General features: G+C 72.0%; 54 protein-coding genes (2 of these 54 running past the window's edge). 19 read left to right on the top strand and 35 right to left on the bottom strand.

Annotated features, from left to right (window positions below; all coding sequences use genetic code 11):
* From ACZBH1_RS10540 to ACZBH1_RS10525, 4 genes are all read right to left on the bottom strand, one after another.
* A protein-coding gene (locus tag ACZBH1_RS10540) for an FAD-dependent oxidoreductase (protein WP_336394800.1) crosses the window boundary here: on the bottom strand, positions 1-1057 show its 5' portion. 317 nt of this gene lie to the left of the window's left edge; only the first 1057 of its 1374 coding nucleotides appear in the window; it begins with the start codon at positions 1055-1057; its stop codon lies off the left edge, out of view.
* A 102-nt stretch (positions 1058-1159) separates the two neighbouring features.
* Positions 1160-2215 carry a polyprenyl synthetase family protein gene (locus ACZBH1_RS10535; protein WP_463646347.1) on the bottom strand — a complete coding sequence of 352 codons (1056 nt, stop codon included), beginning with the start codon at positions 2213-2215 and terminating at the stop codon, positions 1160-1162.
* Between the two features lie 55 nt (positions 2216-2270).
* Complete coding sequence (locus tag ACZBH1_RS10530) at positions 2271-2936, bottom strand: class I SAM-dependent methyltransferase (RefSeq protein WP_452324777.1); 666 nt, start codon at positions 2934-2936, stop codon at positions 2271-2273.
* 154 nt (positions 2937-3090) lie between these two features.
* Entirely contained in the window at positions 3091-3720 is a 630-nt protein-coding gene (locus ACZBH1_RS10525; RefSeq protein ID WP_463646346.1) for a DUF402 domain-containing protein, read from the bottom strand.
* 22 nt (positions 3721-3742) lie between these two features.
* Here ACZBH1_RS10525 and ACZBH1_RS10520 point away from each other — a divergent pair, with 22 nt between their 5' ends.
* Positions 3743-5032, top strand: a complete 1290-nt coding sequence (locus ACZBH1_RS10520) for an isochorismate synthase (RefSeq protein ID WP_463646345.1) — start codon at positions 3743-3745, stop codon at positions 5030-5032.
* A 43-nt stretch (positions 5033-5075) separates the two neighbouring features.
* Here the strand turns inward: ACZBH1_RS10520 and ACZBH1_RS10515 are convergent, their stop codons facing one another.
* The 4 genes from ACZBH1_RS10515 to ACZBH1_RS10500 all read right to left on the bottom strand — a co-directional run bounded on the left by ACZBH1_RS10515 (position 5076) and on the right by ACZBH1_RS10500 (position 10057).
* Entirely contained in the window at positions 5076-6734 is a 1659-nt protein-coding gene (locus ACZBH1_RS10515) for a DUF885 domain-containing protein (protein ID WP_463646344.1), read from the bottom strand.
* 79 nt (positions 6735-6813) lie between these two features.
* Entirely contained in the window at positions 6814-7677 is an 864-nt protein-coding gene (locus ACZBH1_RS10510) for a PPK2 family polyphosphate kinase (RefSeq protein ID WP_378883524.1), read from the bottom strand.
* Between the two features lie 63 nt (positions 7678-7740).
* Complete coding sequence (gene menD, locus ACZBH1_RS10505) at positions 7741-9567, bottom strand: 2-succinyl-5-enolpyruvyl-6-hydroxy-3-cyclohexene-1-carboxylic-acid synthase (protein WP_463646343.1); 1827 nt, start codon at positions 9565-9567, stop codon at positions 7741-7743.
* A gap of 1 nt (position 9568) precedes the next feature.
* The gene (locus ACZBH1_RS10500) at positions 9569-10057 is read right to left on the bottom strand and encodes a PLDc N-terminal domain-containing protein (protein ID WP_336394792.1); all 489 of its coding nucleotides are present in this window, start codon (positions 10055-10057) and stop codon (positions 9569-9571) included.
* Positions 10058-10160: 103 nt separating this feature from the next.
* Here ACZBH1_RS10500 and ACZBH1_RS10495 point away from each other — a divergent pair, with 103 nt between their 5' ends.
* Positions 10161-10490, top strand: coding sequence for a DUF4229 domain-containing protein (locus tag ACZBH1_RS10495; protein WP_463646342.1), 330 nt, complete (start codon positions 10161-10163; stop codon positions 10488-10490).
* Positions 10491-10517: 27 nt separating this feature from the next.
* Here ACZBH1_RS10495 and ACZBH1_RS10490 read toward each other — a convergent pair whose 3' ends face one another.
* A complete protein-coding gene (locus tag ACZBH1_RS10490) occupies positions 10518-11501 on the bottom strand; it encodes a 1,4-dihydroxy-2-naphthoate polyprenyltransferase (protein ID WP_463646341.1) in 984 nt (327 codons plus the stop codon).
* A gap of 84 nt (positions 11502-11585) precedes the next feature.
* On the opposite strand from ACZBH1_RS10490, the gene ACZBH1_RS10485 reads away from it, so the two are divergent.
* Positions 11586-11993, top strand: a complete 408-nt coding sequence (locus ACZBH1_RS10485) for a VOC family protein (RefSeq protein ID WP_463646340.1) — start codon at positions 11586-11588, stop codon at positions 11991-11993.
* Between the two features lie 18 nt (positions 11994-12011).
* On the opposite strand, the gene ACZBH1_RS10480 is transcribed toward ACZBH1_RS10485, so the two are convergent.
* Positions 12012-13166 (bottom strand): AMP-binding protein, encoded by a 1155-nt coding sequence (locus tag ACZBH1_RS10480; protein WP_463646339.1) that lies wholly within the window; start codon positions 13164-13166, stop codon positions 12012-12014.
* Between the two features lie 100 nt (positions 13167-13266).
* Entirely contained in the window at positions 13267-14172 is a 906-nt protein-coding gene (locus tag ACZBH1_RS10475; protein WP_463646338.1) for a 1,4-dihydroxy-2-naphthoyl-CoA synthase, read from the bottom strand.
* A 75-nt stretch (positions 14173-14247) separates the two neighbouring features.
* Between ACZBH1_RS10475 and ACZBH1_RS10470 the strand changes: the two genes are divergently transcribed.
* On the top strand, positions 14248-14796 hold the full coding sequence (locus ACZBH1_RS10470) for a hypothetical protein (RefSeq protein WP_463646337.1): 549 nt from the start codon (positions 14248-14250) through the stop codon (positions 14794-14796).
* A 1-nt stretch (position 14797) separates the two neighbouring features.
* Positions 14798-18241, top strand: coding sequence for an ATP-binding cassette domain-containing protein (locus tag ACZBH1_RS10465; RefSeq protein WP_463646336.1), 3444 nt, complete (start codon positions 14798-14800; stop codon positions 18239-18241).
* Between the two features lie 110 nt (positions 18242-18351).
* Here ACZBH1_RS10465 and metH read toward each other — a convergent pair whose 3' ends face one another.
* From metH to ACZBH1_RS10445, 4 genes are all read right to left on the bottom strand, one after another.
* Complete coding sequence (gene metH, locus ACZBH1_RS10460; protein ID WP_463646335.1) at positions 18352-21984, bottom strand: methionine synthase; 3633 nt, start codon at positions 21982-21984, stop codon at positions 18352-18354.
* Positions 21985-22169: 185 nt separating this feature from the next.
* Positions 22170-22967 (bottom strand): LLM class F420-dependent oxidoreductase, encoded by a 798-nt coding sequence (locus ACZBH1_RS10455; protein ID WP_463646334.1) that lies wholly within the window; start codon positions 22965-22967, stop codon positions 22170-22172.
* A gap of 52 nt (positions 22968-23019) precedes the next feature.
* The gene (locus ACZBH1_RS10450; RefSeq protein ID WP_336394782.1) at positions 23020-23991 is read right to left on the bottom strand and encodes a permease prefix domain 1-containing protein; all 972 of its coding nucleotides are present in this window, start codon (positions 23989-23991) and stop codon (positions 23020-23022) included.
* A 1-nt stretch (position 23992) separates the two neighbouring features.
* A complete protein-coding gene (locus ACZBH1_RS10445) occupies positions 23993-24328 on the bottom strand; it encodes a PadR family transcriptional regulator (protein WP_336394781.1) in 336 nt (111 codons plus the stop codon).
* A gap of 99 nt (positions 24329-24427) precedes the next feature.
* On the opposite strand from ACZBH1_RS10445, the gene ACZBH1_RS10440 reads away from it, so the two are divergent.
* The gene (locus ACZBH1_RS10440; RefSeq protein WP_463646333.1) at positions 24428-25429 is read left to right on the top strand and encodes an o-succinylbenzoate synthase; all 1002 of its coding nucleotides are present in this window, start codon (positions 24428-24430) and stop codon (positions 25427-25429) included.
* A 6-nt stretch (positions 25430-25435) separates the two neighbouring features.
* Here the strand turns inward: ACZBH1_RS10440 and ACZBH1_RS10435 are convergent, their stop codons facing one another.
* The gene (locus ACZBH1_RS10435) at positions 25436-26074 is read right to left on the bottom strand and encodes a TetR/AcrR family transcriptional regulator (protein ID WP_463646332.1); all 639 of its coding nucleotides are present in this window, start codon (positions 26072-26074) and stop codon (positions 25436-25438) included.
* Between the two features lie 137 nt (positions 26075-26211).
* Between ACZBH1_RS10435 and ACZBH1_RS10430 the strand changes: the two genes are divergently transcribed.
* Positions 26212-29115 carry an MMPL family transporter gene (locus ACZBH1_RS10430; RefSeq protein WP_378883559.1) on the top strand — a complete coding sequence of 968 codons (2904 nt, stop codon included), beginning with the start codon at positions 26212-26214 and terminating at the stop codon, positions 29113-29115.
* Positions 29112-31154, top strand: coding sequence for a YhgE/Pip family protein (locus ACZBH1_RS10425; RefSeq protein WP_463646331.1), 2043 nt, complete (start codon positions 29112-29114; stop codon positions 31152-31154). Before ACZBH1_RS10430 ends, ACZBH1_RS10425 begins: the two co-directional genes overlap by 4 nt.
* 181 nt (positions 31155-31335) lie before the next feature.
* Here the strand turns inward: ACZBH1_RS10425 and ccsB are convergent, their stop codons facing one another.
* From ccsB to ACZBH1_RS10380, 9 genes are all read right to left on the bottom strand, one after another.
* Positions 31336-32418 (bottom strand): c-type cytochrome biogenesis protein CcsB, encoded by a 1083-nt coding sequence (gene ccsB / locus ACZBH1_RS10420; protein ID WP_463646330.1) that lies wholly within the window; start codon positions 32416-32418, stop codon positions 31336-31338.
* Positions 32419-32422: 4 nt separating this feature from the next.
* A complete protein-coding gene (resB, locus tag ACZBH1_RS10415) occupies positions 32423-34198 on the bottom strand; it encodes a cytochrome c biogenesis protein ResB (RefSeq protein WP_463646329.1) in 1776 nt (591 codons plus the stop codon).
* Positions 34179-35015 (bottom strand): cytochrome c biogenesis CcdA family protein, encoded by an 837-nt coding sequence (locus ACZBH1_RS10410; RefSeq protein ID WP_336394774.1) that lies wholly within the window; start codon positions 35013-35015, stop codon positions 34179-34181. The genes resB and ACZBH1_RS10410 overlap by 20 nt, the downstream gene beginning before the upstream one ends.
* Complete coding sequence (locus ACZBH1_RS10405) at positions 35012-35647, bottom strand: TlpA family protein disulfide reductase (RefSeq protein WP_336394773.1); 636 nt, start codon at positions 35645-35647, stop codon at positions 35012-35014. The genes ACZBH1_RS10410 and ACZBH1_RS10405 overlap by 4 nt, the downstream gene beginning before the upstream one ends.
* Complete coding sequence (locus tag ACZBH1_RS10400; RefSeq protein WP_463646328.1) at positions 35644-36273, bottom strand: histidine phosphatase family protein; 630 nt, start codon at positions 36271-36273, stop codon at positions 35644-35646. Before ACZBH1_RS10400 ends, ACZBH1_RS10405 begins: the two co-directional genes overlap by 4 nt.
* Before the next feature lie 42 nt (positions 36274-36315).
* Complete coding sequence (locus ACZBH1_RS10395) at positions 36316-36999, bottom strand: DedA family protein (protein ID WP_463646327.1); 684 nt, start codon at positions 36997-36999, stop codon at positions 36316-36318.
* 141 nt (positions 37000-37140) lie between these two features.
* Positions 37141-37623 (bottom strand): DUF6264 family protein, encoded by a 483-nt coding sequence (locus ACZBH1_RS10390; protein WP_378883574.1) that lies wholly within the window; start codon positions 37621-37623, stop codon positions 37141-37143.
* Between the two features lie 20 nt (positions 37624-37643).
* Complete coding sequence (locus tag ACZBH1_RS10385) at positions 37644-38726, bottom strand: Gfo/Idh/MocA family protein (RefSeq protein ID WP_463646326.1); 1083 nt, start codon at positions 38724-38726, stop codon at positions 37644-37646.
* Positions 38723-39496 (bottom strand): ThuA domain-containing protein, encoded by a 774-nt coding sequence (locus ACZBH1_RS10380; RefSeq protein WP_463646325.1) that lies wholly within the window; start codon positions 39494-39496, stop codon positions 38723-38725. The genes ACZBH1_RS10385 and ACZBH1_RS10380 overlap by 4 nt, the downstream gene beginning before the upstream one ends.
* A gap of 154 nt (positions 39497-39650) precedes the next feature.
* Between ACZBH1_RS10380 and aspS the strand changes: the two genes are divergently transcribed.
* Positions 39651-40991, top strand: coding sequence for an aspartate--tRNA(Asn) ligase (aspS, locus tag ACZBH1_RS10375; protein ID WP_463646324.1), 1341 nt, complete (start codon positions 39651-39653; stop codon positions 40989-40991).
* A gap of 15 nt (positions 40992-41006) precedes the next feature.
* On the opposite strand, the gene ACZBH1_RS10370 is transcribed toward aspS, so the two are convergent.
* The 5 genes from ACZBH1_RS10370 to ACZBH1_RS10350 all read right to left on the bottom strand — a co-directional run bounded on the left by ACZBH1_RS10370 (position 41007) and on the right by ACZBH1_RS10350 (position 43072).
* The gene (locus ACZBH1_RS10370) at positions 41007-41252 is read right to left on the bottom strand and encodes a glutaredoxin family protein (RefSeq protein ID WP_463646323.1); all 246 of its coding nucleotides are present in this window, start codon (positions 41250-41252) and stop codon (positions 41007-41009) included.
* A gap of 9 nt (positions 41253-41261) precedes the next feature.
* A complete protein-coding gene (locus ACZBH1_RS10365; RefSeq protein ID WP_336394765.1) occupies positions 41262-41555 on the bottom strand; it encodes a rhodanese-like domain-containing protein in 294 nt (97 codons plus the stop codon).
* A 106-nt stretch (positions 41556-41661) separates the two neighbouring features.
* Positions 41662-41760, bottom strand: coding sequence for a 30S ribosomal protein bS22 (locus ACZBH1_RS10360; protein WP_003792170.1), 99 nt, complete (start codon positions 41758-41760; stop codon positions 41662-41664).
* A gap of 82 nt (positions 41761-41842) precedes the next feature.
* Positions 41843-42034, bottom strand: coding sequence for a helix-turn-helix domain-containing protein (locus ACZBH1_RS10355; RefSeq protein ID WP_336394762.1), 192 nt, complete (start codon positions 42032-42034; stop codon positions 41843-41845).
* 108 nt (positions 42035-42142) lie between these two features.
* On the bottom strand, positions 42143-43072 hold the full coding sequence (locus ACZBH1_RS10350; RefSeq protein WP_463646322.1) for a TetR/AcrR family transcriptional regulator: 930 nt from the start codon (positions 43070-43072) through the stop codon (positions 42143-42145).
* A 96-nt stretch (positions 43073-43168) separates the two neighbouring features.
* Here ACZBH1_RS10350 and ACZBH1_RS10345 point away from each other — a divergent pair, with 96 nt between their 5' ends.
* A complete protein-coding gene (locus tag ACZBH1_RS10345) occupies positions 43169-44098 on the top strand; it encodes an ATP-binding cassette domain-containing protein (protein ID WP_463646321.1) in 930 nt (309 codons plus the stop codon).
* A complete protein-coding gene (locus ACZBH1_RS10340) occupies positions 44095-44892 on the top strand; it encodes an ABC transporter permease (RefSeq protein ID WP_463646320.1) in 798 nt (265 codons plus the stop codon). The genes ACZBH1_RS10345 and ACZBH1_RS10340 overlap by 4 nt, the downstream gene beginning before the upstream one ends.
* Before the next feature lie 51 nt (positions 44893-44943).
* Here ACZBH1_RS10340 and ACZBH1_RS10335 read toward each other — a convergent pair whose 3' ends face one another.
* A complete protein-coding gene (locus tag ACZBH1_RS10335; protein WP_336394758.1) occupies positions 44944-45357 on the bottom strand; it encodes an ArsR/SmtB family transcription factor in 414 nt (137 codons plus the stop codon).
* Positions 45358-45444: 87 nt separating this feature from the next.
* Here ACZBH1_RS10335 and ACZBH1_RS10330 point away from each other — a divergent pair, with 87 nt between their 5' ends.
* Both ACZBH1_RS10330 and ACZBH1_RS10325 read left to right on the top strand, forming a co-directional pair.
* On the top strand, positions 45445-46893 hold the full coding sequence (locus tag ACZBH1_RS10330) for a TrkH family potassium uptake protein (protein WP_378883594.1): 1449 nt from the start codon (positions 45445-45447) through the stop codon (positions 46891-46893).
* Positions 46886-47557: a potassium channel family protein gene (locus ACZBH1_RS10325; protein ID WP_336394756.1), complete on the top strand. Its 672-nt coding sequence runs from the start codon at positions 46886-46888 to the stop codon at positions 47555-47557. Before ACZBH1_RS10330 ends, ACZBH1_RS10325 begins: the two co-directional genes overlap by 8 nt.
* Before the next feature lie 46 nt (positions 47558-47603).
* Here the strand turns inward: ACZBH1_RS10325 and proC are convergent, their stop codons facing one another.
* Positions 47604-48449 (bottom strand): pyrroline-5-carboxylate reductase, encoded by an 846-nt coding sequence (gene proC, locus ACZBH1_RS10320; protein WP_336394755.1) that lies wholly within the window; start codon positions 48447-48449, stop codon positions 47604-47606.
* Positions 48450-48533: 84 nt separating this feature from the next.
* Between proC and ACZBH1_RS10315 the strand changes: the two genes are divergently transcribed.
* The 5 genes from ACZBH1_RS10315 to ACZBH1_RS10295 all read left to right on the top strand — a co-directional run bounded on the left by ACZBH1_RS10315 (position 48534) and on the right by ACZBH1_RS10295 (position 52982).
* Positions 48534-48953 carry an ArsR/SmtB family transcription factor gene (locus ACZBH1_RS10315; protein WP_463646319.1) on the top strand — a complete coding sequence of 140 codons (420 nt, stop codon included), beginning with the start codon at positions 48534-48536 and terminating at the stop codon, positions 48951-48953.
* A 1-nt stretch (position 48954) separates the two neighbouring features.
* Positions 48955-49632 (top strand): SRPBCC domain-containing protein, encoded by a 678-nt coding sequence (locus tag ACZBH1_RS10310; RefSeq protein WP_463646318.1) that lies wholly within the window; start codon positions 48955-48957, stop codon positions 49630-49632.
* 138 nt (positions 49633-49770) lie between these two features.
* Positions 49771-50883 carry an alpha/beta hydrolase gene (locus tag ACZBH1_RS10305; protein ID WP_463646317.1) on the top strand — a complete coding sequence of 371 codons (1113 nt, stop codon included), beginning with the start codon at positions 49771-49773 and terminating at the stop codon, positions 50881-50883.
* Positions 50884-50986: 103 nt separating this feature from the next.
* On the top strand, positions 50987-51958 hold the full coding sequence (locus tag ACZBH1_RS10300) for a cation diffusion facilitator family transporter (protein WP_336394751.1): 972 nt from the start codon (positions 50987-50989) through the stop codon (positions 51956-51958).
* 97 nt (positions 51959-52055) lie between these two features.
* The gene (locus ACZBH1_RS10295) at positions 52056-52982 is read left to right on the top strand and encodes an LLM class F420-dependent oxidoreductase (protein ID WP_463646678.1); all 927 of its coding nucleotides are present in this window, start codon (positions 52056-52058) and stop codon (positions 52980-52982) included.
* Between the two features lie 2 nt (positions 52983-52984).
* Here the strand turns inward: ACZBH1_RS10295 and tadA are convergent, their stop codons facing one another.
* The gene (tadA, locus tag ACZBH1_RS10290) at positions 52985-53416 is read right to left on the bottom strand and encodes a tRNA adenosine(34) deaminase TadA (protein ID WP_336395056.1); all 432 of its coding nucleotides are present in this window, start codon (positions 53414-53416) and stop codon (positions 52985-52987) included.
* 99 nt (positions 53417-53515) lie between these two features.
* Here tadA and upp point away from each other — a divergent pair, with 99 nt between their 5' ends.
* Positions 53516-54148 (top strand): uracil phosphoribosyltransferase, encoded by a 633-nt coding sequence (upp, locus tag ACZBH1_RS10285; protein WP_336394750.1) that lies wholly within the window; start codon positions 53516-53518, stop codon positions 54146-54148.
* On the opposite strand, the gene ACZBH1_RS10280 is transcribed toward upp, so the two are convergent.
* Both ACZBH1_RS10280 and ACZBH1_RS10275 read right to left on the bottom strand, forming a co-directional pair.
* Positions 54133-55428 carry a type III PLP-dependent enzyme gene (locus ACZBH1_RS10280; RefSeq protein ID WP_463646316.1) on the bottom strand — a complete coding sequence of 432 codons (1296 nt, stop codon included), beginning with the start codon at positions 55426-55428 and terminating at the stop codon, positions 54133-54135. The two genes, upp and ACZBH1_RS10280, sit on opposite strands and share 16 nt — an antisense overlap.
* A protein-coding gene (locus tag ACZBH1_RS10275; protein WP_336394748.1) for a hypothetical protein crosses the window boundary here: on the bottom strand, positions 55425-55895 show its 3' portion. The gene runs 66 nt beyond the window's last position; the window shows 471 of its 537 coding nt (coding positions 67-537); its start codon lies off the right edge, out of view; its stop codon occupies positions 55425-55427. Before ACZBH1_RS10275 ends, ACZBH1_RS10280 begins: the two co-directional genes overlap by 4 nt.

The following is a 55895-nucleotide window of genomic DNA, read 5'->3' as shown; positions in this document are numbered from 1 at the left end:
AGTCCTTGCTGAGCACCTGGCCCTCGCGGTTGGGGATCACGCCGTGCTTCTTGTCGAACGGCACGCCCGGCAGGGGCGAGCCGAAGTACCCGACAGCGCGATAGATGGCCTGGATCGGCACCTCGCGCAGCTCGCCCGTGCCGACGACGCCGCCCTCGCCGTCGGGCCGCGTGCGCTCGTAGACGAGGGCGGCGACGCGGCCCTCGGCATCCGTCTTCACCTCGATCGGCTTGGCGTAGAAGTGCAGATGCAGGCGACGGGATGCCGTGCCGCCGGCGTTGTTCACCGAATCGCGCTTGCGCCACGACTGCAGCACGCGGTCGATGACCATGACCTGCTTGTTGCTGGCGATGGCTGCGCGCGACGCCTCGTCGTAGTCGAAGTCCTCGTCGTAGACCACCATGTCGACGTCGCGCAGTTCGCCGAGCTCTCGCAGCTCCAGCGGGGTGAACTTCACGTTCGCCGGGCCGCGCCGGCCGAAGACGTGGACGTCGGTGACCGGCGAGGCCTTGAGGCCTTCGTACACGTTGTCGGGGATCTCGGTCGGCAGGAGGTCGTCCGCGTGCTTGGCGAGCATGCGCGAGATGTCGAGCGCCACGTTCCCGTTGCCGATGACGGCGACGGATGCCGCATCCAGCGGCCACTCCCGCGGCACGTCGGGGTGCCCGTCGAACCAGCTCACGAAGTCCGCGGCGCCGTACGAGCCGAGGGCGTCCATGCCGGGGATGTCGAGGTCGGTGTCGCGGATCGCGCCGGTGGCGAAGATGACCGCGTTGTAATGGCGCTTGAGGTCTTCGAGGGTGATGTCCTCGCCGAAGCGGACGTTGCCGAAGATGCGGATGTCGCCGCTGTCGAGCACCTCGCGCAGGGCCGTGATGATGCCCTTGATGCGCGGGTGGTCGGGCGCGACACCGTAGCGGACCAGGCCGTAGGGCGCCGGGAGCTGCTCGAACAGGTCGATCGACACGTCGAACTTGCGCTCGGCCTTCAGCAGGATGTCAGCGGCGTAGATGCCCGCCGGGCCTGCGCCGACGATCGCCAGCCGGAGCTTGGTCATGGTGGTCCTTTCGGGGAGGAGCGGCTTCGCGTGCGGTCTTCGCCTGAGCGTGTCGAAGGGCTCGGGGGCCCGACCCCTCGACGTGCTCAGGGACCGGGGATGCTAACTGGAGCGATCCGCGACGGCCTGGGCGAATCGGGTCAGGGCCTCGCGCACCGCGCCGTCGGGCAGCGGCGCGAGGGCGTCGATGGCCTGCTGCGACCACGCGTGCGCGAGGTCCAGTGTCGCGTCGGTCGCCTCGTGCTCGCGCAGCTGCGCGAGCGGCTCGTCCAGGAGCGACGGGTCGGCGCCGTCGGCGATGCGGGCGACGCCCTCGTCGATGCGCTCGCGCAGTGTGACCGAGCCGGCATCCGTCCGCTGTCCGAGCACCAGATAGGGCATGGTCGGCACGCCGGCACGCAGGTCGGTGCCGGGGACCTTGCCGGTCTCATCGGGGTCGGCGGAGAGGTCGATGACGTCGTCCAGCAGCTGGAAGGCGACGCCGGCCTTCTCGCCGAACGTCATCATCGGCTGCTCGAACTCCTCGGGGCCGTTGGAGAAGATGATGCCCGACTGGGCTGCGGCGGCGATGAGCGAGCCGGTCTTGTCGGACAGCACCTGAAGATAGAACTCGACGCGATCGTCGGTCTCGGCCGGCCCGACGGTCTCGTGCATCTGCCCGAGGACGAGCCGCTCGAACGTGTCGGCCTGCAGCCGGATGGCGCGGTCGCCGTGACGAGCCATGATCTGGCTCGCGCGGGAGAAGAGCAGGTCGCCGGTGAGGATGGCCACGCTGTTGCCCCACACCGCGTGCGCGCTCGGCACGCCACGGCGCTTGTCCGCGGCATCCATCACGTCGTCGTGGTACAGCGAGCCCAGGTGGGTCATCTCCAGCGCGGTGGCCGACTCGATCACTTCGTCGGTGGCCCCGTCGCCGAGCTGGGCGGTCAGCAGGGCGAGCATCGGGCGCACCCGCTTGCCGCCGGCGTCGTAGAGGTAGCGGCTCGTCGCATCGGCGAGCGCGTCGGTGACGCGGAGCTCCCGCTCGAGGGCGCTGTCGACGCGCTTCAGGCCCGCCTCCACCGTCTTGAGCAGGGTGCGCGAGCGCGCGCCCGCGAAGACGCGGTCGGTCAAGCCCAGCTTGCCCGCGATGCGCGAGCCCGGCGCGGTCGGTGTCACACGCCCAGCCTACCGGGGGTGCGTTCGGGCTCGGCTCGCGCGGGCCTCGGCCCGCTCACCGGCTCCGCGGCTTGGTGGCGCGATGCAGCGCCACGATGCCCATCGACAGGTTGCGGTACGCGACGCCGGTCCAGCCGGCCTCGCGGATCCACGCCGAGAGGGTCCTCTGATCGGGCCAGTCGCGGATCGACTCGTTGAGGTAGTCGTACGCGTCGGCGTTCGAGCTGACGGTCTTGGCGACCACCGGCAGCACCCTGTCGTTGTAGAAGCGGTAGAGGCCGTTGAACGCCTTCGACGGCGGGTGCGAGAACTCGCAGATCACGAGGCGCCCCCCGGGCCTGGTCACCCGCAGCAGCTCGCGCAGCGCCTTCTTCGGCTCGTTCACGTTGCGCAGCCCGAACGACATCGTCACGGCGTCGAACTCGTCGTCGCCGAAGGGCAGGTCGGTCGCGTCCGCCTGGACGAACGAGAGGTTCCGGATGCCACCGTGCCGACGCCGGCCCTCGGCGATCATGCCCGGGGAGAAGTCCGCCGCGACGACGTCGGCGCCGCGGCCGGCCAGCGCGACGCTGGATGCCCCGGTGCCGGCGGCCAGATCGAGGATCCGCTCCCCCTGCCGCGGTGCGACCGCCCGCGTGGTCGCGGCGCGCCACAGGCGGTCGTTGCCCATGCTGAGCACGGTGTTGGTGCGGTCGTACCCCGCGGCGACCTGGTCGAACATGCCGCTCACGCGCGACGGGTCCTTGTGGAGGTCGGCGCGGTTCGGCTCGTGATCGGACGGGTCGGATGCCACGGGTCCGAGTCTATGCCGCGTGTTCGGGTGGCAGCGGGACGGCGCCTCGACGGCCGGCGCGGGCGCCGACGCGCCGTCGCCGTCAGGACGCGCGGCCGAAGGCGGCGAGGCGTCCGAGCCAGTGCGCCGCGGTCGCATCGTCGAACGGCGCCTCGTCCGCGCGGACGCGCCGCTCGAGGTCGAGTGCCACCGCCTCCAGCCGCTCGACGACGTCAGCGGGGTAGCCGTACGTGATGCGGTGCTCGTCCCATTCGTCACGGTCCTCGATGTAGACGTCGCCGGGCTGCCGCAGCACCCCCTCGCGATCGATGTACGGCGCGTCGGGCATGCGACGCACGACGTCGAGGTCCATGTCGATGCCCGTCGGCTCACCGGCGCTCCACCGCACGTCCCACGCGAGGTCGATGTACACGCGCGTGCGGTGCGGTGCCGCGTTGTGCGTGAAGGCGTACTCGCCGCTGGGCGGGACGAGCGTCACGTTGTCGTTCTCGGCGACCATGTCGCGCCCCGGACGCGAGCTGCGGTCGCCCGCGTGCTGCCCGAACCACTCCCCCCAGCGGTCGCTGCCGAGGTACACGCACTCGTGCAGCCAGTGGGGCGAGCCGTCCCACTTGCGCCAGCGGAACCACAACCGCGTCCCGGGATCCGGGCGCTCTGCGGAGCCTGCGGCGGGGGGCCGTGCGGCGGGGGGCGGTGCGGCGTCCTCGGTCACCTCGCGAGTCTAGGCTGGAGGGGTGACATCTTCGCACCGCCCGCTGGCGCTGGTGGTCGAGACGCGCGAGATCGACCCGGTCGACGACCTCCTCGCCTACACGTCGCCCTCTGCGCCCCTCGCCTGGCTTCGTCGGGGCGACGGCATCGTCGGGATCGGCGACCTGGGCGGCTACGAGAGCGGGCCGGCGGACGCGCGGGACGCGTCGCGATCCGAGAGCCCCGCCGACACCTGGCGGGCCATCGCGGCCGCCGCGCACGTGGACGACCCGCTGCGCCTGCCCGGCACGGGGCTCGTCGCCTTCGGAACCTTCGTCTTCGACGAGCGCTCGAGCGGAACCAGCCGGCTGATCGTCCCGGAGGCGATCGTCGGCCGTCATCGCGGCCGGTCCTGGATCACCCGGATCCGCCGCGACGACGCGTCGCCGCACGACCTCCTGCCCGTGGAGCCCACCGCCTACGGCCCGTACTGGTCGGCGACCCTCGGACCCGGCACGCTCGATCCCGAGGGCTACCAGGCCACCGTGCGCCGGGCGGTCGAGGCGATCCGCACGGGCGGCCTCGAGAAGGTGGTGCTCGCCCGCGACCTCGTCGGCACCATTCCCGGCGGCACCGATCTGCGGCGCCTCGTCCGCGCCCTCGCCGACGACTATCCCGACACGTGGACGTTCGCCGTCGACGGCCTGATCGGCGCGAGCCCCGAGACGCTCGTGACCGCGTCACGCGGAGTGGTCACGGCCCGGGTGCTCGCCGGGACGATTCCGCGCGGCACGGACGCGCACCGCGACACCGAGGCATCCGCTTCGCTCTCGCACAGCGCGAAGGACCTCGAAGAGCATCGCTACGCGGTGCAGAGCGTGCTGGACACGCTCGGCCCCCACGTCCGCGACCTGCGCGCGGATCCCGAGCCGTTCACGCTGAAGCTGCCCAACCTGTGGCACCTGGCCACGGACGTCGCGGGCGACCTCGCCGACCACGCCTCGTCGCTCGACCTCGTGGCGGCGCTCCACCCCACCGCCGCGGTGGCGGGGACGCCGACGGATGCCGCGGTGGAGCTCATCCGCCGGCTCGAGCCGTTCGACCGCAGGCGCTATGCCGGCCCCGTCGGGTGGATCGACGGGGAGGGCAACGGCGAGTGGGCGATCGCGCTGCGCTGCGCGCAGATCGGCCCGCGCTCGGACGCCCCCGCGCTGGGCGGCACGATCCCCGTCGTCGCCCACGCCGGCGCCGGGATCGTCGCCCAGAGCGACCCGGACGCCGAGCTGCTCGAGACGCGGGTCAAGTTCCGTCCGATCGTCGACGCGCTGGCATGACAGGGCCGCCCCTCCCGAAGTTGCCGGAGCGAGAAGCCGCGCTTCACCGCGCGATGAGCCGTCGCAGCGGATCGAGCCCCATCGGACCCAGCGCCAGCGCGTCGCGATGGAAGTCCCGGAGCGAGAAGGCGGCGCCGAGCTGCTCCTGTCGAGCCGCGCGAGCCTCAGCCCACAGTCGCGCCCCCACCTTGAACGCGAGGGCCTGACCCGGCCAGCCGAGGTAGCGGTCCACCTCGAATCCGGCCAGCGCCGGTTCCACGAGCGCGAGGTCGATCAGCATGCGTCGCGCCAGCGCGGGCGTCCACTCCCGATCGGCCACCAGCGCATTCGGAGGAACCAGGCGCCCGGTATGGAGCCCGATGTCGGCGACGATCCGGACCGCTCTCCAGATCTGCCCGAGGAGAAGGCCCAGTCGCTCGGCGTCATCCCGGATGAGCCCCAGCTCGTCGGCCAGCTGCTCGGCGTAGTGGGCCCAGCCCTCGGCGTAGCCGTGCACGTGGCAGAGATGGCGCTGCCACGGATGCAGGTCCGGATACGACGCCGTCAGCACGAACTGCAGATGGTGCCCCGGGACGCCCTCGTGGTGGACGCTCGTGACCTCCTGCCAGCTCGACACGACGGGCACGCCGCTCGGGATCGTCCACACCACGCGCCCGGGAGTCGAGCCGTCCGGGGCGCCCGGGGTGTAGTACACGACGCCGGAGGCGGCCTCCGAGACCAGGCACTCCACCTCCCGCACCGCCGCCGGCAGATCGAACGCCGGTGCGATCGCATCGATGGTCTCGTCGACGCGGGCGGCGAGCCAGGCCCGGATCGCCGCTGTGCCCTCCAGCCGGCGGCGAGGGTCGCCGTCGAGCAGGGCGGCCGCCGCCCGCACCGGATCGTCGCCGGTGCCCCCGAGCCGGAGGGCCAGCGAACGGGCCTCGGCGACGAGGCGCTCCAGCTCCGACCAGCCGTAGGCATAGGTCTCGGCGACGTCGATGCGCGCCCCGAGCATCCCGGCGGCGAGATCGGGATAGAGCCGCTCGCCGACGCCGTCATCCACCGGCGCCGCGGGGCGCAGCTCGTCCCGGAGCAGGGTCACGAGCTCGCCGAGCGCGGCCCCGGTCTCATCGGCAGCGCTGCGCACGCGCGCGGCGGCTGCGGCATCCGTGCCCTCGGCAATCGGAACGGCGCCGAACCAGTCTCGGTCGATCCATATCTGCACCTGGTCCGCGAGGGTGTCGAGCTGGCGGACAGGCGCGACCCCCGGGCCGGCGAAGCGCGCTGCCTCGTCGCGTGACCACCGCAGCGCGGCGATGTACCGGCGCACGGCGAGCGGGGCAGCCTCGAGCCGGCGCAGCAGGGCCTCGCCTGCGGCATCCGGTGTCACCGTCAGGCCTTCGACCGCGTAGCGCACGAGGTGCACCGGGGTGGCGAGCCCCGCGACGAGCCGCGGGGTGAAGCCCGAGTCGAAGAGCAGTCGCTCGCGTTCGAGCCGCTCGCGCAGCGCAGCGCGCAGCACCTCGTCGCCGGCGGGCGCCGCGTCGAGGGCCGCCAGGGTCTCGCGCTGGAGCTCGTGCCTGCGCTGCAGCCACTCGGGACCGAGGTCGGGCAGCGCCGGACCCTCGAGCCCGACCGCGAGGGCGGCGTCGGGCTCGTGGCCGGCGAGCTCCCGGACGTAGGCGTCGGCGATGGCGCGCACGGGGTCGGTGTCTGTCACCGCACCAGGCTATGCGCCGTCCGCCGCGACTCCGCGCCGCGCGCCCGCGTCGCCCTGGGGCGCGATGCCGTCGTGCCGCTCAACTCGCGGCGAGCCGCTTCTTCTCCTCCTCGACGTCGAACGTGGCCGTCGGCCACTGCGGGTCGATGTCCTCGAGGGCCTCCAGCAGCAGGTGCTGCACGGCCAGCCGCGCGTACCACTTGCGGTCCGCCGGCACCACGTACCAGGGCGCGTGGTCGGTCGACGTCCGCTCGAAGACCGTCTGGTAGGCGGCCATGTACTTAGGCCACAGCGCCCGCTCGTCGACGTCGCCCGGGTTGTACTTCCAGTGCTTGTCGGGCCGCTCGAGGCGCTCCATGAGCCGGTCCCGCTGCTCGTCGTGCGAGATGTGCAGCATCACCTTGACGATGCGGGTGCCGCTGTCGGCGATCCGCTTCTCGAACTCGTTGATCGCGCCGTACCGGCGCTCGATCTCGTCCAGCGGCGCCAGCGATCGCACGCGGCCGATCAGGACGTCCTCGTAGTGCGAGCGGTCGAACACCCCGATCATGCCCGATTCCGGCAGCCGCTTCTCGATCCGCCAGAGGAAGTCGTGCTCGAGCTCTTCGGGCGTGGGCTTCTTGAACGCGGCGAGGTCGACGCCCTGGGGGTCGACGGAGCCGACCACGTGGCGGATGACGCCGCCCTTCCCGGCGGAGTCCATCGCCTGCAGCACCAGCAGGACGGCGGCGTCCGTCGCGTCGACGCGGCTGCGGGCGTACAGGCGCTCCTGGTACTCGTCGAGCTCGGCCGCTCCGGCGGCGAGATCCTCGGCGGCTTGATCCTTGTCTTCGCCGTACCCGGGCGTGGCGCGGGTGTCGACGTCGGCGAGGACGAAGCCCTCCCCCACCTTGAGGAGATCGGCGACGTCGCCGCTCCAGTGCTTCTGACTCGACGCGATCATGGAGCCATCATGGCGTGCCGGAGCCTGCGACGGCCAGGATCGGCCGACGGGCGACGCCGAGGCTCAGCGGTCGAGGGGGACCTCGATGAGCTGGCGCCCGCCGACGGGCGAGGTGAGCGCCTGATCGAGTGCGGAGCGGGTCGTGACCCGCCGGTAGTCCCAGCCGTACGCCGCGGCGAGCTCCTCGAGGCGCACCGCGTGCGGCGTGAAGAGGACGCGATCCATCACCTCGCGGCCGGCGACCGACGCGACCTCCAGTCCGTCGAAGATCGTGCCGCCGCCGTCGTTGCCCACGATGACCTGGATCCGCGGCTCCTGCTCCTGCGGCGGCAGCAGCAGCGCCCCGACGTCGTGCAGGAGGGCGAGGTCGCCGAGCAGCACCCGGGTGACGCCGGGTCCGCCGCCGGCCTGGCTCGCCACCGCGATCCCCGTAGCCGTCGCGACCGTCCCGTCGATCCCGGCGAGCCCGCGGTTCGCATGCACCGGGACCTTCTTGCCCGGCAGCACCTGATCGGCCACTCGCACGAGACGCGACGAGCCGAAGACCAGGCGGTCGTGGGGCCAGGTGGCGCGCCACACCGCGTCGACGAGCCCGGCACGGTCGATCGGAGCCCGGATGACCGACAGCTCGGCGGCGATGGCCCCGAGGCGCTCGCCGGGCACCGCCGACGACAGGCCGTCGGCATCGGGCGCGGGCGGAGTGAGATCGACGGATGCCTCGCGCGAGGCGTGCATCCACGCGCCGAGCCACGCGCGATCGGAGTCGCCGGTCGCCACGGCGATGCGATCCGCGGCGAGGGTCGAGCCGTTGAGGTTGAGCGGCTCGCCGGGCCCGCGGACCGCGACGACCTCGATGTCGGGGTCGGAGAGCAGCGCGGCCGCCTCGCGGCTGAGTGTGGGGTGGCCGAGGACGACCGCCCGCTCCACGCGCCCGCCGAGCTCGGGGTCGCGCAGCAGCGCCCGGTAGCCATGCACGAGGTGCCGTCCGTAGCGCGCGCCGCTCACGATCTCGGCGATGAGCGGCCAGCCCCCGACGTGGGCGAGCTCTTCGGCGTCGGGGCCGGCGTCTGCGCCCGCGATCACCACCGTGCGGGGTCCGCGCTCCAGCACGTGGGGCGCGTCCTCGGGCTCGGTGGGGACGTCGGACTCGCCGATCCCGCCGCCGCCCTGGTAGAGCGCGCCGGATGCCTCGTCCTCCGGGTCGGCCGCCACCGGCGGGCCGTCCGGGTGCCCCACGACCGTCGCCTGGAGCTCTGCCGCCGGGACGCCCAGCCAGGCCGGGAGGACGCCCGCGAGCGGCTCGCGGTAGGGAAGGTTCAGGTGGACCGGACCGGGCGACCGGGTCCCGGCGCCGAGTGCGGCCGCGACGGCCTCCTCGGCGACGGCGCGCAGCATCGCGCTCTGCTCGGTGTCGCCGTCGGGATCGGTCGCCTCGGGAACGGGGACGTCGGCTTCGAACCGGACCGTCGGAGCGAACATCCCCGGCTGACGGGTGGTCTGGTTCGCGCCGACACCGCGCAGCTCCGGCGGGCGGTCGGCGGTGAGGAGCAGCAGCGGCACCCCGGCGTGGTGGGCCTCGAGCGCCGCCGGCAGCAGGTTCGACACGGCTGTGCCCGACGTGCACACGACGGCCGCCGGCATCCGGGTCTCCCGTGCGATGCCGAGGGCGGTGAATCCTGCGACGCGCTCGTCGATCCGCACGTGAAGCGCGATCGAGCCGCGTCGCTCCAGCTCGGCGGCGACGAGGGCGAGTGCCTGCGAGCGCGACCCGGGGCTGAGCACGACGTGACGGACGCCGAGCTCCACGAGCCGGCACAGCAGCGCGGCGGCGGCGTCCGTCGCGGGCGCACCGCCGGAGGGTGCGCCGACGGCGCTGTGGACTGTGCTCACGTCAGCCGATGATCCCGCGCTGACCGCGGGCGTCGTCGTCGCCGTCCGCGGGGCGGATCGGCGGCTTCGCGGGCGGGATGCCGGGGGCGGCCGTGCCTCCCGCCGCCGCGGTGCCCGGCGCGGGCGCCTCGTCGGATGCCGAGGGGGCGGCCGGCGGGTTGAAGCGCGGGTCGTCGTCCTCGGCGTCGAGCTGGGCGAGCTCCTCCTCGAGACGGCGGATGCGCTCGTCCTGGTCGCTGATGGTGCCGATGCGGCCGAGGAACTCGGGGTCGTCGTCGGGTGCCCGGCGGGCGGCGGCGGACGAGCCGCGCGCGCGGCCGACGATGAGCCAGAGGATGCCGCCGAGGACCGGCAGCAGCACGACGATGAGGAGCCAGACGGGCTTGCTGACGCCGCGGTGCCGGGTCGGGGGCTGCACTGCGCAATCGACGATGGTGAAGACCCAGAACGCGGTCGCCACCAGGGCCAGAATCAGCAGCACCCGAGGCATATCCCCATCCTAGGCGGGCATGGCCCGGCGCGGGCGGTTCGCGATCCGTCCGTGACTTAACCGTCGCCCGAGCCCCGGTCGCGGTGAAACGTAGGATGGACGGGTGAAAGCGCGCTCGGCCATCGTCTACTCGGTGCTGCGGCTGCTGGCGTTCCTCGTGCCGTTCGGCATCCTCATGCTGTTCCCGGTCATGCAGACGTACTACTGGCTCGCAGCGATCTTCGCCGCCCTCATCGGGCTGAGCCTGTCGCTGCTGTTCCTGCGCAAGCCGCTCGAGGACGCGACGTCGGGGCTCGCCGCACGCCGCACCGAGGCGCGCGCCGCTGTGAGCGACGAGGACGCCGAGGATGCCGCGGCCGATGCCGCAGCGTCGCCCTCCGCGCCCGCGGCTCCCGCCCCGCACGAGGCGGAGCGGCCGGACTCCCGGTCCTGACACGCTTCCCGCCGGGCGACGGAAGGATCAGCCGATGAAGGCCCACATCAGGAACGCGCCGTAGGCCACCGAGGTGAGCGACGTCAGTCCCAGCGCGACGACGAGCTCCCGCGGGACCCGGTAGGTCCACACGATGAGGATCGCGGGCAGCGCCGCGAGCAGCGCGAGCAGCGTCAGCCACGCGATCGGGTAGCCGATCCACGCGAGGAATGCCGCGATCGCGAAGGGCACGAGGACGAACACCGAGAAGAGCCACCGCGTCGCGGTGCGCCCGATGAGCACCGTGAGGGTGCGCTTGCCGGCGGCGCGGTCCTGGTCGATGTCGCGCAGGTTGTTCGCCAGCAGCACGGCGCAGGCGATGAGGCCCGCGCCGACCGCTCCGAACCACGCCTCCTGGGGCAGCGCGAGCGCCTGCACCCAGGTGGTGCCGAGCGTGGCGACCAGGCCGAAGAACACGAACACGAAGACCTCGCCGAGGCCGTAGTACCCGTAGGGCCGCTTGCCGCCGGTGTAGAGCCACGCGGCGACGATGCACACCGCGCCGACGGCGATGAGCCACCACTGCTGCGTGCGGATCGTGATGGCGAGACCGGCGATCGCGGCGATCGCGAAGAACGCCAGCGCCACCAGCAGCACGGTGCGCGGCTTCGCCTTGCGGCTCGCCGTGAGGCGCGCGGGTCCGACGCGGTGATCGTCGGTGCCGCGGATGCCGTCGCTGTAGTCGTTGGCGTAGTTGACGCCGATCTGCAGCGACACCGACACGATGAGGCAGAACAGGGCGATGACCCAGTGGAAGACATCCGTGACGAGGATCGCCGCGCCCGTGCCGATGAGGATCGGCGTCACGGCGAGCGGCAGGGTGCGCAGGCGCGCCGCGCCGATCCAGTCGGCCGCGGTCGCCGGCTCCACGCGGTCGGGGGCGCGCGACACGTGCGCCTTCTGCGGGTTGCCGCGCGGGTGCTTCTTCTTCCGACCGGCGGTGCTGCGCTTCTTGCTGGGGGTTCCTGCCACGAATGCACATCATAGGCGCCCCCGGCCCGGGCCCCTATGCGCCACCCCCTCGCATGGGCGCGGCGCAGCACGCAGGATGGGGCCATGCTGAGCATCGGATCGACCGTCCTGACCGTGGAGGACATCGGACGCGCGGGCGACTTCTGGCGGGCCGCGCTCGGATACGTGAACCGCCGGGAGCCGAGCGACGACTGGGTGGTGCTCGACCCGCCCGGCAAGGAGCACTGGGCGGCCCCGGGGGCGAGTCTCGCGCTGTCGGTGACGGGCTACCCGCAGCACTATCCCCCGCGCATCCACCTCGACCTGTACGCCGAGGATCAGGCGGCGGAGGTCGAGCGGCTGCTCGGCCTCGGGGCGCACGAGGTCGACTGGGACGACTACCCGGAGGACGCGGACTGGATCGTCCTCGAAGACACCGAGGGCAACCGGTTCTGCGTCGTGCAGACCGGCCCCTACCCGCCGTCGGCCGGGCCCGGTGCCACCCGGTCGTGACGGGCGGCCGGTCGGCGGTCAGTGCAGCGCGAGGACGGCGCGCCGGATGGCCTCGCGGTCGGGCTTGCCCGACGGCAGCAGGGCCAGCTCGTCGACCAGCACCAGGCGCGACGGCCGCGCGTGCGGGCCGATCTCGGCCTGCACCGCGGCGCGGGCCTCCTCGAGCTGGACGGCTTCGCTGCGACGGAGCGCCTCGCCGCGCGAGGCCACGACGACGGATGCCTCGCCCCAGCGGTCGTCCGGAACCCCGACCACGACGGCACCGGCAAGGCCCGGGATGCCGCGGACGATCCGCTCCACGCGGTCGAGCGACACGTTGACGCCGCCGGACACGATGACGTTGTCGATGCGGCCGCGCACGCGCAGCACGCCGTCCTCGAGCAGCCCGGCGTCGCCGGTGCGGTACCACCGGGTGCCGTCGCGTTCGCGGAGGAACGCCGCGGCCGTCAGCTCCTGCGCACCGAGGTAGCCGTCGGCGAGCGTGGGGCCTGACACCTGGACCTCGCCGCGCTCGATCCGCAGGCCGACGCCGCGCAGCGGCACGCCGTCGTAGACGCAGCCGCCGCTGGTCTCGGTCGACCCGTAGGTGCGCACGATGCGTGCCCCGATCGCGTCGGCGCGTTCGAGGGTCGCGGCCGGCAGCGCCTGGCCTCCGATGAGGATGGTCTCGAACGAGCGCAGCGCGGCGAGCACCGCGGGGTCGTGCTCGGCGGCGTCGAGCAGCTTTGACAACTGCGCCGGCACGAGGGACGTGTAAGTGGGGACTCGTTCGCCCCGATCGGTCGACACCATCATGAGCGCCGTTGCCGCGAACGCCTGCGGTGTGAACGCGCCAGACAGGATCGCCGGCTCTCGATCGGCGACCAGCGACCGCACCAGCACCTGCAGCCCCGCGACGTACCCCGCAGGCAGCGCCAGCAGCCACGCGCCGTCGCCGATGCGGTCGGCCGTCGCGAGCGCGCTCGCCGTGAGGGCATCGCGGCTGAGCACCACGCTCTTGGGCACGCCGGTGGAGCCGGACGTGGTCACCACAACGGCGGTCCCCGCGCGCACCTCGCCCGGAAGACCGCTCACGAGTCCCAGCCCCAGCGCGGGACCCGCGCCGTGGAGGGCACCGCGCAGGCCCCGCAGGATCTCGCGCGGATCGTCACCGAGGACGGGTACCAGCTTCATGGCGTGCAGCAACTCCTCACGCGCGAGCCCGACGGGGCCGACGCCGCGCGGGTCCGGCCCCGCTCGGGGCGATGCTGAGGAGTTCCGGTCATCGCCGCGCTCAGAAGTGCCAGGGGTAGGGCGACCAGTCCGGGTCGCGCTTCTCGAGGAACGAGTCGCGGCCCTCGACCGCCTCATCGGTGCCGTACGCCAGGCGGGTCGCCTCGCCGGCGAACACCTGCTGGCCCACCATGCCGTCGTCGACGGCGTTGAACGCGAACTTGAGCATGCGGATGGCCGTCGGCGACTTCGTGAGGATCGTCCGCGCCATCGCGACGGCCTCGCGCTCCAGCTCCCCGTGCGGCACGACGCGGTTGACGGCGCCCATCTCGTACGCGCGCTGCGCCGAGTACTCCTCGGCGAGGAAGAACACCTCCCGCGCGAACTTCTGGCCGATCTGGCGCGCGAAGTAGGCCGAGCCGTACCCGGCGTCGAACGAGCCGACGTCGGCGTCGGTCTGCTTGAAGCGGGCGTGCTCAGCCGACGCGATCGAGAGGTCGCACACGACGTGCAGCGAGTGCCCGCCGCCGGCCGCCCACCCGGGGATCACGGCGATGACCACCTTGGGCATGAACCGGATCAGCCGCTGCACCTCGAGGATGTGCAGGCGCCCGGCGCGTGCGGTGTCGGTGACGGCATCCGTCTCGGAGTACTTGTAGCCGTCGCGGCCGCGGATCCGCTGGTCGCCGCCGGAGCAGAACGCCCAGCCGCCGTCCTTGGGACTGGGACCGTTGCCCGTGAGCAGCACGACGCCGATGCGCGGGTCCTGGCGGGCGAGGTCCAGCGCGCGGTACAGCTCGTCGACGGTGTGCGGGCGGAACGCGTTGCGCACCTCGGGCCGGTCGAACGCGATCCGGGCGATCCGGCCGTCCTTCGAGACGTGGGAGGTGATGTCGGTGTAGCCGCCCTCGGGGGCGCCGGGCGCCGGCATCCACTCGTCTTCGTCGAACAGTTGCGAAACGCTCACCCGGCCAGCCTACGGCGGGCCGCAACCGGGCGTCATCTGCCGTCGGGCATCCGCGCCGCGGCCTAGCCTGGATCGGTGACCTCGACTCTTCGTGCTGCGGCAGCTGCCGCAGCATCCGCCGTCCTCCTGTTCGCCCTCGCCGCCTGCGCATCGCCCGCCCCCGAGCAGGCCCCGACGCCCACGGAGACCAAGACGGTGGCCGTGCTCGACGAGGCCTGCGCCGAGGACGCGGGCGTGACGGTCGTCGTCGACGCCTCGTCGCTGGAGGACGGCGACAGCAAGACCTGGTGCGTCGGCACCGACGAGACGCTCGCCGCGGCCGATGCGCTCACGCTCGTGGGGGTCGAGACCGAGGGCACCGAGGAGTACGGCGACCAGGTCGTGTGCCGTGTCAACGGCGTTCCCGCCGAGAGCACCGCGCTCACCGCGGAGGACGGCTCCGAGTACTTCGAGACCTGCGCGTCGATGCCCGCGGCGTTCGCGTACTGGGCGCTGTGGGTCAAGCCCTCGGGCGACGAGTGGGGCTACGCGCAGGGGGGCCTCTCGACGCTGCAGCTGGAGCCCGGCGACTCGGTCGCACTCCTCTTCACGGTGAACGGCGAGCCGGCCGCTCCGGCGACGTGACATGACCTTCCGGCCCGGTCCCCTGCGGGCGGCGGCGGTCCTCGCCGCCGTGTTCGTGGCGGCCCGGGTGGTGTACCGCGTGCTGTTCCACGGCGCCGACGGCGACGGCGTCGTGCTGCTGGCCCTGCCCGAGATCCGGCTGCCCGCGCCGTTCGCGCACGTCGTGCTGCTCGGCCCGGTGACGGCGGACGGGCTGTGGGATGCCGCCGCCGGCGCGCTTCCGATCGCGCTGGCGATCCTCGCCTTCGGCGTCCTGAACGCCGTCGTCGACCTCACCCGCGTGTTCGCGCGCCTCTCGCGTCGCGGCCCGCTGCGGGGCATCGCCCGCGCCCTCGCGATCGCCGCGGCCACGCTGCCGTCGCTCGCGGACGGCGCCCGCGCGGTGGGGTTCGCCCAGCGTCTCCGCGGCGAGCGCGCCGGACCGCGCATGCTGCTCCCCCTGCTCGAGCGCACCCTCGAACGCGCCGGGAACGTCGCCGCAGCCCTCGAGCTTCGCGGCTTCGCGGGGCGCGGGCTCGACGGCGACTGCCTCATGCCCGTCGAGGCTCACGACGTGGAGATCGGCTTCGGGCCGGCCCGCTCGGGCCGGGGCAGACCGGAATCCGCGCCGGATGCCGTCTCGCGCGCCGACGCCCCGCGCACCGCTTCGGCGATGGCGGATGCCGCGAGCCCCGGCATCCGTCTCCCCGCCGAGCTCTTCCTCCACGCCGGCACGCTGACCCTGGTGTCGGGCGCGACCGGGTCGGGAAAGTCCACGCTGCTGCGAGCGATCGCCGGCCTGCACTCGCACACCGACGGCGGCTGGATCGCCGGGTCGATGGGCGTCGTCGGGCACGAGCGTGTCCCGGTGCCGCCGCGCGACCTCGCGCAGCGCGTGGGCGTCGTGCTGCAGCATCCGCGCGAGGCGTTCGCGACCGAGCTCGTTCGCGACGAGATCGGCCTCTCGCTCGAGCTGCGCGGCGTGGCGCCCGTGATCGCCGCGGCGCGCGTGTCCGAGGTCGCCGAACGGGTCGGGGTCGCGAGCCTGCTCGACCGCCCCACCCGAGGACTCTCGGCGGGTGAGGCGACGCTCGTCGCGATCGCGGCCGCGATCGTGGAGCACCCGATCCTGCTCCTCGTCGACGAACCCCTCGCCGATCTCGACGCCGACGCCCGCCGGCGGATCGCCCGGCTGCTCGACGCGCTCGCGCACGACGCCGGCATGAGCGTGGTCGTCGCCGAGCACCGCGTCGAGTCCCTGTCGGGGATCGCCGATCTGGTACTGCGCGTGCGGAAGGGCGAGGTCGAGCCGGTCGAGCGAGGCGAGGTCGAGCAGGGCGACGGGGCTGTCGAGCGAGTCGACGGCGCCGAGGTCGAACGGGGCGGGATCGAGCGGCTCGACGGGCCTGTCGACCGGATCGACCACGACGTCCATCCGGTGGGGCCGGCATCGGCCGGGTCGGCCTCTGCGCCGCCGACGTCGGGTTCGGGGCGCTCCATAGGCGTTCGGGGCGCACCGGATGCGCCCCGAACGTACGGAGTGCGCCCCGAACCCGAGGAAGCGCCGGCGACCCTGGGCTGCGCCGGGCAGGAGCCGGTGTTGCGCGCGCGAGGCATCACCGTGCGCCACCGCAACGCGATCGCCGTGACGGGGGCGGATCTCGACCTCTACCCCGGCGAGATCGTCGCGCTCGTCGGACCCAACGGCGCCGGCAAGTCGAGCCTGCTCGCCGCGCTCGCACTGCCCGAGCGCGGGGACCATGTCTCGACGCGCGGCCGCGTGGCGCTCGTTCCGGATGCCTCCGACGACCTCTTCGTCAGCGATTCCGTCCTCGCCGAATGCGTGCGCGCCGACCGCCGCGCCGTGAAGAGGGCGCCCCACGCTGCGCGCGATCCGCGCCGGCACACGCGCCGCCTGTTCGCCGGCCGGAACGAGGAGAGCCGCCGGAACGAGGACGCCATCGGTCCCATCGATCCTCTGTCCGGCAGATCTCCTCTTCTCGTCGGCCACGGCGGCTCGTCGACTGCCGACAGGTTCGCCGGCTTCCTCGGCCTCGACCCCCGCGGCGCCGAGTTCGCGGCGCGACTCGCTCGGCATCCGCGCGACCTCTCCGCCGGAGAGCGGCGCTGCCTGGCGCTGGCCATCCAGCTCGCCGCCCGGCCCCTCGTGCTCATGGTCGACGAGCCGACCCGGGGACTCGACCCCGCCGCGCGCGAGATGGTGTGGGCCGCCCTCGCATCGGTCGCCGCCGCGGGCGCCGCCGTGCTCGTCGCGTCGCACGAGCCGGGCTTCACCGCGCGCGCCGACCGCACCCTCGCGATGCACGCGGGCGTCCTCGCCGGCGAACACGCCGCTGCGACGACCGCACCGACGTCGGAGCCTGCCTCGCACGCCATGGACGCGTCACCGGACGCGGCCTTCGAGAAGGCGTCCGGGCTCGCAACAGAGGCCGACGCGATGCCGGATCAGGAAGCCGCGACGACACCCGCCGCCTACCGCGCCACTCCCGCGCGGACCGGCGACACGAGCGCGCCCCCTACGACCCCGGCCACCGCCGGAACGCCGCCGACGGCACCGCGCGGGGCTGCGGCATCCGTCCACCTTCGACCCCTCCCCCGGCAGCGCAGCGGGCTCCGTCGGCTGCCGCTGATCGCGCTCGCGGCGGCGAACCTCGTCGCCCTCGGCGCGTTCTGCTGGCCGCTCGTCGCCACCGCGGTGCCCGAGCAGGCGCACGCCGCCGTGCCGGTCGCGGCGCTCGCGCTCGTGCCGCTGGCCGCGCTGGTCGTCGTGGCGACGCTCGACGGCACGGTGCGATCGGCGCATCTGCTCGCTCTCCTCGGCACGCTCGCCGCGATCGGCGCGGCCGTGCGCATCGCGGGCACCGGCGTCGGCGGAGTTGAGGCGGTGTTCATCCTGCTGATCCTCGCGGGCCGCGCCTACGGCGCGCGGTTCGGGATGCTCCTCGGCATGGCGACGATCGCCCTGTCGACGCTGATCACGGGGACCTTCGGCCCGTGGACGCCCTTCCAGCTGTTCGCGTGCGCGTGGGTCGGTGCGGTCGCGGGGCTCCTCCCCCGACGGTCGACCTCGACACGGCGCGGGCCTCGGCGCTCGATCCAGCATCCGGGCTCCGCGGAGATCGCGATGCTCTGCGTCTACGGCGTGGTGGCCTCCTACGTGTTCGGCCTGCTGATGAACCTGTGGTTCTGGCCGTTCGCCGTCGGGTACGGCACCGGCATCTCCTACGACGGCGAGGCGCCACTGGACGTGAACCTCGCCAGCTTCCTCGTGTACTCGCTCGTCACCTCGACCCTCAGCTGGGACACGCTCCGCGCGATCACGACGGTCGTCGGGCTGGTCGTCGTGGGGCGACCGATCCTCGCCGCCTTGCGCCGCACCAAGCCGCTCGCGTCGCGGACACCCGCCACTCGCGTACCGCGAGAGCGCGCCCCTGCCCTATCGTGAAGCGGCGTGGGTGCACACCACGCCGCCCCCGGGCATCACGGTCCAGCTCACGACGAAATGACGCGACGGATGCTGCGGGCCGCGGCATCCGCTCTCCTTCGCGTCTCGGGTCAGACCGAGAAGTACTTCGCCTCGGGGTGGTGGAAGACGAAGGCGTCGGTGGACTGCTCGGGGTGCAGCTGCAGCTCCTCGCTGAGCTCGACGCCCATGCGCTCGGGGCGCAGGAGCTCGACGACCTTGCGGCGGTCCTCCATGTCGGGGCACGCGGGGTAGCCGAGTGAGAAGCGCGCGCCGCGGTACTCGAGCTTGAACAGCCCGGCCGTCTCGGCCGGATCCTCGTGCGAGAAGCCGAGCTCGGAGCGGATGCGGGCGTGCCAGAACTCGGCGAGCGCCTCGGTCAGCTGCATCACGAGGCCGTTGAGCTCGTAGTAGTCGCGATACTTGTCCTCGGCGAAGAGCTTGGCGGTCACGGAGTCGATGTTGGCGCCGGCCGTCACCAGCTGTACCGGCATCACGTCGACCGCGCCCGATTCGCGCGATCGCACGAAGTCGGCCAGGCACAGGTGGCGGTCGCGGCGCTGGCGGGGGAAGTGGAAGCGCAGCCGGTCGGAGCCGAGCTCGCCGCCCGAACCTCCGTCGGGCGCGAGCAGGCCGGGCACGCCGAGCACGCCGGACGGGTCGTCGCCGTGATGCAGCACCACGACGTCGTTGCCGTCCGACACGACGGGGAAGTATCCGTAGGCGACCGACGCGTCGAGCATGCCCTCGGCGAGGATGCGGTCGAGCCAGTACCGCAGGCGCGGGCGGCCCTCGGCGTCGACGAGCTGCTCGTACGAGGCGCCGTCCTCGCCGCGGCCGGGCTTGAGGCCCCACTGGCCCATGAACGTCGCGCGCTCGTCGAGGAACGCGGCGTAGTCCTGCAGGGCGATGCCGCGGACGATGCGCGTGCCCCAGAACGGCGGCGCGGGGACGGGATTGTCGGATGCCACATCCGACCGCGCCGGCATGGCCTCGGGCTCCGTGAGGGTGAGCTTGGACCCTGCGGCGTGTCGTCGCTTCTTCAGCGCCGGCAGCCCGACCGTGGCCGGGTCGGCGCCGCGCGCGATCCTCACGAGCGGCTCCATGAGGGCGAGCCCCTCGAACGCGTCGCGGGCGTAGCGCACCTCGCCGTCGAACAGCGCCGCGAGGTCGTCCTCGACGTACGCGCGCGTCAATGCGGCGCCGCCGAGGATCACCGGCCACTTCTTCGCGAGGCCGCGGGACTGCAGCTCCTCGAGGTTCTCCTTCATCACGACGGTGGACTTCACGAGCAGGCCCGACATGCCGATGACATCGGCGTCGTGCTCCTCGGCGGCGGCGATGATGTCGGCGATCGGCTGCTTGATGCCGAGGTTGATCACGTCGTACCCGTTGTTGGTGAGGATGATGTCGACGAGGTTCTTGCCGATGTCGTGCACGTCGCCGCGGACCGTCGCCAGGACGATGCGGCCCTTGCCCGAGGCATCCGTCTTCTCCATGTGCGGCTCGAGCAGCGCCACGGCCGTCTTCATGACCTCGGCCGACTGCAGCACGAAGGGCAGCTGCATCTCGCCGGCGCCGAATCGCTCGCCGACGACCTTCATGCCCTCGAGCAGGTGGTCGTTGATGATCTGCAGCGGAGCCAGCCCGCCCTCGCGGGCGAGGTCGAGATCGGCCTCGAGCCCCTTGCCCTCGCCGTCGATGATGCGGCGCTCGAGCCGCTCGCCGACGGGCAGCGCCGCGAGCTCGGCGGCGCGCTGGTTGCGCAGGGCCGCCGTGTCGACGCCGGCGAAGAGGTCGAGCATGCGCGCGAGCGGGTCGTACGTGACGTTGCCGTCGGCGTCGTGCTCGCGTCGGTCCCAGACCAGGTCGAGGGCGACCTTGCGCTGCTCCTCCGAGATCGACGCCAGCGGCACGATCTTCGCCGCGTCGATGATGCCCGACGTGAGGCCGGCCTCCACCGCCTCGTGCAGGAACGCGGAGTTGAGCACGCTGCGCGCGGCCGGGTTGAGGCCGAACGACACGTTCGAGACGCCGAGGGTCGTGTTGATGCCCGGGTACTTCGCGGAGATCTGCCGGATCGCCTCGATGGTCTCGATCGCGTCGCGGCGCGTCTCCTCCTGGCCGGTGGCGATCGGGAACGTCAGGCAGTCGACGATGATGTCGCTCACCCGCATGCCCCACTCGCCGACCAGCTCGTCGACGAGGCGCGACGCGATCGCCACCTTGCCCTCGGTCGTGCGGGCCTGGCCGTGCTCGTCGATCGTGAGGGCGACGACGGCGGCGCCGTGCTCCTTCACGAGCGGCATGATGCGGCCGAAGCGCGACGTGGGGCCGTCGCCGTCCTCGTAGTTCACCGAGTTCACCACGGGGCGGCCGCCGATGAGCTCGAGGCCCGCGGCGATGACGGCGGGCTCGGTGGAGTCGACGACGAGCGGCAGGGTCGAGGCGCTCGCCAGGCGCGACACGACCTCGCGCATGTCGGCGGCGCCGTCGCGGCCGACGTAGTCGGTGCAGACGTCGAGCAGGTGCGCGCCGACGCGGATCTGGTCGCGGGCGATCTCGACGCAGTCGTCCCACCGCTCCTCGAGCATCGCCTCGCGGAACGCCTTGGAGCCGTTCGCGTTGGTGCGCTCGCCGATGGCGAGGTACGAGGCGTCCTGCTGGAACGACACATGCTGGTACAGCGACGCGACACCCGGCTCGATCGCGGGATGCCGCTCCCCCGCGCCGCGCAGCGGGCGCAGGCGCTCGACGACCGCGGCGAGATGCTCGGGCGTCGTGCCGCAGCATCCGCCGACGAGGCCCAGCCCGAACTCGCGCGCGAACTGCTCGTGCGCCGTCGCGAGCTCGGCCGGCGTGAGCGGGTAGTGCGCGCCGTTCGCGCCGAGCACGGGAAGCCCCGCGTTCGGCATGCACGCGACCGGCACCGTCGCGTGCTTCGACAGGTGCCGCAGATGCTCGCTCATCTCGGTCGGGCCGGTGGCGCAGTTGAGGCCGATGGCGTCGACGCCCAGCGGCTCGATGGCCGTCAGCGCCGCCCCGATCTCGGACCCCATGAGCATGGTGCCGGTGGTCTCGACGGTCACCTCGACGAAGATAGGCAGTCGGATGCCGCGGCTCACGATCGCCTGACGGCAGCCGTTGATGGCGGCCTTGGTCTGCAGCAGGTCCTGGCTCGTCTCGACGAGGAAGGCGTCTGCGCCGCCGTCGATGAGTCCCTCCGCCTGCAGCGCGAACGTCTGCTTGAGGTTGTCGTAGGAGGTGTGGCCGAGGCTCGGGAGCTTGGTGCCGGGTCCCATCGACCCGAGCACCCACCGCACCCGCCCGTCGGCGGCCTCCGCCGCCTCGACCCGCTCGCGCGCGATGCGCGCCCCCCGCTCGGCGAGCTCGGCGATGCGGTCGTCGATGCCGTAGTCGCCGAGGTTCGACCAGTTCGCGCCGAACGTGTTCGTCTCGACGGCGTCGACCCCCACCTCGAGGTACGCGTCGTGGATGGCCGCGACGACGTCGGGCCGGGTGACGTTGAGGATCTCGTTGCAGCCCTCGAGCCCTGCGAAGTCGCCCTCGATCGACAGGTCGTACCGCTGCAGCATCGTGCCCATCGCCCCGTCGGCGATGACGACCCGCTCCCGCACGCCGTCCAGCAGCTGCTGCGACCGCTCGGGCCTGGGCACGCCCTCGATGTCGAGGGCGAAGCGCGGGGCAGACGGTGCGGCGGTCACCCCCGCGATCTTAGCCGCGGCGCCTCGTGCGACTGCGGTTCATGACGGATGCCGCGACGCGGCGAGCGCGGTCGGTGCGCGGCATCCGTCCCCGCCGATATCGCGCGTTCTCGCCGAGAGACCACGTCGTCGTCGCCCGGGACGTGGTCGCTCGGCGAGATCACGGTCTCTCGGCGGGAAGGAGGTCAGCCGTTCTTGGCGTCGCGCCAGCGCAGCCAGCGCTTCACCAGGTCGTAGTCCCAGTCCGGGCCGTGGAACGCGAGCGTGAAGAGGCGCACCCCGGCGGCGTGGAGCTCGTCGGCGAATCCCTCGCCGCGCTGGTGCAGCTCGTTCGAGATCACGAGATCCGACGTGTCGCGCTGCTCGCGCTCGGCCCACCGCTCGATGACCTCGAGCTTGCGCGGCAGCTCGTCGGGGCGCACGAAGCTGTGCCAGATGTCGGCGTGACGGGCGACCAGGCGCAGCGTCTTCTGCTCGCCCTTGCCGCCGATCATGACCGGGATCTCTCGCGTGGGCGCCGGGTTCAGCTTCTGCCAGCGCGCCTCGATGCGCTCCAGGCCCGCCGCGAGGTCGTCCAGACGCGAGCCGGCGGTGCCGAACTCGTAGCCGTACTCCTCGTAGTCGCGGGCGAACCAGCCCGATCCCGTCGCGAAGATGAAGCGGCCCACGCCGTCCTTGGCCGAGATGTGGTCGACCGTGCGGGCCATGTCGGCCTGCAGGTCGGGGTTGCGGTAGCTGTTGCAGTTCACCAGGGCGCCGAACTCGACGCGCTCGGTCTGCTCGGCCCACGCGGCGAGCATGGTCCAGGACTCGAAGTGCAGGCCGTCGGGGTCCCCCGACAGCGGGAAGAAGTGGTCCCAGTTGAACAGGATGTCCACCCCCATCTCCTCCAGACGCACGACGGCGTCGCGGAACGCGGAGTACGGGGCGTGCTGGGGCTGCAGCTGCACGCCGAGGCGCACAGGAGTGTCGAGAAGGGGCATGGGAAAAAGACTAGGGCCGCCGCGAGGGGGCGGTCCCCGTTCCGGCGGCTCCTCAGCGCCGTGCCCGCGCCGCCTTGAGGAAGGAGTCGATGCTGTCCCACGCGGCGATCGCGACGACGCCGAACGCGAACCCGGTCGTGACGACGGTCGTGACGGTGCCGGAGGAATCGGAAGGGATCACCGCGTCGAGAAACTCCGGGTTGACCAGCTGCTGCTGCGACAGCAGCCACAGCGCGCCGCCTGCCACGGTGAGGTTGAGGAACAGGTTCACCGTCGCCGACCCGATGTCCCACCGGCCCTTGGCGTACACCGAGATCGCCAGGAGCGCCTCGAGCACCATGACCGCGAAGAGGCCGCCGATCCACCAGGGCCACAGGCTCGGGGCGAGGAACGACATCCACCCGGTCTCGGGCGTGTACACGAACCCGACGAAGTGGTCCCACAGGATCGCGCCGGCAGCGATCGCGAGGAACACCAGCGATGCCACCAGGTCGCTGAGACCGGTGCCCCGCTCCCGGGGCTCGGGCAGGTCGTCGGGCGTCCAGCGGCTCACGAGCCCGACGTCGGCGCTGTGGGTGGACCGCTCGACGATGAAGAAGACCAGCGTCGTCCAGAAGCCGATGTGGACGATCACGCTGAGCACGACGCTGATCACCGAGCCGATGATCTCGCCGAACTCCGCCCCCGACAGCGTCTGGCCCAGCGCCACGCCGAAGGCAGCGCACACCGGAACGATCGCCCACAGCAGCTTCGTGAGGCGCCACCACGTGAGGTAGTACCGCGGACCCACCAGCCACAGCGGCCGGTCGGTGTACTGCGCGGCGAGCTTGTCGGGGTCGCCGAGCTCGACGAGCACCGCGCGCTCGGCGTCCGGGCGGGGCTCGCCCTGCTCCACGCGCGCCTCGACCTGGTCGTCGATCGATGCCCGCAGCTCGGCGGCGAGGTCGGCGCGCTGGTCGTCGGGCACCGTGCGCATGGCGGCGTCGACGTAGCGGTCGGTGAGGGTGACGGGGGTGGCGTGCATGTCAGTGCTCCTCGGGGAGTGCGTCGATCGCGGCGGCGATCGCGTGGAAGTCGTCGATGAGGGCCGCCGCCAGCCGGGAGCCGGTGGCGCTGGTGCGGTAGAACTTGCGGGGCCGGGCCTCGTCGGTGTTCCACTCGCTCGTGAGGTACCCCTGCTTCTCGAGCCGCCGAAGCAGCGGGTACAGCGTGTTGGTGTCGGTGGCGAACCCGCGCTCGCCGAGCTGCTCGAGGAGCCCGTAGCCGTAGCCCGGCTGCTCGAGGAGCCGAAGGCACGCGAGCACGACTGTGCCGCGCCGCAGCTCCTGCAGATGGGTCTCGAGGACCTCGGATTCGCTCATACCCGACACGATACTGTGTGTCACACAGTATCGTCAACCACACATTGTTCTGACGGGACTGCCCCGCGCGCGGACGAGGAGAACGGGCAGGATGGGGGCGTGAGCACTCCCGCACCCCTCCCCCCGCTCTCCGAGATCATCGCCGGCGCCCGCGTCGTGGCCCTGCCGCTCGTGACGCGGTTCCGCGGCGTCGACGTGCGGGAGGCCCTCGTCTTCGAGGGGCCCGAGGGCTGGAGCGAGTTCTCACCCTTCCTCGAGTACGGCGACGACGAGGCCGCGACGTGGCTCGCCGCCGCGATCGAGGATGCCTGGATGCCACGACCGCAAGCCCGCCGGGATTCCGTCGGCGTGAATGCGACGGTGCCGGCGGTGGACGCGGCATCCGTCCCCGCCGTTCTCGCACGGTTCGACGGCTGCCGGACCGCGAAGGTCAAGGTCGCCGAGCCCGGCCAGCGCCTGGCCGACGACGTCGCCCGCGTGCGCGCCGTGCGCGAGGAGATGGGGCCGGAAGGCCGCGTGCGGATCGACGCCAACGGCGCCTGGAACGTCGACGAGGCCGAGCGTGCCCTCCATGCGCTCGCCGAGTTCGACCTCGAGTACGCCGAGCAGCCCTGCGCGACCGTCGACGAGCTCGCGGAGCTGCGCCGGCGCGTGAAGTACATGGGCATCCCGATCGCCGCCGACGAGAGCGTGCGCAAGGCGGCCGACCCGCTCGCGGTCGCCCGCGCGGGCGCCGCGGACCTCCTCGTGATCAAGGCGCAGCCGCTCGGCGGCGTGCGGCGCGCGCTCGAGATCGTCGCCGAGGCGGAGCTGCCGGCGGTCGTGTCGAGCGCCCTCGACACGTCGGTGGGCCTGTCGATGGGCGTCGCCCTCGCGGCGGCGCTCCCCGACCTCGAGTACGACTGCGGGCTCGGCACGGCGTCGCTCTTGGCGGCCGACATCGCCGACCCGCCGCTCACCCCGCGCGACAGGGTTCTGCACGTCGGCCGCGTGAGGCCCGACCCGTCGCTGCTGGCCGCGCACGCGGCATCCGCCGACCGCACGCAGTGGTGGCTCGACCGCCTCGCGCGGTGCCACGCGATCCTCGCCGCAGCGGGCTGACCGAGGTCAGGCCGGATCGACCAGCGCGGTCGCGAGCCCCGCGGTGCGGTCGTTCACGAGCCGGTGCGTCTCGGCGGCGTCGAGGCCGGTCATGACGGCGTACGCCGACGCGTCCTCCCAGGTCTGCATGATGAGGCCCGCGAACTCGGCGGCCGGGAGCCGCAGCCGGAACCCGTACGACTGGGCGAGGCTCTCGATGAACGAGCCGACGCGCTCTGCCATGCCCTGCTGCCAGGCCACGTAGGTCTCGGCCAGCCGCGGGTCGCGCATGGCGCGGGTGCGGATCTCGCTGGTCAGCACGATGCCCTGCTTGCGGTCGAACGCCACGTCCAGCAGCTGGCGCACCAGCGCGCCGGCCTCGAGGTTCTCCCCGCGGGACTGCAGCTCGGTGACGCGCTCGGCCACGGCCTCGATCTTCTCGCCGGCGACGCGCTCGGTGAGGGCGAGCATCAGCTCGTCCTTCGTCTCGAAGTTCGAGTAGAAGGCGCCGCGGGTGAAGCCGGCGCGCTCGCAGATGGCTTCGACGGATGCCGCGTCCAGGCCGAGCTCGGCGAACACCTCGGCGGCGGCATCCAGCAGCTTCTGCCGCGTCGCCTCACGCCTCTTCGAGGTGCCGGACGCCTCGACCACGGGGGTGTCGCTCATCGGTCCTCTCCTCTTTCACCAGTCTCACACGGACTGTTCAGCTTCGGGCGCGCAACCCGCCTTACGATACACTCATGTATCCGATACAGCGCTGTATCGACAGATCCCGATCTTCCCACCCGTGAACCGGAGGCGCTGTGTCGACTCTTCTCTATGCGCTCGGACGCTGGGCATACCGCCACCCGTGGCGCGTGCTCGTCTCGTGGGTGCTGCTGCTCGCACTGGCCGGCGGCGGCGCACTGGTGTTCATGAAGGGGACCGACAACTCCTTCTCGATCCCCGGCACCGAGGCGCAGGAGGGCATCCAGCTGCTCGATCGCAGCTTCCCGCAGGCCAGCGGCACCAGCGCGCAGCTGGTGATCGTCGCCGCAGACGGTGACCGGGTCGATCAGGAGCCGTACGCCGCGGCGATCGACGACACGGTTGCGCACCTCGAGGACCTCGACGGCGTGATCGCCGTCACCGACCCGTTCGACGAGATGGTCACCGGGATGGTGTCGGACGACGAGTCGGCCGCGATCATCCGCCTGCAGTTCGACGGCCAGGCCACCGACGTCTCGGACGAGACGAAGGCCGGCCTGGAGGACGTCGCCGACGATCTGCGCTCGGCGCTGCCGGAGGGCTCGCAGGTCGCGATGGGCGGCGACCTGTTCTCGACCTCGGTCCCCGCGCTCTCGCTCATCGAGGCCGTCGGCGTGCTCATCGCGCTGTTCGTGCTGATCGTGACGTTCCGCTCGTTCGCGGTGGCGTGGTTCCCGCTGGTGTCGGCGCTGATCGGCGTCGGCCTCGCGATCGCGCTCATCTACGTGTCGACGGCGTTCGCGTCGATCTCGTCGACCACCCCGATGCTCGCCATCATGCTGGGTCTGGCGGTCGGCATCGACTACGCGCTGTTCATCGTGGCCAGGCACCAGGACCAGGTGCGCGCCGGCATCGAGCCGGAGGAGTCGGCGGCCCGCGCGACCGGTACGGCGGGCTCGGCGGTCGTCTTCGCCGGCGTGACCGTGCTGATCGCTCTCATCGGCCTCGGCTTCGCCGGCATCCCGTTCCTCACGACCATGGGCGTCGCGGCCGCCGTCGCCGTCGCCATCGCGGTGGTCGTCGCGATCACGCTGACCCCCGCACTGCTCGGCTTCGCCAAGAGCCGAGTGGCCGGCTGGGGGCACGGCCGGAAGCGCCGGGGGATGCCGCTCCCCGGCCGCTCACGGCCGGTCGGCGCCGCCGCCACCCCTGCCGCCGACGAAGCGGCGCAGGCTCCGGGGCGCCAGGCAGACGGCGCCTCGCCCGCGTCCCCCGCGGTGGCCGTGAAGAAGCCCAACCGCTGGGTGATGCTGGTGACCACGCACCCGCTGATCACGACGATCGCCGTCGTGGTGACCCTCGGGATCATGGCGATCCCCGCCGCGAGCCTCGGCCTCGCGCTGCCCAACGCCGGCGTGCAGCCGGAGTCGAGCCAGGCGCGGCAGGCGTACGACCTCACGGCCGAGCACTTCGGCCCCGGTGCGAACGGTCCCCTCATCATGACGGGCACGATCGTGACCTCGACCGACCCGCTCGGACTCATGGAGGACCTGGCCGCCGAGATCGAGCAGGTCCCCGGCGTCGAGGAGGTCGCGCTGGCGACGCCGAACGAGACGGCCGACACCGGACTCATCCAGATCGTGCCCGAGACGGCGCCCGACGACCCCGCGACCGCCGACCTCGTCCGCGCGCTGCGCGACCTCGCTCCAGAGCTCGAGGACGAATACGGCGTCGACCTCCTCGTGACCGGCTTCACCGCCGTGGGCATCGACATCTCCGATCGCCTGGGCGCCGCCCTGCTGCCGTTCGGGGTCTTCGTCGTCGGCCTGTCGCTGGTGCTGCTGATGATCGTGTTCCGGTCGATCTGGGTGCCGATCAAGGCGGCGCTGGGCTACCTGCTGTCGGTCGCCGCGTCGTTCGGGGTCGTCGCCGCCGTGTTCGAGTGGGGCTGGGGCGCCGACCTCCTGCACGTCACCCGCACGGGCCCGGTCATCAGCTTCATGCCGATCATCCTGATGGGCGTGCTGTTCGGCCTGGCGATGGACTACCAGGTGTTCCTGGTCAGCCGCATGCGCGAGGACTACGTGCACGCACGCCGCGGCGCCGGCGGTCACGCCTCGCACAGCCGTCGCGACATCGCCATCGGGGCCGTGCGGTCCGGCTTCACGGCCTCGGCCCGCGTCGTCACCGCCGCGGCGATCATCATGTTCGCCGTGTTCGCGGCCTTCGTGCCCGAGGGCGACTCGTCGATCAAGCCGATCGCGCTGGGGCTGGCGGTCGGCATCGCCGTCGACGCCTTCCTCGTGCGCATGACGCTCGTGCCGGCGGTGATGACGCTGCTGGGCGACAACGCGTGGTGGATGCCACGGTGGCTCGAGCGGATCCTCCCCCACTTCGACATCGAGGGCGAGGCCGTCGAGCGGGAGCTCGCGCTCGCGTCGTGGCCGGAGCCCCACACGACGGCGGTCGTCGTCGGCGAGTCCGTCGGCGTCCGTGCCGACGCGGGTGGAACGGCCGGCGAGGTGGTCCTGTTCGAGGATGCCGCGTTCCGCGTGGAGCCCGGCGGTACCCTGATCGCCACCGGCGACCCGCGCGCCGCGCGCGCGTTCGCCCTCACGATCGCCGGCCGCTTGGCCCCCACCGACGGGCGCCTCCGTGTCGCGGGACACCTGCTGCCCGAGCGCGCGGCATGGGTGCGCGCGCACGTGGGCCTCGCCCTCCTCGGCGACGGCGACGAGCGCGTGCCCGCGCTGCGACGCGCTCTCGCCGGCAGGGCGAGCCTCGTCGTCATCGACGGGGTCGACACCCTGGACGCCGCCGAGCGCGACCAGGCCGCGGCGCTCCTGCGCGACGCGACGCAGTCGCTTCTCGATGACGCCCGCCTCACCCTCGTCCTGACCGCGCGCACCGAGAGCGCCGCACTCGCGCTCCTCGCGGACGCGCACCGACCCGACGTCGCAGCGATCGCGCTGCGGGCGGGCAGCACACAGACCACTCGCTCCGCAGAGGTGAACGCATGACGCTTCCCATCGAACGCTCCCGCACGCGCCGGCCCGTCACCTGGCTGACGCTCATCGGCGTGCTGCTGCTCCCCGTCGTCATCGGCGGCATCCTCGTCGCAGCCCTCTACAACCCGGTCGAGCGCCTCGACGCCCTCACCGCGGCCGTCGTGAACGAGGACGAGCCGGTCACGATCGACGGACAGATGGTGCCGCTCGGCCGCCAGCTGACGGCCGGGCTCGTCGAGGGATCGGACGAGCTCGACAGCAACCTCACCTGGAGGATCTCCAACGCCGAGGATGCCGAGGAAGGGCTCGCCGACGGCACCTACGCCGCCGTCATCACCATCCCCGAGAACTTCTCCGCCGCGGCGACGTCGACGCAGCCCGGCGAGACGCCCGAGCGGGCCACGATCGAGGTGACGACGCCGCCGGACAGCCTGATCGTGGACGACGCCATCACGGCGCAGATCGCCACCGCCGCCGCGGGCACGATGGGCGCGCAGCTGTCGACCGTGTACCTCGAGAACGTGTTCCTCGGATTCACCACGCTCGGCGAGCAGCTCGGCAGCGCGGCGGACGGAGCGACACAGCTCGCCGACGGCGCTACGCAGGCCGCGGACGGCGCCGCCGAGCTGCCGGGCGGGATCACGGCGCTCGCCGACGGCACCGCACAGCTCTCGGACGGTGCGACGCAGCTCGCCGGCGGCGCCGGTCAGCTCGCGGGGGGCGCGAGCTCGCTGCAGTCCGGCCTCTCGACCATCGCGGGCAAGACGCGCGATGCCGCGGGCGGCGCGCAGCAGCTCGCCGACGGCGTGACCGGCGGCGCGACCGAGCTCGAGCAGACCGGGCTCGTCCCCGACGAGCTGTACGCGGGAGCCGACATGACCGCGACGCTCGCCGGCGACACGGAGGCGGCCGCCGCGAAGACGCTCGAACTCGCGAACAGGTGCTTCGCCGTCAGCAGCGACCCGCAGCTCTGCGTGGACCTCGTCACCCAGGCGACGATCACGCAGAAGACCGCCGAAGGTGCCGAGCAGGCGGCCCAGGGGACGGCGGGCGGGCTGCGCGCCTTCGACACCGGCGCCACCGCCGAGTTCGCCGCCCAGTTCCGCGAGATCGCCGCGAACGTGTCCACACTGAGCGGCGGCCTCTCCCAGCTCGCGGGCGGCATCGACCAGTCCGCCGCCGGCGCGGGTGAGCTCGCGAGCGGCGCCGTCGGCATCCAGACCGGTGCGAACGGACTCGCCGCCGGCGCGTCGCAGCTCGCCTCCGGCGCCGACCAGGCAGCCGACGGCGCCACCAGCCTCGCCGACGGCGTGGCTCAGCTCGCGGACGGCACCGGAGAGCTCGCGAGCGGGCTGGCGACGGCATCCGATTCCATCCCCACCTACAGCGATGCCGAGGCGACGGATCTCGCCTCTGTCGTGGCTGACCCGGTCGAGGCGGAAGGCGTGGGCACCTCGCTGTTCGGCGCGTCGGCCGTTCCGCTGCTGGCGACGCTGGCGCTGTGGTTCGGCGGCCTGGGCACGTTCATCGCACTGCAGGCGGTGTCACGCCGCGCACTGACCTCGCGGGCGCCGTCGGCGCTGCTGGCGCTGCGCTCGTTCGCACCGGCCGCCGGCATCGGCGCGCTGCAGGGATTCCTCGTCGGCGGCGTGGTCCAGCTCGCGGCGTCGTACTCGTGGGCGGAGTGGACGGTCTTCACGCTGGTCTGCGTCGTAGCGGGCATCGCGTTCGCCGCGGTGAACCAGGGCTTGGTTGCGGTGTTCGGCGGTGCCGGCCGGTGGGTCTCGGCGCTCGTGGGCACGTTGGCGATCGCGACCGGAGTGGTCTCCACGGTGCCCGGCGTCCTCGCCGGCGTCGCCGCGCTGATGCCCACGACGCCCGCGTACCAGGGCATGGTCGCGGCGCTCACGTCGGCGTCGGGGCTGGGCGCGGCGATCGTCGGGCTGGTCGTGTGGACGCTGCTCGGGCTGGGGGCGACGATCCTCGTCGTCGCTCGCCGCCGCAGCACCTCGGCGCAGGATCTGCTCAAGGCCGTGCCCGCCGCGGCCTGACCCGCGCGCACGAAGGCCCGCGACCCCAAGGTCGCGGGCCTTCGTCATGTCAGGGGTGCGTCAGCGCCGATTCGCCGGGCGGGTCCTCGGGCCCGCGCTCCTGCCACTGTCGCCGACCTGCTGCGCGGAGCCAGCCGGGTTGACATCAAGACGCCGGGAGGCGAGGGGCACGATCAGGGAGTCAGCTCAGGCCGGAATAGGCGTGGAGGCCCTTGAAGAACATGTTCACGATGGTGAAGTTGAAGATCACGGCCGTGAAGCCGATGATCGACAGCCACGCGGAGCGCGCCCCGCGCCAGCCGCGCGTCGCGCGCGCGTGGATGTAGCCGGCGTACAGCACCCAGATGACGAAGGTCCACACTTCCTTGGTGTCGAAGCCCCAGTAGCGGCCCCACGCGTCGTTGGCCCAGATGGAGCCGGCGATCAGGGTGAACGTCCAGAAGATGAAGCCGAGGATCGCGAACCGGTACGCCAGCGACTCCAGGGCGTCGGCGCTCGGAAGCGTGCGGAGGAACCCGGGGCCGGTCTTGACCGTCCCGCTCTCGCCGGCGCCGTCGCGCGCCGCACGGTCGGCGGCAGCCACCTTGCGCTCGCGGCGACCCTGCATGAGCTGCAGCACCGAGAGCCCGAAGGCGAGGGCGAACAGCGCTGTGGCCAGCGACGCGACGAAGACGTGGATGACGAGCCACACCGACTTCAGCGGATCCATGAGCGGGACGATGTCGGTGTAGAACCAGATCGCCGTGCCGCCCAGCAGCACGACCGTGAGGCCCGTGATGAACGTCCCGAGGAACCGCAGGTCGTAGCGGAACAGCACCCCGAGGTACACCGCGACGATGAGGAGCGTGCCGGTGAGGGCGAACTCGTACATGTTCGACCACGGCACGCGGCCTGCCGCGATCCCGCGGGTGACGTCTCCGCCGAGGTGGAACAGGAATCCGAGCACGGTCAGGGAGGTGCCGATGCGCGCCCACACGAGGCGCTGACGGCGGCCGACGGGGGCGTTGAGCGCCGCCTCCGACGCGACCTCCTGATCGCGGAGCCGCTGGACGGGGCCCGAGCGGTCCGCACCGGGGCCGCCGGCGGCGACGAGCTGACGCTCGCGCACGCTGCGGGCTGCGGCATCCCTCGAGTCGACGGCGACCGCACCGCGGCGTGCGAGGTCGACGGCGTACGCGATGAAGGCCAGTGCGTAGACCGCGATGGCCGTCCAGACCAGGAGCACCGAGACCGAGTCGAGCGAGAACGAGGAGGCTTCGGGCATGGGCTCAGTCTACTTCCGGGGTGGATTCGGGCCTCGGGCTCCGGTCGGGCGCGGACGAGGCGGCGGGGGCGGCCAGCGACGCGAGATGCTGCTGGGCGAGCTGGGCGACCGCTGCGTCGAGGGTCGGGTCCTCGCCGCGGGCGAGGCCGGCGTACTCCAGCCGGACCGTGTGGCCCTCGGTCGTGGCCTTGACCCACATGCGACGGCGGGGGACGAAGAGGGCGGCGAGCAGCCCAGCGGTCGCGAGCGTCGCGAACACGAGGACCCAGGTCGCCGACGCGTCCCGGTGGATCGACAGCGACACGTAGCGCTTGACGGACTCCTTGAAGTCGGCGGCGCCCTCCCCGGACTCGTCGTCGAACGAGATCGAGCCCAGCCCGTCGGGCAGGTCCACCGTCTCGCCGGGCATGAGCGCCAGCGCCTGCGTACCCGAGTCGCCGCCGGCGAGCTGCGTCATCTCGCTCGGATCCAGCGTGTACACCGACCGGGGGACGCCGTCGTTGATGCCGAGATCGCCCGAGTACACCCAGAACGTGAGCATCGGGTACTCGAGGTCGCCGTACACCGACGTGAACGCGCCGTTGGTGAGCTCCTGCGCGGTCGGGTAGAAGAACCCGACCAGGCCGACCTGCTCGCGCAGTCCGTCGGGCACCTTCACGACGCCCTGCGAGGTCATGTTGTTGTCCTGCGGCAGGAAGGGCACCGGCTCGGAGAACACGACCTCGCCGTCGGTGTCGCGGATCGTGATCGTCGGGGCGTAGCCGTTGCCCATGAGGTAGATGCGGTCCCCGGCGATCTCGAGCGGATGGTTCACCCGCACCTCGCCCTGCGCGGCGTCGGCGTCGGGGAACTGCGTCGTCAGGTGCGCGACGAAGTCCCCGGCCTGCCCCGCGCCCTGCTGACCCGGAGCCACGTACGACAGCGAGAACTCGTCGAGCGTCAGCGCATACGGCTCGAGCGCGTCCTCGTCGACGAAGCGCCCGGGGTTGAAGGACGTGTAGTCGAGCATCGTGTTGACCCACGTGCGGCCTTCGATGATGACCGTCTGCCCGGTGTAGGTGAAGCCGCCGCCGATGCCGACCGCGAGCAGGACGCCGACGAGCGCGCCGTGGAAGACGAGGTTGCCCGTCTCGCGCAGGTAGCCGCGCTCGGCCGACACCGACGTCGTCCCGGCCGCGTCGTACCGCTGGACCCGGTAGCCGGCCTTGCGCAGCTGCTGCCGCGCGGCGTCGATCGCGGTCGACGCGCCGGCGGCGGCCTCCTCGGCACCCGCGAACTCCAGGACCTCGGAGCGGTGCGCGTCCAGCCGCGACAGTCGGGCGGGGGTGCGAGGCGGCTGGGCCCGCATGGCCTTGTAGTGGTGCTTCGTGCGCGGGATGACGCACCCGACGAGCGAGATGAACAGCAGGATGTAGATCGCCGAGAACCAGGGCGACGTGTAGACGTCGAAGAGGCTCAGGTTGTCGAGCACGGGCGCGAGGTCGGGGTTGTCGACGAAGTACTGGCGGACGCCGTTCGGATCGGCGCTGCGCTGCGGCACCAGCGACCCCGGCACGGCCGCGATCGCGAGCAGCAGCAGCAGCACCAGTGCCGTGCGCATCGACGTGAGCTGCCGCCATCCCCAGCGGAGCCAGCCGACCACGCCCAGTGCGGGCTGCTCGACGTCCGAGGCCGCCGCCGGCGCGTCGCCGTCGGCGTGGTCCGAGGGACGCAGGGTCCCTTCGACGGGCTCGGCACGCGATGACGGGCCCGCCGGCGACTCAGAGCGGGGCCGGGACACTCGCGAACACCCCCTGCAGCTGAGCCATGATCGCCGTCCAGACACCCGTCACCATCAGCAGGCCGAGCACGACCAGCAGTGCGCCGCCGACGAGGTTGACCACGCGGATGTGACGCCGCACGAACGACACCGATCTGGTCGCCCACCCGAAGCCGAGAGTGAGGAGCAGGAACGGGATGCCGAGGCCCAGCGAGTACGCGACGCCGAGGAGCGCGGCGCGCGCGGCGGAACCCGAGTCGAACGCCATCGTGAGGATGACGGCGAGCGTCGGGCCGATGCACGGCGCCCAGCCGATCCCGAGCGCGACGCCCAGCAGCGGGGCCCCGATGAGCCCGAGGTTGCCGCGCACCTGCGGGCGCGCGATCCGCTGCGCGACCCCGAGCCAGCCGATGAAGACCAGGCCCATGGCGATGATGACGACGCCCAGGATGCGCGTGATGACCTCGGAGTACTCGACCAGGAAGCGGCCGAGCGTCCCGCCGAGCATCGCGATGCTGACGAACACCACGGTGAAGCCCGCGATGAACAGGACGACGCCGAGCACGAGCCGGCCGCGGCCGGGTCCTTCGACGGCGTCCGGCGCCGGCGCGCCGGCCGCCGCAGCGCCGGTCCCGGTGCCGGTTCCCGTCGCCGAGGCCGTCGAGGCTCCCACCGTCACCGCGGCGGGACGCGGGCTCACCGCGCCGCCGATGAAGCCGAGGTAGCCCGGCACGAGCGGCAGCACGCACGGCGAGAGGAACGAGATCGCCCCGGCGAGGATCGCGATCGGGATGGCGACGAGGAGCGACCCGTCGGCCACCAGCGCGCCGATGCTCACGTCTCCTCCAGCGTCTCGCGCACCAGGGTCTCGAGGATCGACGCGTCGTCGATCTGTCCGACCAGGCGTGCCGCGACGCGGCCGTCCTTGTCGAGCACGAGCGTGACCGGGACGGCGTTCAGCGGCGTCTCGCCCGCGAACGCGAGCTTGATCGAGCCGTCCTCGGTGGCCAGCGCGCTCGGGTATTCGACGCCGTACGTCGAGGCGAACGCCCGCGACGCCTCCGCGCCGTCGTACAGGTTCACCCCGAGGAACGACACGTCCTGGCCCTCGAACGCGGCATCGGCGGCGGCGAGCTCGGGGGCCTCGACGCGGCACGGCGCGCAGCCGGCGTACCAGAAGTTCACGACGAGCACCTGGCCGGCGTAGTCGGCGCTGGATGCGGTGCCGCCGGTGTCGAGGACGGCCTCGAAGTCGACCGGGTCGGTGCGCTCCGCGGCCGGGATCTCGACCACGCGGAAGCCGTCGGCGGCGACGAAGCCCTTGTTGTCACCCGAGCGGTACTGCTCGGCCAGCGGGTCCTCCGAACACGCCGCCAGCCCGGCGATCAACCCGATGGCCAGGAGCGCGGATGCCGCAGCCCGCGCCCTCGCTCCGCGACGCGTCGTCCGCGGCCGGTGCCCGGTGGTCATACCGCCCCCACATCCACGGCGCCGGCCGTCGACGCCGGCTCGGCGTAGGCGGTCTCGGTCCACTTCCCGTCGACCATCTCGAAGCTCGTCACGCTCGACAGCGCACAGCGTCGCGCGCGAGGGTCGTGGCGCAGCGGGAGGCCCGCCACGGCGAGGTGGGTGATCCAGATGGGCAGCTGGTGCGAGACGACCACGACATCGCCCCCGTCGGCCGAGTCCCATGCGTGGGTCATCGCCGAGTTCATGCGGCCGACGACGTCGGCGTACGGCTCTCCCCAGCTGGGCAGCGCGGGCTTGCTCAGGTGCCGCCAGTTCCACGGATTGAGGAGGGCCATCATCATGCGCTTGCCCTCGAAGACGTTGGTGGGCTCGATCACACGCTCGTCGAGCACCGGCTCGAGCCCGAACAGTTCGGTGAACGCCTCGGCCGACTCCTGCGTGCGCTGCAGCGGCGAGGCGACGAGTGCCGAGACGGGGCGTTCGAGCGACTGCAGGTACTCGGCCGCCTGGCGGGCCATCCGACGCCCGTCAGCGCTCAGCCCGAATCCCGGAAGTCGACCGTAGAGCACGCGTCGGGGGTTGTGGACCTCCCCGTGACGCACGAGATGGAGGCGGTCGGCGGGCACCGCACCAGTCTACGTGCGCCGGTTCTGTGGGGCGGCTGAGCGTCAGTCCAGGTCCGGCTCGGCGCTTCCCGCGCGCTCGCCGAGGAGCGCACGGATGCGCACGACGAGGAACCAGCCGACGGCGAGCACCGTGACGCCGATGACGACGTATTGGAGGAGGTCGGCGTACCGCTCGACGATGTGCCACGACTCTCCGAGGAAGTAGCCCGACAGCACGAAGATCGAGTTCCACAGCAGGCTGCCGGCCGCGGTCAGCAGCGTGAAGCGCCACACCGGCATCCTCGTGATCCCCGCCGGGATCGAGATGAGGCTGCGGAAGATCGGGATCATCCGCCCGAAGAACACCGCCTTGCCGCCGTGCCGGCCGAACCAGGCCACGGTGCGGTCGATGTCCTCGGGATGCAGCAGCGGCACCTTCGCGGCGATCGCGCGCAGGCGCCCCAGCCCCAGCCACACCCCCAGTCCGTACAGGAGGAGCGCGCCGATCACGGAGCCCGCCGTGGTCCACACCAGCGCCTCCACGAGCGAGAAGGAGCCTCGGCTGGCGGCGAGCCCGGCCATCGGCAGGATGACCTCGCTCGGAAGCGGCGGGAAGAGGTTCTCCAGCGCGATGGCGACGCCGGCTCCGACCGGTCCGATGATCTCCATGAGCGACACGGCCCAGTCTGAGAGCGTGGTGAGCCACGAACCGTCGGTCGTCGCTGCGGTCGTCGTCGCGGTCGTCATTCGTCGGATCCCGTCCGTCGGTGGCATCTGGTGGCGGCGGCCGCGGCCCGTCCGGGCGCGACTCCTCCACGCTACGGAAGGAACATGGGCGAAACCCGGGGGCTGGCCCCCCGATCGCCGTGGGGGATGCCTGAGCCGCCGTCAGACGCCGGCTTCGGGCACTCCTGCGGCGGTCACGGTGAAGGCCAGCACGAGGGAGAGCACGATGAGCGCCGCACCGGCCAGCGGCACCCAGAATGCGAGCCGGCGCTTGACCATGAGCACGATGGACACGATCGCGGTCGCCGCGAAGGCCACCCACGGCAGGATCATGCCCATGAGCCAGCCCAGCGTGATCAGATCGGTGCTGCAGTCGCGGACGCCGCACGGGTCCGACGCCATCACGAGGAACATCCCCATGAAGGACGCGAGGCCGGCCAGCACGGCGTCGCCGACCAGGAGGATGACGGTGATGACCACGTCGAGGGTCCTCACGGGCGGTTTCGCCGGTAAGGGGGCGGCGTAGGGCCCGCCGGGATACGCGCCTGTCATGCCGGACCTCCAGCCGTCTCGCGAACGCCTCGCATGGATCGGAGGATAGCTCCTGCGCGGGCGGGCGGGCGACCCAGGCGGTCGGCAGCGCATCGCACTCCGGCGACCCGGCGTCAGCCGGGCGGAGCGCCGCCCCAGGACGCGACCAGGTCCGCGGTGGCGTCGTCTCCGGCCGTCCGCGCGCTCTCGACGCACGCTGCCGCCGCCTGAGCGAACACCTCGTCGAATCGCGCCGGGGCGCCCGATCGTGCGGACGCGACCGCCGCCTCCACCATCGCCAGGCTCCAGATGTTCGATCGGATCTCGCCCGAAGGAGCCGGCCCGCCCTCGAGCGCGTCGAGGAATTCGGCGAGGGCGGCGTCCAAGCCCTCGGGCTCGTCCGCCGGCTGCCGCATCCGCACCGGTCCATCGCCGTCCTGCGCGCGCACCGACGTCTCGCCGTCCCACTCCACCGAGCCTCCGGCCGCGCTCGCCCGCCAGGCGCCGTTCCACGACGTCGTGAGCCCGTCCGCGCACCAGCTGCCGGAGTAGCCGAACCTCGCACCGTCCTCGAAACGGAAGACCGCGTGGGCCGCCGCCCCGCCGCGGTACCAGCTCCAGGGCGGCGAGAACTCGTCGCAGAAGACGGACTCCGGTTCGCTGCCGAGCACGAAGCGCGCCTGATCGAACGTGTGGATGGCCATGTCGACGAGCAGCGGCGATTCCATCTCGTCGCGGAAGCCGCCGAAACGCGGGTTCTGGAAGAACGCCGCGTCCAGCTGGGCGGCGCCGCCGTATGCCGCCACGGCGTCTCTGAACGCCCGCAGCCCCGGCGAGTGCCGCCGGGACTGGCTCGTCGCCAGCAGCGTGCCGCACTGCTCGCTGATGGCGGCGAGCGCCAGCGCGTCGGCCACCCGCGGCGTCACCGGCTTCTCGCTGAGCACCGGGACCCCGGCACGCAGGGCGGCCTCGCTGACCGCGCGGTGGGCGTCGGGGACGGTGACGTTGAGAAGCAGGTCCGGCCGGTCCCCCGTCGCCAACGCCTCCTCGACGGTCGCGACGCACGGGACGTCCCAGCCGCGCTCGCGTGCGGCCTGCTGCGCCGACGCGACCGACAGGTCCACCACCGCACCGACCCGCAGATCCGGCCGTCGGGCGACCGTGTCCATCCACGCGCGGCCCATCGCACCCGCGCCGACCAGGACGACCTGCCTCATCGAAGCTCCTCCCCGTCCCACGAGCGGGGCGTCGCGAACTCTCCGGTGCGGTGCATGGTCAGGCGCGGAACCTCGCGCGGCCTGTCCTGGAACGCCCAGCCGGCCGCGTTGCCGAGCACGCGCTGGATCTCGGGCTGGTGGTAGACGGGGTAGTCCTGGTCACCGGGTGAGAAGTAGAAGATGCGTCCGCGGCCGCGCGAGAACGTCATCCCCGAGCGGAACACCTCTCCCCCGGAGAAGCTCGAGACGAACACCAGCTCGTCGGGCGCCGGCACGTCGAAGAACTCGCCGTACATCTCCTGCGCCGGAATGACGATCGGATGCGGCACGCCGGCCGCGATCGGATGCGTCGGCGCGACCGTCCAGACCAGCTCGCGGTCCTCGCCTTGGCGCCAGCGGAGGCTGCAGGTGGTGCCCATGAGGCGGATGAAGATCTTCGAGAAGTGCCCCGAGTGCAGCACCACGAGCCCCATGCCGCCCAGCACGGCGCGATGCACCCGTTCCACGACCGCGTCGTCCACGGCGTCGTGCCGCGCATGCCCCCACCAGAAGAGCACATCGGTGTCGGCCAACCGCTCCTCGGTGAGCCCGTGCTCGGGCTGGTCGAGCGTCGCCGTGTCCACAACGGCGTCGGCGCCGAGGACGGCCCGCAGGCCTGCGGCGATCGTCTCGTGCATGCTGTCGGGGTACAGACGCTGCGTCGCCTCGTCGTGCTTCTCGTGGTGGTTCTCGCCCCACACCAGGACCTTCATCGGACGCGACTGCGTCATTCCGTCTCCTCCGGCTCGATACCGTCCACATGCCACACCGTCGGCGGAGCGCGGCCGGGGACGACACGCCGATCTCCTCGCTGAGAGATCTCGATACGCTCGTTCCTCGCTACTCGATCTTGACCCGCTGCGGGTCAACGTAGACTTGTCGACCGTGACTGAACGCGTCCTCGTCAACCAGCTGCAGGGTCTCTCCGACGGCCCCGTCTCCGTCTCCGGGTGGGTCGAGACCGTCCGCGACCAGAAGAAGGTGCAGTTCGTCATCCTTCGCGATGAGACGGGCGCGGTGCAGCTGGTGAATCCGGCGACGCGCCCGGCGGAGGACGGCTCGGAGCAGGATGCCGCGGCCCTCGCCCTCACCGAGACGATCTCGAACCTCGCGACGGGCACGTTCCTGACCGTCCGCGGCGAGCTGAAGCACGACGAGCGCGTCAAGCTCGGCGGCGTCGAGGTCAAGATCGGGAGCCTCGACATCGCGGCCGCCGCGCTGCCCGAGACTCCCATCGCCGCCGACAGCGGCATGGACAAGCGCATGGACTGGCGATTCCTCGACCTCCGTCAGCGCCGCAACAACCTGATCTTCCGCGTGCAGACGACCCTCGAGCACGCCTTCCGCACCTACTGGATCGAGCGCGACTACATCGAGGTGCACTCGCCGAAGCTCATGGCCTCGGCATCCGAGTCCAATGCGGAGCTCTTCTCGCTGGAGTACTTCGGCGAGCAGACGGCGTACCTCGCGCAGTCCCCGCAGTTCTTCAAGCAGATGGCCCAGGTCGCCGGCTTCGGCAAGATCTTCGAGATCGCGCCCGCCTTCCGCGCGGACCCCTCGTTCACCTCGCGCCACGCCACCGAGTTCACCTCGATCGACGCCGAGATCAGCTGGATCGACTCCCACGAGGACGTCGCCCGCATGCAGGAGGAGCTGCTGCAGGCAGGCTTCCAGGCCGTCAAGGACAAGCACGGCGCCGAGATCGAGGAGCTCTTCGGCGTCGAGGTGCAGGTGCCCGCGATCCCGTTCCCGCGCATCCCGCTCGCCGAGGCCCGCGAGATCGTCAAGAGCCGTGGCTACGAGATCCCGCGCACCGACGGCGACCTCGACCCCGAAGGCGAGCGGCAGATCTCCGCGCACGTCGAAGAGACGTACGGCCACCAGTTCGTCTTCATCACCGACTACCACCCCGAGATCCGCGCGTTCTACCACATGCGCGACGAGGAGACCGGGCTGACGAAGTCGTACGACCTCCTGTTCAAGGGCGTCGAGATCACGACCGGCGCGCAGCGCGAGCACCGCGTCGACGTGCTCATCGAGCAGGCGCAGGAGAAGGGCCTCGAGCCCGAGCACCTGGACTTCTACTTCGACTTCTTCCGCTACGGCGCCCCGCCCCACGGCGGGTTCGGGATGGGTCTCGCCCGCGTGATGATGCTGCTGCTGGGCGAGTCGTCCATTCGCGAGGTCACCTACCTCTTCCGGGGCCCCACCCGCCTCGCTCCCTGAGGCGGATGCCGCGGCTCAGCCGGCGAGCGCCGCGCGCAGGCGGTCGGGCGACACGCGCCAGTGGCCGTGCAGCTCGCCGTCGATGAGCACGACCGGGATCTTCTCCCACCACTGCGCGTACAGCGCCGGGTCGTCGGCGATCGACAGCTCCTGGATGTCGACGGCGTCCTCGGGCAGCTCGGCGACGACGGTCTCGACCACCTCGCGGGCCACGTCGCACAGATGGCAGTCGGGCTTGCCGATGAGGGTGACGATGGTCATGCCGGCCGCTCAGCGCTCGACGGGAAAGCCCGAGGCGACCCAGTCGTTGGTTCCGCCGTCGACGTTCGTGGCGTCGTAGCCGCGAGCCTCGAGGGCCTCCACGACCCGGCCGGAGCGGCCGCCCACCGCGCAGATGACGTCGAACGCGCCGTCGGGGAGCTCGTCGAGCCGGCCGCCGATGGCCGACATCGGGATGTTGATCGCGCCGGGCACGTGGCCGGCGGCGAACTCGTCGACCTCGCGGACGTCGATCAGCGGAACGCCGGTGCGCTCGCGCAGCTGCTGGACGGTGATGGACTTCATCGATGCCTCTCGGGACGCGGATTCCGGATACACGAAGCGCCCCCTTCCGACGGTTGCTGGGCTTGTCGAAGCGCAGCGCCGTGGGGGCGCTTGGTGCGGATGCCGCTTACTTCTTGTTGCGGCGCTGGTGGCGAGTCTTGCGAAGCAGCTTGCGGTGCTTCTTCTTCGCCATGCGCTTGCGGCGCTTCTTGATGACAGAACCCACGGAGAACCTCACTATGTCGGGGTCTGGGCGCGGCGTGTGCGCACCCGGGAACGGGCAGATACGGAAAATGCCTCGGAACAGTCTAGCCGACGTCGGCGATCGGCCGTTGCAGGGCCTCGGTCACCGCCGTCTCGGGCACGCGATAGCTGCGACCGAACCGGACGGCCGGCAGTTCGCCCGAGTGGACGAGGCGGTAGACCGTCATCTTGGACACCCGCATCAACTCGGCGACCTCGGCCACCGTGAGGAAGCGCACATCAGGCAGTTCCGCCATGTCGATCCCCTTCCCCAGAAGTACTGCGATCACTTTAGACCGCCGCGGACCGGCGTGTAAACCGGGGCTGCTGTGAACTGCTGTGACGGATGGTGCTGGTGAGCGCCGTCATGCATCGGAGCGCTGGCGGGCGCGACGATCCTGCGCCTCGCGCGCGACCTGCCGCTCCATCTTCCGGGCATCGCGCAGCGCCTTCTCGGCCGCCCGCACCGCCCGCTGCGCCTCCCGGTACCGCTTGTCGTCGACGAGATCCGCATCGTCGGGAGCGAACCAGGACTCGCGGGGCGGGCGCTGCCCCTCCCCGATCGCCTGGATGTAGCCGCCTACGCCGTCGAGCCCGCGCGCGAGCGCGAACGAGAACGGATCGGACTCGTCCAGGAACGCCCCGGCCTCGATCGCGGCGCGCAGCTCGGGATACGCGTCGGCCGTGATCAGGGCTCGGAACAGCGCGTCCTCCTTGCGGGCGATCTCGTCGTCGCGAAGTCCCTGCTCGCGCTCCACCCGCGCGTAGGCGGCCAGCACCGTCCCCGCCCAATGCGCGGTGCCCGTGACGAGCAGCATCACGGCGAGGCGCTCTTCGTACGACAGCGGGGTGTCGGCGAGCGCGCTGAGGCCGGCATCCATCCACGCGGCGCTGTTCGGCGTCGCCGGCACGCCCGAGATCGGGATCTCGAGCACCCAGGGGTGGGCGAGATAGTGCTGCAGCTGCTCGCGGTACAGCGCCTCGAGCCGTTCCCGCCAGCCCCCCGCGGTCCGCGTCGCCTCCGAGGGTGCACCGGTGGCCTCCTCCTGCATGAGCAGCATGAGGTCGTCCTTGGCGCTGACGTAGCGGTACAGCGACATGGGCGTGAATCCGAGGCGGGACGCGACCGCAGCCATCGACACGGCGCCGAGACCGTCGGCGTCGGCGATCTCCACCGCCGCCTCGACGATGCGCTCCACGCTCATCTCGCGCTTCGGCCCCCGCTGCGGACTCGCGGCGATGCCCCACGCCAGGGCGATGCCGCGCGGGAGCTCGGGCTCGACTGCGTCCGTCATGCGGTCAGTCTAAGACTGTTTATGTTGTACACCTCATGATCGTGTGATACACAGTTAGTAGCATAAACAGTTTACGACGTACTCGAAAGGAACCTCATGCACTCCCCTGCCGCTCCGCCGGTCATCGTCGCCGACGGGCTCCGCAAGACGTTCGGCCGCGAGCGCGTCCTCGACGGCGTCAGCTTCGCCGTGGGCCGGGGCGAGGTCTTCGCCCTCCTGGGTCCGAACGGCGCCGGCAAGACCACCACCATCAATGTGCTGACGACGCTCGTCCGCCCCGATGCCGGCACGGCCGGCGTCGCCGGCTTCGACGTGACCCGCGAGCCCGAGCAGGTGAAGCGGCGCATCAGCCTGACCGGCCAATCCGCCGCGGTCGACGACGCCCTCACCGGCATCGAGAACCTGGTCATGCTCGGCCGCCTGTCGGGCCTGAACCGCCGCGCTGCCCGTGCCCGCGCCGCCGAGCTCCTGGAGCGATTCGGATTGACGGATGCCGCGACCCGCCGCGTCGGCGCCTACTCCGGTGGCATGCGACGGCGGCTGGACCTGGCGCTCAGCTTCGTCGTCGCGCCCGAGGTGCTCTTCCTCGACGAGCCCACGACGGGACTGGACACCCGCAGCCGTCGCGAGCTGTGGGACGTCATCCGCTCCCTCGCCGACGCGGGCACCACCGTCTTCCTCACCACCCAGTACCTCGAGGAGGCCGATCAGCTGGCCGACCGCGTCGCCGTGCTCGACGGCGGTCGGGTCGTCGCCGGTGGCACCGCCGCAGCGCTCAAGTCCCGCATCGGCGGCGACACCGTCGAGGTGCACGACCCGCAGGGCGCCCTCGTACGCGAGGTCCCCACCGACGGCTCGGTCTCGGGCCTGCGCCGGGCCCTGGACGTGCTCGACGAATCCGGCGCCGAGGGCATCGTGACCCTCCGGCGGCCGAGCCTCGACGACGTCTTCCTCGCCCTCACCTCGCCCGACGGCCGCGGCGCACCGGGCGTCCGGCACTCCGACACCACCAAGGAGCTCGCATGACCGCCCTCGCCCCTGTCCCCGCCCTCCGCCCCCGCATCTCCGGCCTGACCGCCGAGAGCGTCTTCGTCGGCCGGAGCCTGCTGCACTCGCTGCGGGACGGCGAGTCGCTCGTCATGGCGATCATGCTGCCGGTGCTGCTCATGGTGCTCTTCACCTACGTCTTCGGCGGCGCGATCGATCCGACGGGCGGCTACGTGGACTACGTGGTGCCGGGCATCATCCTGCTGTGCGCCGGCTTCGGCGCGGCGTCGACGGCGGTGTATGTCGCCAACGACATGAAGGCCGGGATCATCGACCGGTTCCGCACCATGCCCCTCCGGGCGAGCGCCGTGCTCACCGGCCACGTGGTCGCCAGCCTGCTGCGCAACCTGCTGGCCACCGGCGTCGTCATCGGCGTCGCGCTCCTCGTCGGCTTCCGTCCCACGGCCGGCGCGTGGGGCTGGGTGGGTGCGATCGCCCTCATCGCGCTGTACATCCTCGCGATCACCTACCTGTTCGCCGCGATCGGCCTGGCGGCAGGCAGCCCAGAGGCCGCGAACGGCTACGGGTTCATCATCCTGTTCGTGCCGTACCTCTCGAGCGCCTTCGTGCCGGTCACGACCATGCCGGAGTGGCTGCAGTGGGTTGCCGAGAACCAGCCCGTGACGCCCATCATCGAAGCGCTGCGCAGTCTCCTGCTGGGCACGCCGATGGACGACAACGCCTGGTGGGCCGTGGGCTGGTGCCTGGCGATCCTCATCGTCTCGTTCGCCTGGGGAGCCTGGCTGTTCCGGCGCAAGGCAGGATGGCGCTGACCGGCGCTGCGCCGGGCGACGACCGACGGCGGCCTCAGGGTTCGTCGCAGGTCACCGACCGGGCAGGCGCTTGAGCGCGTTCTCCAGGGCGTGCTTGGCCGACGCCGCTGCGCGGCCGACGACCTCCGCCGCGTGAGCGGCGCTGTCCGGCAGCGCAGCGGCGGCGCCGTCGTCGGGCACGGCGGCGCCGTTGTCGTCGAGGAAGGGGACGAGCCAGTCATCGACCTCGTCGAGCGGGGCGGCGGACAGACTGTAGTAGCGGTGCTGGCCCTCTTCGCGCACCGACACCAGGTGCGCGTCGCGCAGCACCTTGAGGTGCTTCGAGACGGTCGGCTGGCTGGCTCCGAGCTCTGTGACGATGTGCGAGACGCTGGTGCCCCGGTCTCCGGCGGATGAGCGGTCGAGGAGGAGTCGCAGGATGTCGCGACGCGTTCTGTCCGCGATCACGTCGAAGATGTCCGCCATAGGCTCAGAGTAGTCGGGACCCCAGCGGAGTACCATGATGGCGCCCCACGCCCGTCGACATGGGGTCGCACTGCACGAGGAGACCACATGACGGATGGCAGGCGAGGCGCCGCCGTCACCCCTGCGGCCCGGCTTCGCAGCGCCGGCCGCGGTGTCAAGGAGTACTTCCGCGAACTGACCCAGCGCTCCCCGGCACGGTTCGCCATCATCATCTTCCTGTCGCTGATCCTCGTCTTCACGGGCCTCTTCTCGCTGCCGATCGCCTCCGCGACCGGCGAGGTGACGCCCTTCGCCGACGCGTTCTTCACGGCCGTCTCGACGATCTGCGTCACAGGCCTGGCCACCGTCGACATGGCGACGCACTGGTCGCCGTTCGGCCACGTGCTGGTGTTCGTGGGCGTGCAGATCGGCGCGCTGGGCGTGCTGACGATGGCATCGATCCTGGGCCTGGTGATCTCGCGCCGTCTCGGGCTGCGCGCGAAGCTGATGGCCGCGAGCGACTCGAACCCGCTGCGCACCCACGGCGGTCCGGTCAACGAGGGCCAGACGGTGCAGCTCGGCCAGATCGGCAGCCTGCTGGCCACCGTGGCGCTGTCCACCCTCGTCATCGAGGCGATCATCGCCGTCCTCCTGTTCCCCGGCCTCATCCTCGCGGGCGTGCCGTGGAACGCGGCACTGTGGGAGGCCCCGTTCTACGCGGCGATGGCGTTCACCAACACGGGCTTCACGCCCAACGCCGAGGGCCTGGAGCCGTTCCGTCACGACTACTTCTTCCTGACGGCGCTGATGGCGGGCGTATTCCTCGGCTCGATCGGCTTCCCGGTCATCTACACGCTCCGCCGCGAGCTCTGGCACGTGCGCCGCTGGTCGCTGCACGCCAAGCTGACGCTCATCACGACGGTGCTGCTGTTCTTCCTGGGCGGAGCCGTCTTCCTCGTGCTCGAGTACGACAACCTGCTGACCCTGGGCACCGAGGACGCCTGGGACACCACGTTCCAGGCGTTCTTCCTCTCCGCCATGACCAGATCCGGCGGGTTCGCGATCCTCGACATCGGCGAGCTCAACCAGTCCAGCCTGCTGGTCGGCTGCATGCTCATGTTCGTCGGCGGCGGCTCGGCGTCCACGGCAGGCGGGATCAAGGTCACCACGCTCGCGGTGATCGCGCTCGCCGTCGTCTCGGAGGCCAAGGGACGCGCCTCCAACCAGGTGTTCGGCCGGCGCATACCCAGCGACGTGCTCCGGGTGGCGCTGTCGGTCGTGGCGTGGGGATCGACGATCGTCGCGCTCTCGACCATCATCATCACGCAGATCACGAAGGCCGATCTCGGAGACGTGCTGTTCGACGTCATCTCCGGCTTCGCCACCGTCGGGCTGTCGACGGGGCTCACCGCGGAGCTGCCGGATCCGGCTGTGTATGTGCTGGCGATCACGATCGTCATGGGACGCGTTGGTACAGTGACTCTCGCAGCGGCGGTGGCCGCGGCATCCCGTTCGCAGTTGTACTCGCTGCCTGTCGAAAGGCCGATCGTTGGTTGAGCGGATCAGGGGCGACGCGCCCGTCCTCGTGATCGGACTCGGTCGCTTCGGCGCCGCCTGCGCCGGAGAGCTCGACCGCCTCGATCGGGAGGTGCTCGCGATCGACGAGAGCCTGGACCTCGTGCAGAAGTGGTCCGAGCGCGTGACGCACACCGTGCAGGCCGACGCCCGCAACATCGATGCGCTCAAGCAGATCGGCGCTCAGGAGTTCCAGGTCGCCGTCGTCGCCGTCGGCTCATTGATCGAGGCCTCGGTGCTCATCACGGCCAATCTCGTCGACCTGAAGGTACCGCAGATCTGGGCGAAGGCGGTGTCGCAGTCGCACGGCAAGATCCTCGCCCGCGTCGGCGCGAACCACGTCATCTACCCCGAGCGCGAGGCCGGCGAGCGCGTCGCGCACCTCGTGAGCGGCCGCATGCTCGACTTCATCCGCTTCGACGACGACTTCGCGCTGGCCAAGCTCTACCCGCCGAAGTTCATCCGCGGCGTCGGACTGAACGAGTCGGGCGTGCGCACGAAGTACAACGTCACGGTCGTCGGCGTGAAGAGCCCGGGCAAGCCGTTCCGCTACGCGGAGGCCAACACCGTGGTCACCAACCACGACCTGATCATCGTGTCGGGCACGAACTCCGACATCGAGAGGTTCGCCGCGCTCGAGCGCTGATCCACGGCGGTCCCGCACTCAACCGCGCGACCTCTCGGCATCGCGCTCACGCGCCGGCGGCGAGCTCCTTCGCGCGGGCGAGTGCGGCATCGGTCGCGTCCGCGAACACCTCGTCCAGGCGCGCCTCCTGCAGGACGGCGATCGCGCGCTCGGTCGTGCCCTTGGGGCTCGTCACGCGCCGGCGCAGCTCGGCCGGATCGTCGGCGGATGCCTCGAGCAGGGCAGCCGCACCGATGAAGGTCTGCTCCGCCATCACCCGGGCTTCGGCCTCGGCGAAGCCCTTGCCGATCGCGGCCTTGGTGAACTCCTCCACCAGCAGGAAGAAGTACGCCGGGCCCGACCCCGAGATCGTCGACAGGGCGTCGATCCGGGACTCCGGGACCTCGACGACGGTTCCGACGGTCTCGAACAGCCGGCGTGCGACGTCGAGGGCGGCGGCGTCCGCGCGGGGCCCCGCCGCGAGCCCCGTCACCGCGCGGCCGACCACCGCCGGGGTGTTCGGCATCGATCGCAGCACCGCGATCCCGGTGCCGAGGATCTGCTCGAACGTCTCGATGGTGACCCCGGCGGCGAGGCTCACCACGATCGTCCCCGGGCGCACGGCCGGCGCGATCTCACGCAGCAGGTCGGGCACCATGGCCGGCTTCACGCCCACGAGGATGACGTCGGCGGCGGCCGCGGCATCCGTGTTCCCCGTCGCGTCATCCTCCAGCGCGACGCTCGTCACCGCCTCGAGCCCGTCCAGCTCGGCGGCCTTCGCGCGCGAGCGGTTCGTCGCGGTGACGCCCGCCCCGGCGAGCCCCGAGCGCGAGAGACCGCGGGCGATGGCACCGCCCATCGAGCCGGCGCCGAGGATCGCGATGGGAGGGAGTGCCGGAGTGTCGGATGCCATGGCGTCATCCTACGAGCGCGGGCCGCCCCGCCGTGCGAAATAATCACTGTTGACTTATATAAGTTCGCGCGCAATGATGGAGCCGTGCACGCGCTCGACGTCCTCGGCGATCCGGTCCGCCGACGCATCCTCGAACTCCTCGCGGAGGGCGAACTCAGCGCCGGCCGGATCGGCGAAGAGGTCCAGCGCGAGTTCGGCATCTCGCAGCCGGCCGTCTCGCAGCACCTCCGCGTGCTGCGAGAGGCGGGATTCACGACCGTCCGCCCCGACGGCACGCGGCGCCTCTATGCGATCGACCCCGCGCCGCTGGAGGACGCGGCGGCGTGGTTCGACCCGTTCCGTCGCTTCTGGCAGCCGCACCTGGACGCGCTGGCGACGGAACTGGCGCGTGGTCGCAGAGAGCGGCGCCGCGCCGCCGCAGGGACGGACGCCGCGGAGCCGGATGCCGAACCCGGGCAGTCCGAGAAGACAGACGAGTCAGGAACAGACGAGAAGGAGGACTGACATGGTCGACGTACAGGCGCAGGTCGCCGCAGTGACGCGAGAGGTCGCGAGCGAGGAGATCGACGGGTTCCCGTCGCGGGTGCAGACGCTCGCGCAGACGTACCCCTCCCCCATCGATGACGTGTGGGACGCGGTCACGACGGCACCCCGCATCGCCCGGTGGTTCCTCCCGATCTCGGGCGACCTCGCGCTCGGGGGCCGGTACCAGCTCGAGGGGAACGCCGGCGGCGTCGTGCAGGAGTGCGCGCCGCCCTCGGGCGGCCGGGCACACTTCAAGGCGACGTGGGAGTTCGGCGGCGGCGTGACGTGGCTGACGGTGCGGCTGACGGCGGAAGGGGCGGATGCCACCCGCCTCGAGCTCGAGCATGTCGCCCGCACCGAGGACGTCCCCGAGGGGTTCTGGGAGATGTACGGCCCCGGCGCGACCGGCGTCGGCTGGGACGGCGGGATGCTGGGCCTGGCCCTGCACCTGGCCGGAGCCGGCGACGGCCCGACCCCGGAGCAGGCGGAGGCCTGGGCGGTCACGGACGAGGGGCAGGCGTTCTACCGTGCGGCGGCGGACGGCTGGGCCACGGCGCACGCCGCCGACGGCGCGGACCCCGAGACGGCCCGTCGCGCCGCCGACAGCACGTTCGCGTTCTACACCGGGCAGAGTGCCGGCGGCGACGGAATGGCGTGAGCCCGACACGCGCTCGTGCGCCGGCGGGCGCGTGTCGTGGCATCCGCACGCCGAAGTCGATTGCGCGCGGCGCGGGCCGGTCTATTCTCATGAGTGCGGGGACGCAGAGGCCCCCGCAGGACGTGGGAGGCACCCGACATGACCCTCTTCGACGGCATCACCGCACGCCGCGTCGAGACGCCCGATCTGACCGTCAACGTGCTCGAACGCGCCGGCGACGATCCTGCGACGCCTCCCGAGCGGACGGTGGTCTTCGTCCACGGAAACGTGTCGTCGTCGCTGTTCTGGCAGCAGACCATGCTGGATCTGCCGACCGATCTCCGCGCCGTCGCGATCGACCTCCGCGGCTACGGCAGCACCGAGCACGCTCCGATCGACGCGACCCGCGGCGTCCGCGATTTCAGCGACGACGTCCGTGCGACGCTCGAGGAGCTGGAGATCCCGACCGCGCACTTCGTGGGCTGGTCGATGGGGGCCGGGGTCATCATGCAGTACGCCCTCGAGCACCCGGTGCTGAGCCTCACCCTGGAAGCGCCGATCTCGCCCTACGGGTTCGGCGGCACGCGCCGGGACGGCAGCCGTCTGACCGACGACGACGCCGGCTGCGGCGGCGGCACCGTCAACCCCGACTTCGTGCAGCGGCTGATCGATCACGACACCGGCGACGAGGCGCCGACGTCGCCGCGCAGCGTGTTCCGGTCGGGATACGTCGCGCCGGGCTTTGCGACCGAGCATGAGGACGTGTGGGTGGAGTCGATGCTCACCACGTCCACCGCCACCGGCAACTACCCGGGCGATTCGGTCTCCAGCGAGAGCTGGCCCGGATTCGCCGCGGGCGGGATCGGCGTGCTCAACACGATGACGCCGGGCCACTTCGACGTGTCGGGGATCGTCGACCTCGACCCGAAGCCGCCCGTGCTGTGGATCCATGGCCGTCTCGACCCGATCGTGTCGGACTCGTCGTTCTACGACTACAACAACCTGGGCAAGCTGGGGATCGTCCCCGGCTGGCCGGGCGACGAGATCGCACCGCCGCAGCCGATGGTGTCGCAGACCCGCGACGTGCTGGCGCGGTACGCCGACGGCGGCGGGGAGGTCACCGAGCTCGACCTCGAGGACGTCGGCCACACGCCGCACCTCGAGCGTCCGGGGCAGTTCCGGCACGCGCTGCTCGAGGTGATCGGATACGTCGGGCACCCGAGCGACCCGGCCCCGCCGACCGAGGCCATCATCCTGCGCTCGTCCGACTGACACGAAGGGCGCCGGCCACGCAGCCCCTCGGCTCGCCTGACACGGAGCGCGGCGCGACGCAAGGGGTTCCGGGCGCGTCGTGCGGCGTCCGTAGACTCGTCGCATGAGTGCTTCCGGCGGCGGCAAGGCCATCATGGCCGCATTCCTGGCGAACATGGGCATCGCCGTGGCGAAGTTCATCGCGTGGTTCCTCTCGGGCTCCGCGTCGATGCTCGCCGAGGCCATCCACTCCGTCGCCGACTCGGGCAACCAGCTGCTGCTCCTGCTCGGCGGCCGGCAGGCCAAGCGCCGCGCGGATCGTGAGCATCCGTTCGGCTACGGCCGCGAGCGCTACGTCTACGCGTTCGTCGTCTCGATCATCCTGTTCTCGGTCGGCGGCCTCTTCGCCATCTACGAGGGCGTCGACAAGCTGAGGCATCCGCACGCCCTCGACGAGCGCTGGTGGTGGCTGCCCATCGTCGTGCTCGTCGTCGCGATCGGGCTCGAGTCGTTCTCGCTGCGCACGGCCATCGTCGAGAGCAACCACGTCCGCGCCGAGGGGCAGTCGTGGGTCTCGTTCGTCCGCCACGCGAAGGCGCCCGAGCTCCCCGTCGTGCTGCTCGAAGACATCGGGGCGCTCACCGGCCTGGTGTTCGCCCTCTTCGGCGTGGGGCTCACCGTCATCACCGGCAACACCGTGTTCGACGCCATCGGCACGCTCATGATCGGCACGCTGCTGATCCTCATCGCGATCGTTCTCGGCATCGAGACGAAGAGCCTCCTGGTCGGCGAAGGGGCGACGGATGCCGACCACCGGCGCATCGTCGACGCCATCGAGGCCGGACCCGAGGTGCAGCGGATCATCCACATCAAGACCCTGTACCTCGGCCCCGACGAGCTGCTGGTGGCGGCGAAGCTCGGCTTCCCCTCGGACGCGCCGCTGGCGCAGGTCGCGTCGCACATCGACCGGGTCGAGCAGCGGGTCCGGGCGGCCGTGCCCACGGCGCGCGTGATCTACTTCGAGCCCGACATCTACCGCCCCGATGACAGTGCGGCCCCGCCGACGTCCCAGTTCGTGATCAAGTCCGCCGACTGATCCGCCGCCCCCTCGGGCCGGCATCCCGGCCGCAGCGCGGCTCGACGCCGCCCGGGGCCGCCCGTCCTTCATCCCCATGCGAGGAGCACCCATGCCGATCGAGTACTGCGTCTTCACCGAACCCCAGCAGGGAGCGAGCTACGACGACCAGCTCGCGTTCGCGCAGGCGGCCGAGCGGCTCGGTTTCGACGGGTTCTTCCGCTCCGACCACTACCTCCACATGGGAGACGGCGACGGACTGCCCGGTCCCACCGACGCGTGGACCACGCTGGCCGGCCTCGCCCGCGAGACCTCGCGCATCCGGCTCGGCACGCTCGTCTCGTCGGTGACCTACCGCGTGCCCGGCCTGCTCGCGATCCAGGTGGCGCAGGTCGACGCGATGTCGGGCGGACGCGCCGAGCTCGGCCTCGGCACCGGCTGGTTCGCCCGCGAGCACGAGGCATACGGCATCCCGTTCCCCGCCAAGCGGTTCGACATCCTCGAGGAGCAGCTCGAGCTCGTCACCGGCCTCTGGTCCACCCCTGTCGGCGAGACCTACAGCTTCGACGGGGCGCACTACCGGCTGACGGATGCCCCCGCGCTGCCGAAGCCGGTCCAGCGGCGGGTGCCGGTGATCGTGGGCGGCGGCGGCCCGCGGCGCACCCCCGAGCTCGCAGCCCGCTTCGCAACCGAGTTCAACATCGGCTTCCGCTCGGAGGCGGAGTCGGCGGAGAAGTTCGCCGGCGTGCGCACGGCGTGCGAGCGGATCGGACGCGACCCCGCGTCGCTGAAGCTCTCGGTCGCGCTGCCCACGCTCGCCGGGGCATCCACCGCCGACCTCGACCGGCGCGCCGCTCGTATCGAGCGGACGGTCGACGAGCTGCGCGGCGACGTGAACATCGTCGGCGACCGCGACGAGATCGTCGCGAAGGTCGAGCGGCTCGTGGCGCTGGGGGCCCAGCGCGTGTACTTCCAGCTCATGGACCTGCAGGACGTCTCGCACGTCGAGTATCTCGGCGAGGTGCTGCCGCACCTTCCGCGCTGACGTTAGCGGCGCGCGTCGAAGAAGGCGCGCAGGAGAGCGGATGCCTCGTCCTCGCGCACACCCGCCACGACCTCCGCGCGGTAGGGCAGGCGCCGGTCGCGGACCACGTCGTACATCGACCCGGCCGCCCCGGCCTTCTCGTCCCACGCGCCGAACACCAGTCGCGAGATGCGGGACTGCAGCACTGCGCCGGCGCACATGACGCAGGGCTCGAGCGTCACGACGAGCGTGCAGCCCTCGAGGTTCCAGGATCCGCGCGCGGCGGCGGCTGCACGCAGCGCGACGACCTCCGCGTGCGCGGTGGGGTCGTGGTCGAGCTCGCGCAGGTTGCGGCCCTCGGCGATGACCGCGCCGGAGGCATCCGTCACCACCGCCCCCACCGGCACGTCGCCCGATTCCCCCGCCTGGGCGGCCAGCGCGAGGGCGCGCTGCATCGCCGCGAGATCGGCGGTGTCGGGGTGCACACGACGAGCGTAGCCGCGCGGGCCCACATCGGCCCGGCGCCCACGGCGGGACGCACTACCCTTGGGCGTATGCGCCTGCACGTCGCCGACCACCCCCTCATCACCCACAAGCTCACGGTGCTGCGCGACCAGCGCACGTCGTCGCCGGTGTTCCGTCAGCTCACCGAGGAGCTCGTGACGCTGCTCGCCTACGAAGCGACCCGCAACGTGCGGGTCGAGCAGATCGAGATCCAGACGCCGGTCACCACGACCACCGGCGTCAAGATCGGCGACCCGCGTCCGCTCGTCGTGCCGATCCTGCGTGCGGGGCTCGGGATGCTCGAGGGCATGGTCAAGCTCATCCCGACCGCCGAGGTCGGCTTCCTCGGCATGGTGCGCAACGAGGAGACCCTCGAGCCGTCCACGTACGCCGAGCGCCTGCCCGACGACCTCAGCGACCGCCAGTGCTTCGTGCTCGACCCCATGCTCGCGACCGGGGGCTCCCTGGGCGCGGCGATCGAGTTCCTGTTCCGCCGCGGCGCACAGGACGTCACGGCGATCTGCCTCCTCGGCGCCCCCGAGGGCGTCGCGGCGATCGAGAAGCAGGTCGACGGACGCGACGTCACCCTGGTGCTCGGCGCCCTCGATGAGCGGCTCAACGAGAAGGGCTACATCGTGCCCGGCCTCGGCGACGCCGGCGACCGCCTCTACGGCACCGTCTGACCCTCCGGCGCACGCAGCTCGACTCTCGGGAGGGCGGTCGCGCCCGTCACCGCACCGCCGTCGACGACCGCGACCGGCGTGAACGGGCGCCCGTTGAACCGCGTCGCGGTGACGGTGGTGTACGCGCCCATCGTCGGGCTGACGAGGAGGTCGCCCGGCTGCAGGTCGGGCAGCAGCACCTCGCGCGCGATGACATCCGACGAGTCGCACGTGGGGCCGGCGAGGGTGGCCCACCGGTGATCCTGCGGCATCCGGCGGCGGCCGTCGTGGCCGACGCCGCCGAGATCGCGCTCCGCGAAGACGAGCGGGTGCACGTCCTCGGTGAGCACGTTCGAGTACGACCCGTAGAGCCCGTCGTCGAGGTAGTACCACCGCCCGTCGGCGCGCTCGGCGACGCCCACGACGCTCGTGATGAGGCTCATCGCCTCGGCCACCATGACGCGACCCGGTTCGGCGATGATGTCGAGCCGCCGCGCGTGCGGGGCGAGGACCGGCCTCAGCGCGGCGGCGACCTCGTCGATCCCGGACGCCTCGCTGTCGTACGACGCCGGCAGCCCGCCCCCGATGTCGAGCGTGTCGAACTGCACGTTCAGTCTTCGCTCGAGGATCCCCATGAGCTCGAGGGTGTCGGCGGCCGCCGCGGCGAAGCGCGGCGGGTCGTCGAGCTGGCTGCCGACGTGATAGCTGAAGCCCGCGACCCGCACCCCCGACGCCAGCGCGCTCTCGACGAGCCGCGCGGCCTCGAACGGCCCGACGCCGAACTTGCTGGACAGGTCGCTCTTGGCGTGAGGGCTGCGGTAGGCCAGGCGCACCAGCAGCCGGGTGTCGGCCGGGGCGCCGTGGAACTTGGCGATCTCGGCCTCGTTGTCGACCACGAACGTGCGGACGCCGGCTGCGAGCGCCTCGGCGATCTCGGCCGGCTTCTTGATCGGGTGCGTGTGGATGATCCGCGTCGCCTCTACGCCGCGTCGGGTGAGCAGCCGCAGCTCCTCGCCGGTCGCGACATCGAACCCGCACCCGGCGCCGTCGAGGACGTCGAGCACCGCCTCGTGCGCGAGGGCCTTCACCGCGTAGTGGAAGCCGACGAACGGCAGCGCGGCGCGCAGACGCCCGTACTGCGCCTCGACGCGCGCCGGGTCCAGCAGCAGCACGGGAGTGCCGTGCACGGCGATGGCGGCGCGTGCAGCGACGGTGGACAGGAGAGCGGATGCCTCGGCCCGGCGACGGTCCTCATAAGGGCGGGTGGTGCGCGGCTCGCGCCGCAGCGCGCCGAGGTTCATGACGCCACCGCCCTCGCGTGCCGGCCGTCGCGCAGACCGGACCTGGCGGTCACGGTGAAGGCGCCGGCGGCGATGGAGTAGAAGACGACGTCGGCGGCGATCTTGCCGGCGAGCATTCCCCACAGCGGGTCGGGGATCAGCCACACGCCGAGCAGGAGCGCGGCGGGACGGATCACGAAGGTGTCGAGCAGCTCCGCCGCACCGAACTCGGCGAGCAGCAGCATCGCGGTGCGCGCCACGGCACGCCGCCGCGTCGCCGACACCCGCGCCTGCTCGCTGTAGATGGTGACGGCGAGCACCAGGTAGAACCCGAGGATCTCGCCGCCGAGCGCGGCCAGCGCGATGAGGGGCGCGGCGTCCGTCCACATGGCGGCGAGGAGTCCGCCGAACACCATCGCGGCGGTGCCCGCCAGTTCGGCAGGGAGGTAGCGGACGATCCAGAAGACCAGCCCGCGGCGCCGGGCTGC

The sequence above is a fragment of the Microbacterium sp. ZXT2-5 genome, assembly GCF_055329545.1.
Note: the sequence above shows the minus strand (reverse complement) of the source record. Positions and strands in the feature narration are given on the sequence as shown.

What these genes read in the sequence shown, in the direction of transcription:
- ACZBH1_RS10530 (WP_452324777.1), bottom strand. Translation starts at nt 2,936, where the DNA reads ATGTTCGACCAGGTCGCCGCGGGGTACGACCGCACCAACACCGTGCTC.
- ACZBH1_RS10510 (WP_378883524.1), bottom strand. Translation starts at nt 7,677, where the DNA reads ATGATCGCGTCGAGTCAGAAGCACTGGAGCGGCGACGTCGCCGATCTC.
- ACZBH1_RS10500 (WP_336394792.1), bottom strand. Translation starts at nt 10,057, where the DNA reads ATGCCTCGGGTGCTGCTGATTCTGGCCCTGGTGGCGACCGCGTTCTGG.
- ACZBH1_RS10485 (WP_463646340.1), top strand. Translation starts at nt 11,586, where the DNA reads ATGCTGAGCATCGGATCGACCGTCCTGACCGTGGAGGACATCGGACGC.
- ACZBH1_RS10480 (WP_463646339.1), bottom strand. Translation starts at nt 13,166, where the DNA reads ATGAAGCTGGTACCCGTCCTCGGTGACGATCCGCGCGAGATCCTGCGG.
- ACZBH1_RS10465 (WP_463646336.1), top strand. Translation starts at nt 14,798, where the DNA reads ATGACCTTCCGGCCCGGTCCCCTGCGGGCGGCGGCGGTCCTCGCCGCC.
- ACZBH1_RS10455 (WP_463646334.1), bottom strand. Translation starts at nt 22,967, where the DNA reads ATGCCCCTTCTCGACACTCCTGTGCGCCTCGGCGTGCAGCTGCAGCCC.
- ACZBH1_RS10450 (WP_336394782.1), bottom strand. Translation starts at nt 23,991, where the DNA reads ATGCACGCCACCCCCGTCACCCTCACCGACCGCTACGTCGACGCCGCC.
- ACZBH1_RS10445 (WP_336394781.1), bottom strand. Translation starts at nt 24,328, where the DNA reads ATGAGCGAATCCGAGGTCCTCGAGACCCATCTGCAGGAGCTGCGGCGC.
- ACZBH1_RS10435 (WP_463646332.1), bottom strand. Translation starts at nt 26,074, where the DNA reads ATGAGCGACACCCCCGTGGTCGAGGCGTCCGGCACCTCGAAGAGGCGT.
- ACZBH1_RS10425 (WP_463646331.1), top strand. Translation starts at nt 29,112, where the DNA reads ATGACGCTTCCCATCGAACGCTCCCGCACGCGCCGGCCCGTCACCTGG.
- ccsB (WP_463646330.1), bottom strand. Translation starts at nt 32,418, where the DNA reads ATGCCCGAAGCCTCCTCGTTCTCGCTCGACTCGGTCTCGGTGCTCCTG.
- ACZBH1_RS10405 (WP_336394773.1), bottom strand. Translation starts at nt 35,647, where the DNA reads ATGACCACCGGGCACCGGCCGCGGACGACGCGTCGCGGAGCGAGGGCG.
- ACZBH1_RS10395 (WP_463646327.1), bottom strand. Translation starts at nt 36,999, where the DNA reads ATGACGACCGCGACGACGACCGCAGCGACGACCGACGGTTCGTGGCTC.
- ACZBH1_RS10390 (WP_378883574.1), bottom strand. Translation starts at nt 37,623, where the DNA reads ATGCGCTGCCGACCGCCTGGGTCGCCCGCCCGCCCGCGCAGGAGCTAT.
- ACZBH1_RS10385 (WP_463646326.1), bottom strand. Translation starts at nt 38,726, where the DNA reads ATGAGGCAGGTCGTCCTGGTCGGCGCGGGTGCGATGGGCCGCGCGTGG.
- ACZBH1_RS10380 (WP_463646325.1), bottom strand. Translation starts at nt 39,496, where the DNA reads ATGACGCAGTCGCGTCCGATGAAGGTCCTGGTGTGGGGCGAGAACCAC.
- ACZBH1_RS10370 (WP_463646323.1), bottom strand. Translation starts at nt 41,252, where the DNA reads ATGACCATCGTCACCCTCATCGGCAAGCCCGACTGCCATCTGTGCGAC.
- ACZBH1_RS10365 (WP_336394765.1), bottom strand. Translation starts at nt 41,555, where the DNA reads ATGAAGTCCATCACCGTCCAGCAGCTGCGCGAGCGCACCGGCGTTCCG.
- ACZBH1_RS10355 (WP_336394762.1), bottom strand. Translation starts at nt 42,034, where the DNA reads ATGGCGGAACTGCCTGATGTGCGCTTCCTCACGGTGGCCGAGGTCGCC.
- ACZBH1_RS10350 (WP_463646322.1), bottom strand. Translation starts at nt 43,072, where the DNA reads ATGACGGACGCAGTCGAGCCCGAGCTCCCGCGCGGCATCGCCCTGGCG.
- ACZBH1_RS10345 (WP_463646321.1), top strand. Translation starts at nt 43,169, where the DNA reads ATGCACTCCCCTGCCGCTCCGCCGGTCATCGTCGCCGACGGGCTCCGC.
- ACZBH1_RS10340 (WP_463646320.1), top strand. Translation starts at nt 44,095, where the DNA reads ATGACCGCCCTCGCCCCTGTCCCCGCCCTCCGCCCCCGCATCTCCGGC.
- ACZBH1_RS10335 (WP_336394758.1), bottom strand. Translation starts at nt 45,357, where the DNA reads ATGGCGGACATCTTCGACGTGATCGCGGACAGAACGCGTCGCGACATC.
- ACZBH1_RS10330 (WP_378883594.1), top strand. Translation starts at nt 45,445, where the DNA reads ATGACGGATGGCAGGCGAGGCGCCGCCGTCACCCCTGCGGCCCGGCTT.
- proC (WP_336394755.1), bottom strand. Translation starts at nt 48,449, where the DNA reads ATGGCATCCGACACTCCGGCACTCCCTCCCATCGCGATCCTCGGCGCC.
- ACZBH1_RS10310 (WP_463646318.1), top strand. Translation starts at nt 48,955, where the DNA reads ATGGTCGACGTACAGGCGCAGGTCGCCGCAGTGACGCGAGAGGTCGCG.
- ACZBH1_RS10305 (WP_463646317.1), top strand. Translation starts at nt 49,771, where the DNA reads ATGACCCTCTTCGACGGCATCACCGCACGCCGCGTCGAGACGCCCGAT.
- ACZBH1_RS10300 (WP_336394751.1), top strand. Translation starts at nt 50,987, where the DNA reads ATGAGTGCTTCCGGCGGCGGCAAGGCCATCATGGCCGCATTCCTGGCG.
- tadA (WP_336395056.1), bottom strand. Translation starts at nt 53,416, where the DNA reads ATGCAGCGCGCCCTCGCGCTGGCCGCCCAGGCGGGGGAATCGGGCGAC.
- upp (WP_336394750.1), top strand. Translation starts at nt 53,516, where the DNA reads ATGCGCCTGCACGTCGCCGACCACCCCCTCATCACCCACAAGCTCACG.
- ACZBH1_RS10280 (WP_463646316.1), bottom strand. Translation starts at nt 55,428, where the DNA reads ATGAACCTCGGCGCGCTGCGGCGCGAGCCGCGCACCACCCGCCCTTAT.